The organism is Mesorhizobium argentiipisi (SeqCode) (assembly GCF_037179585.1).
Classification (GTDB): domain Bacteria; phylum Pseudomonadota; class Alphaproteobacteria; order Rhizobiales; family Rhizobiaceae; genus Mesorhizobium; species Mesorhizobium argentiipisi.
In genome coordinates this window covers 55,151-109,306 of sequence record NZ_JAPYKO010000017.1, presented here as the reverse complement: position 1 = coordinate 109,306, position 54,156 = coordinate 55,151, and the positions used below count along the sequence as shown (strand labels likewise).

Annotated in this window: 60 protein-coding genes, 1 other RNA gene and 2 pseudogenes (2 of these 63 only partly in view); 24 read left to right on the top strand and 39 right to left on the bottom strand. The window is 63.4% G+C overall.

All coding sequences use genetic code 11. The annotated features are described in order from the left end of the window. From O7A05_RS22590 to ybgC, 4 genes are all read right to left on the bottom strand, one after another. On the bottom strand, positions 1-180 hold the start of the coding sequence (locus tag O7A05_RS22590; protein ID WP_337095157.1) for an energy transducer TonB family protein. 975 nt of this gene lie to the left of the window's left edge; 180 of the gene's 1,155 nt are visible here — the first part of the coding sequence; its start codon is at positions 178-180; its stop codon lies off the left edge, out of view. A gap of 7 nt (positions 181-187) precedes the next feature. Beyond that, on the bottom strand, positions 188-649 hold the full coding sequence (gene tolR, locus O7A05_RS22585; RefSeq protein ID WP_411970634.1) for a protein TolR: 462 nt from the start codon (positions 647-649) through the stop codon (positions 188-190). Positions 650-658: 9 nt separating this feature from the next. Next, a complete protein-coding gene (tolQ, locus tag O7A05_RS22580) occupies positions 659-1,369 on the bottom strand; it encodes a protein TolQ (RefSeq protein ID WP_224510837.1) in 711 nt (236 codons plus the stop codon). Between the two features lie 359 nt (positions 1,370-1,728). After that, a complete protein-coding gene (gene ybgC / locus O7A05_RS22575; protein WP_337095156.1) occupies positions 1,729-2,199 on the bottom strand; it encodes a tol-pal system-associated acyl-CoA thioesterase in 471 nt (156 codons plus the stop codon). A 131-nt stretch (positions 2,200-2,330) separates the two neighbouring features. Here ybgC and O7A05_RS22570 point away from each other — a divergent pair, with 131 nt between their 5' ends. Then, complete coding sequence (locus tag O7A05_RS22570; protein WP_337095155.1) at positions 2,331-3,584, top strand: glycoside hydrolase family 5 protein; 1,254 nt, start codon at positions 2,331-2,333, stop codon at positions 3,582-3,584. Between the two features lie 47 nt (positions 3,585-3,631). After that, complete coding sequence (locus O7A05_RS22565; RefSeq protein WP_337095154.1) at positions 3,632-4,321, top strand: glutathione S-transferase family protein; 690 nt, start codon at positions 3,632-3,634, stop codon at positions 4,319-4,321. Between the two features lie 93 nt (positions 4,322-4,414). Here the strand turns inward: O7A05_RS22565 and O7A05_RS22560 are convergent, their stop codons facing one another. The 6 genes from O7A05_RS22560 to rcdA form a co-directional block, all read right to left on the bottom strand. Next, entirely contained in the window at positions 4,415-5,317 is a 903-nt protein-coding gene (locus O7A05_RS22560) for a metallophosphoesterase (RefSeq protein WP_337095153.1), read from the bottom strand. Between the two features lie 134 nt (positions 5,318-5,451). Further along, entirely contained in the window at positions 5,452-6,489 is a 1,038-nt protein-coding gene (ruvB, locus tag O7A05_RS22555; protein ID WP_224528031.1) for a Holliday junction branch migration DNA helicase RuvB, read from the bottom strand. Positions 6,490-6,532: 43 nt separating this feature from the next. Beyond that, the gene (gene ruvA / locus O7A05_RS22550) at positions 6,533-7,153 is read right to left on the bottom strand and encodes a Holliday junction branch migration protein RuvA (RefSeq protein ID WP_337095152.1); all 621 of its coding nucleotides are present in this window, start codon (positions 7,151-7,153) and stop codon (positions 6,533-6,535) included. Between the two features lie 10 nt (positions 7,154-7,163). Beyond that, positions 7,164-7,673: a crossover junction endodeoxyribonuclease RuvC gene (gene ruvC, locus O7A05_RS22545; protein WP_337095151.1), complete on the bottom strand. Its 510-nt coding sequence runs from the start codon at positions 7,671-7,673 to the stop codon at positions 7,164-7,166. Between the two features lie 105 nt (positions 7,674-7,778). Continuing rightward, complete coding sequence (locus O7A05_RS22540; protein ID WP_337095150.1) at positions 7,779-8,843, bottom strand: glycosyltransferase family 2 protein; 1,065 nt, start codon at positions 8,841-8,843, stop codon at positions 7,779-7,781. Positions 8,844-9,091: 248 nt separating this feature from the next. Next, positions 9,092-9,622, bottom strand: a complete 531-nt coding sequence (rcdA, locus tag O7A05_RS22535; protein WP_337095149.1) for a protease adaptor protein RcdA — start codon at positions 9,620-9,622, stop codon at positions 9,092-9,094. Between the two features lie 556 nt (positions 9,623-10,178). On the opposite strand from rcdA, the gene O7A05_RS22530 reads away from it, so the two are divergent. Beyond that, positions 10,179-10,730, top strand: coding sequence for a DUF2269 family protein (locus tag O7A05_RS22530; protein ID WP_337095148.1), 552 nt, complete (start codon positions 10,179-10,181; stop codon positions 10,728-10,730). Positions 10,731-10,776: 46 nt separating this feature from the next. Here the strand turns inward: O7A05_RS22530 and O7A05_RS22525 are convergent, their stop codons facing one another. After that, the gene (locus O7A05_RS22525) at positions 10,777-11,547 is read right to left on the bottom strand and encodes a sulfite exporter TauE/SafE family protein (RefSeq protein ID WP_337095174.1); all 771 of its coding nucleotides are present in this window, start codon (positions 11,545-11,547) and stop codon (positions 10,777-10,779) included. Between the two features lie 263 nt (positions 11,548-11,810). Continuing rightward, positions 11,811-12,209 (bottom strand): GFA family protein, encoded by a 399-nt coding sequence (locus tag O7A05_RS22520; protein WP_337095147.1) that lies wholly within the window; start codon positions 12,207-12,209, stop codon positions 11,811-11,813. 263 nt (positions 12,210-12,472) lie between these two features. Between O7A05_RS22520 and O7A05_RS22515 the strand changes: the two genes are divergently transcribed. Beyond that, complete coding sequence (locus O7A05_RS22515) at positions 12,473-13,120, top strand: thiamine phosphate synthase (protein WP_337095146.1); 648 nt, start codon at positions 12,473-12,475, stop codon at positions 13,118-13,120. Position 13,121: 1 nt separating this feature from the next. Further along, entirely contained in the window at positions 13,122-14,285 is a 1,164-nt protein-coding gene (locus O7A05_RS22510; protein ID WP_337095145.1) for a tetratricopeptide repeat protein, read from the top strand. A gap of 87 nt (positions 14,286-14,372) precedes the next feature. On the opposite strand, the gene O7A05_RS22505 is transcribed toward O7A05_RS22510, so the two are convergent. Then, positions 14,373-15,389 carry a zinc-dependent alcohol dehydrogenase family protein gene (locus tag O7A05_RS22505; RefSeq protein ID WP_337095144.1) on the bottom strand — a complete coding sequence of 339 codons (1,017 nt, stop codon included), beginning with the start codon at positions 15,387-15,389 and terminating at the stop codon, positions 14,373-14,375. Positions 15,390-15,491: 102 nt separating this feature from the next. Between O7A05_RS22505 and O7A05_RS22500 the strand changes: the two genes are divergently transcribed. The 7 genes from O7A05_RS22500 (at position 15,492) to O7A05_RS22470 (ending at position 21,616) form a co-directional block, all read left to right on the top strand. Then, complete coding sequence (locus tag O7A05_RS22500; RefSeq protein ID WP_337095143.1) at positions 15,492-16,358, top strand: LysR family transcriptional regulator; 867 nt, start codon at positions 15,492-15,494, stop codon at positions 16,356-16,358. A 116-nt stretch (positions 16,359-16,474) separates the two neighbouring features. Beyond that, a complete protein-coding gene (gene efp / locus O7A05_RS22495; protein ID WP_337095142.1) occupies positions 16,475-17,041 on the top strand; it encodes an elongation factor P in 567 nt (188 codons plus the stop codon). A gap of 22 nt (positions 17,042-17,063) precedes the next feature. Then, the gene (locus tag O7A05_RS22490; protein ID WP_337095141.1) at positions 17,064-17,864 is read left to right on the top strand and encodes an inositol monophosphatase family protein; all 801 of its coding nucleotides are present in this window, start codon (positions 17,064-17,066) and stop codon (positions 17,862-17,864) included. Positions 17,865-18,077: 213 nt separating this feature from the next. Next, entirely contained in the window at positions 18,078-18,770 is a 693-nt protein-coding gene (gene trhA, locus O7A05_RS22485; protein ID WP_337095140.1) for a PAQR family membrane homeostasis protein TrhA, read from the top strand. A gap of 112 nt (positions 18,771-18,882) precedes the next feature. Next, positions 18,883-19,905, top strand: coding sequence for a MotA/TolQ/ExbB proton channel family protein (locus O7A05_RS22480; protein ID WP_337095139.1), 1,023 nt, complete (start codon positions 18,883-18,885; stop codon positions 19,903-19,905). Between the two features lies 1 nt (position 19,906). Continuing rightward, a complete protein-coding gene (locus tag O7A05_RS22475) occupies positions 19,907-20,935 on the top strand; it encodes a peptidoglycan -binding protein (protein WP_337095138.1) in 1,029 nt (342 codons plus the stop codon). Positions 20,936-21,187: 252 nt separating this feature from the next. Further along, on the top strand, positions 21,188-21,616 hold the full coding sequence (locus O7A05_RS22470) for a hypothetical protein (protein ID WP_337095137.1): 429 nt from the start codon (positions 21,188-21,190) through the stop codon (positions 21,614-21,616). A gap of 186 nt (positions 21,617-21,802) precedes the next feature. Here the strand turns inward: O7A05_RS22470 and O7A05_RS22465 are convergent, their stop codons facing one another. Continuing rightward, positions 21,803-22,156: a DUF1304 domain-containing protein gene (locus O7A05_RS22465; protein ID WP_337095136.1), complete on the bottom strand. Its 354-nt coding sequence runs from the start codon at positions 22,154-22,156 to the stop codon at positions 21,803-21,805. 146 nt (positions 22,157-22,302) lie between these two features. Here O7A05_RS22465 and O7A05_RS22460 point away from each other — a divergent pair, with 146 nt between their 5' ends. Further along, positions 22,303-23,787 (top strand): carboxypeptidase M32, encoded by a 1,485-nt coding sequence (locus tag O7A05_RS22460; protein WP_337095135.1) that lies wholly within the window; start codon positions 22,303-22,305, stop codon positions 23,785-23,787. Positions 23,788-23,823: 36 nt separating this feature from the next. Here the strand turns inward: O7A05_RS22460 and O7A05_RS22455 are convergent, their stop codons facing one another. Further along, positions 23,824-25,626, bottom strand: a complete 1,803-nt coding sequence (locus O7A05_RS22455; protein ID WP_337095134.1) for an ABC transporter transmembrane domain-containing protein — start codon at positions 25,624-25,626, stop codon at positions 23,824-23,826. 206 nt (positions 25,627-25,832) lie between these two features. Between O7A05_RS22455 and rpmE the strand changes: the two genes are divergently transcribed. Further along, the gene (rpmE, locus tag O7A05_RS22450) at positions 25,833-26,054 is read left to right on the top strand and encodes a 50S ribosomal protein L31 (RefSeq protein WP_040974396.1); all 222 of its coding nucleotides are present in this window, start codon (positions 25,833-25,835) and stop codon (positions 26,052-26,054) included. A gap of 297 nt (positions 26,055-26,351) precedes the next feature. Here rpmE and O7A05_RS22445 read toward each other — a convergent pair whose 3' ends face one another. Continuing rightward, a complete protein-coding gene (locus tag O7A05_RS22445) occupies positions 26,352-26,993 on the bottom strand; it encodes a TetR/AcrR family transcriptional regulator (protein ID WP_337095133.1) in 642 nt (213 codons plus the stop codon). A gap of 118 nt (positions 26,994-27,111) precedes the next feature. Here O7A05_RS22445 and O7A05_RS22440 point away from each other — a divergent pair, with 118 nt between their 5' ends. Continuing rightward, positions 27,112-27,588 (top strand): anthrone oxygenase family protein, encoded by a 477-nt coding sequence (locus tag O7A05_RS22440; RefSeq protein ID WP_337095132.1) that lies wholly within the window; start codon positions 27,112-27,114, stop codon positions 27,586-27,588. Positions 27,589-27,617: 29 nt separating this feature from the next. Here O7A05_RS22440 and O7A05_RS22435 read toward each other — a convergent pair. The 3 genes and pseudogenes from O7A05_RS22435 to O7A05_RS22425 all read right to left on the bottom strand — a co-directional run bounded on the left by O7A05_RS22435 (position 27,618) and on the right by O7A05_RS22425 (position 29,221). Beyond that, a pseudogene (locus tag O7A05_RS22435) lies at positions 27,618-27,928 on the bottom strand (Rdx family protein). 18 nt (positions 27,929-27,946) lie between these two features. Next, complete coding sequence (locus O7A05_RS22430) at positions 27,947-28,696, bottom strand: YebC/PmpR family DNA-binding transcriptional regulator (protein ID WP_140841722.1); 750 nt, start codon at positions 28,694-28,696, stop codon at positions 27,947-27,949. A 201-nt stretch (positions 28,697-28,897) separates the two neighbouring features. Continuing rightward, complete coding sequence (locus O7A05_RS22425) at positions 28,898-29,221, bottom strand: ArsR/SmtB family transcription factor (RefSeq protein WP_337095131.1); 324 nt, start codon at positions 29,219-29,221, stop codon at positions 28,898-28,900. A gap of 51 nt (positions 29,222-29,272) precedes the next feature. Here O7A05_RS22425 and O7A05_RS22420 point away from each other — a divergent pair, with 51 nt between their 5' ends. From O7A05_RS22420 to O7A05_RS22405, 4 genes and pseudogenes are all read left to right on the top strand, one after another. Further along, positions 29,273-29,755, top strand: coding sequence for an SRPBCC domain-containing protein (locus O7A05_RS22420; protein WP_337095130.1), 483 nt, complete (start codon positions 29,273-29,275; stop codon positions 29,753-29,755). Between the two features lie 48 nt (positions 29,756-29,803). Beyond that, a complete protein-coding gene (locus O7A05_RS22415; protein WP_337095129.1) occupies positions 29,804-30,196 on the top strand; it encodes a VOC family protein in 393 nt (130 codons plus the stop codon). 29 nt (positions 30,197-30,225) lie between these two features. Next, a pseudogene (locus O7A05_RS22410) lies at positions 30,226-30,587 on the top strand (hypothetical protein). 25 nt (positions 30,588-30,612) lie between these two features. Continuing rightward, positions 30,613-31,077, top strand: a complete 465-nt coding sequence (locus tag O7A05_RS22405; RefSeq protein WP_337095128.1) for an SRPBCC family protein — start codon at positions 30,613-30,615, stop codon at positions 31,075-31,077. A gap of 25 nt (positions 31,078-31,102) precedes the next feature. On the opposite strand, the gene O7A05_RS22400 is transcribed toward O7A05_RS22405, so the two are convergent. The 4 genes from O7A05_RS22400 to ssrS all read right to left on the bottom strand — a co-directional run bounded on the left by O7A05_RS22400 (position 31,103) and on the right by ssrS (position 33,667). Then, positions 31,103-31,870, bottom strand: coding sequence for a TerC family protein (locus tag O7A05_RS22400; RefSeq protein ID WP_224510896.1), 768 nt, complete (start codon positions 31,868-31,870; stop codon positions 31,103-31,105). 80 nt (positions 31,871-31,950) lie between these two features. Further along, complete coding sequence (locus tag O7A05_RS22395; protein ID WP_337095127.1) at positions 31,951-32,775, bottom strand: TIGR00282 family metallophosphoesterase; 825 nt, start codon at positions 32,773-32,775, stop codon at positions 31,951-31,953. Positions 32,776-32,841: 66 nt separating this feature from the next. After that, the gene (locus O7A05_RS22390) at positions 32,842-33,429 is read right to left on the bottom strand and encodes a 5-formyltetrahydrofolate cyclo-ligase (protein ID WP_337095126.1); all 588 of its coding nucleotides are present in this window, start codon (positions 33,427-33,429) and stop codon (positions 32,842-32,844) included. Positions 33,430-33,511: 82 nt separating this feature from the next. Continuing rightward, a non-coding RNA gene (ssrS, locus tag O7A05_RS22385) (6S RNA) lies at positions 33,512-33,667 on the bottom strand. 150 nt (positions 33,668-33,817) lie between these two features. On the opposite strand from ssrS, the gene O7A05_RS22380 reads away from it, so the two are divergent. From O7A05_RS22380 to msrB, 4 genes are all read left to right on the top strand, one after another. Then, positions 33,818-34,657, top strand: coding sequence for an AAA family ATPase (locus O7A05_RS22380; RefSeq protein WP_337095125.1), 840 nt, complete (start codon positions 33,818-33,820; stop codon positions 34,655-34,657). A gap of 80 nt (positions 34,658-34,737) precedes the next feature. Then, positions 34,738-35,184 (top strand): GNAT family N-acetyltransferase, encoded by a 447-nt coding sequence (locus O7A05_RS22375; protein WP_337095124.1) that lies wholly within the window; start codon positions 34,738-34,740, stop codon positions 35,182-35,184. A gap of 7 nt (positions 35,185-35,191) precedes the next feature. Next, positions 35,192-36,382, top strand: coding sequence for a vWA domain-containing protein (locus tag O7A05_RS22370; protein ID WP_337095123.1), 1,191 nt, complete (start codon positions 35,192-35,194; stop codon positions 36,380-36,382). 93 nt (positions 36,383-36,475) lie between these two features. Continuing rightward, positions 36,476-36,880, top strand: coding sequence for a peptide-methionine (R)-S-oxide reductase MsrB (msrB, locus tag O7A05_RS22365; RefSeq protein WP_337095122.1), 405 nt, complete (start codon positions 36,476-36,478; stop codon positions 36,878-36,880). A 53-nt stretch (positions 36,881-36,933) separates the two neighbouring features. On the opposite strand, the gene O7A05_RS22360 is transcribed toward msrB, so the two are convergent. The 13 genes from O7A05_RS22360 to O7A05_RS22300 all read right to left on the bottom strand — a co-directional run bounded on the left by O7A05_RS22360 (position 36,934) and on the right by O7A05_RS22300 (position 51,808). Next, entirely contained in the window at positions 36,934-37,230 is a 297-nt protein-coding gene (locus O7A05_RS22360) for a hypothetical protein (protein WP_337095121.1), read from the bottom strand. Between the two features lie 10 nt (positions 37,231-37,240). Next, entirely contained in the window at positions 37,241-37,681 is a 441-nt protein-coding gene (locus tag O7A05_RS22355; RefSeq protein WP_337095120.1) for a hypothetical protein, read from the bottom strand. 22 nt (positions 37,682-37,703) lie between these two features. Continuing rightward, a complete protein-coding gene (locus O7A05_RS22350) occupies positions 37,704-37,964 on the bottom strand; it encodes a DUF2312 domain-containing protein (RefSeq protein WP_095767239.1) in 261 nt (86 codons plus the stop codon). 152 nt (positions 37,965-38,116) lie between these two features. After that, the gene (gene pyc, locus O7A05_RS22345; RefSeq protein ID WP_337095119.1) at positions 38,117-41,575 is read right to left on the bottom strand and encodes a pyruvate carboxylase; all 3,459 of its coding nucleotides are present in this window, start codon (positions 41,573-41,575) and stop codon (positions 38,117-38,119) included. Between the two features lie 480 nt (positions 41,576-42,055). Then, positions 42,056-43,171 (bottom strand): branched-chain amino acid ABC transporter substrate-binding protein, encoded by a 1,116-nt coding sequence (locus O7A05_RS22340; RefSeq protein WP_337095118.1) that lies wholly within the window; start codon positions 43,169-43,171, stop codon positions 42,056-42,058. Between the two features lie 136 nt (positions 43,172-43,307). Further along, positions 43,308-43,655 (bottom strand): DUF6867 family protein, encoded by a 348-nt coding sequence (locus tag O7A05_RS22335; RefSeq protein ID WP_337095117.1) that lies wholly within the window; start codon positions 43,653-43,655, stop codon positions 43,308-43,310. 116 nt (positions 43,656-43,771) lie between these two features. After that, positions 43,772-44,500 (bottom strand): ABC transporter ATP-binding protein, encoded by a 729-nt coding sequence (locus O7A05_RS22330; RefSeq protein ID WP_337095116.1) that lies wholly within the window; start codon positions 44,498-44,500, stop codon positions 43,772-43,774. Continuing rightward, entirely contained in the window at positions 44,500-45,693 is a 1,194-nt protein-coding gene (locus O7A05_RS22325; protein WP_337095115.1) for an ABC transporter ATP-binding protein, read from the bottom strand. The genes O7A05_RS22330 and O7A05_RS22325 overlap by 1 nt, the downstream gene beginning before the upstream one ends. Next, the gene (gene livM / locus O7A05_RS22320) at positions 45,693-47,288 is read right to left on the bottom strand and encodes a high-affinity branched-chain amino acid ABC transporter permease LivM (RefSeq protein ID WP_337095114.1); all 1,596 of its coding nucleotides are present in this window, start codon (positions 47,286-47,288) and stop codon (positions 45,693-45,695) included. Before livM ends, O7A05_RS22325 begins: the two co-directional genes overlap by 1 nt. 5 nt (positions 47,289-47,293) lie before the next feature. Next, positions 47,294-48,196: a branched-chain amino acid ABC transporter permease gene (locus O7A05_RS22315; RefSeq protein ID WP_337095113.1), complete on the bottom strand. Its 903-nt coding sequence runs from the start codon at positions 48,194-48,196 to the stop codon at positions 47,294-47,296. Between the two features lie 336 nt (positions 48,197-48,532). After that, entirely contained in the window at positions 48,533-49,534 is a 1,002-nt protein-coding gene (locus O7A05_RS22310; RefSeq protein WP_337095112.1) for a 4-hydroxyproline epimerase, read from the bottom strand. 13 nt (positions 49,535-49,547) lie between these two features. Then, positions 49,548-50,858, bottom strand: coding sequence for an NAD(P)/FAD-dependent oxidoreductase (locus O7A05_RS22305; protein WP_337095111.1), 1,311 nt, complete (start codon positions 50,856-50,858; stop codon positions 49,548-49,550). 14 nt (positions 50,859-50,872) lie between these two features. Next, a complete protein-coding gene (locus O7A05_RS22300) occupies positions 50,873-51,808 on the bottom strand; it encodes a dihydrodipicolinate synthase family protein (protein WP_337095109.1) in 936 nt (311 codons plus the stop codon). Between the two features lie 69 nt (positions 51,809-51,877). Here O7A05_RS22300 and O7A05_RS22295 point away from each other — a divergent pair, with 69 nt between their 5' ends. Further along, positions 51,878-52,582 carry a GntR family transcriptional regulator gene (locus O7A05_RS22295; RefSeq protein WP_337095108.1) on the top strand — a complete coding sequence of 235 codons (705 nt, stop codon included), beginning with the start codon at positions 51,878-51,880 and terminating at the stop codon, positions 52,580-52,582. Between the two features lie 27 nt (positions 52,583-52,609). On the opposite strand, the gene O7A05_RS22290 is transcribed toward O7A05_RS22295, so the two are convergent. The 3 genes from O7A05_RS22290 to O7A05_RS22280 form a co-directional block, all read right to left on the bottom strand. After that, entirely contained in the window at positions 52,610-52,927 is a 318-nt protein-coding gene (locus tag O7A05_RS22290) for a hypothetical protein (protein WP_337095107.1), read from the bottom strand. Between the two features lie 267 nt (positions 52,928-53,194). After that, positions 53,195-53,497, bottom strand: a complete 303-nt coding sequence (locus O7A05_RS22285) for a hypothetical protein (protein ID WP_140841768.1) — start codon at positions 53,495-53,497, stop codon at positions 53,195-53,197. 329 nt (positions 53,498-53,826) lie between these two features. Continuing rightward, positions 53,827-54,156 carry the final stretch of a CoA-acylating methylmalonate-semialdehyde dehydrogenase gene (locus O7A05_RS22280; RefSeq protein WP_337095106.1) on the bottom strand. The gene runs 1,167 nt beyond the window's last position, so 330 of the gene's 1,497 nt are visible here — the last part of the coding sequence; the start codon falls outside the window, past its right edge — the gene reads right to left on this strand; it ends in the stop codon at positions 53,827-53,829.

Genomic DNA, 54,156 nt, shown 5'->3' with positions numbered 1-54,156 from the left:
ATGCATGACCGCCTTCTTGTCGCCCTGCAGCGTCTGTGCCACGGCTTCCATCGGCACGATGTCGACTGCCACCGACTCCACGTCGGAGGCAGGCATGGCCGGCGGCGACGACAGCGTGAACAGCCCGAAGGCCAGCGCCACCGCATGCAAGATCACCGAAGAGGTGAGACCGGTCCGCATTTGGCGTCTACTGATCCTGTTCCTGCAGCGAGACCAGGCCGATATTCTTGTAGCCGGCCGCCGAAATGCGGGCCATGACCTTCATCGCCGTGCCGTAATCCGTCGACTTGTCGCCGCGGATGAAGATGCGTTCGTCGTAACCGGTCTTCGAGATCGCCTGCAGCTTGGCTATCAGTTCCTCGATCGGGATTTCGGTTTCCTGCAGATAGATCTGGCCGGCGGCGTTGATCGACACGGTGATCGGCTGCGTGTCGACATTCATCGCCTTGGCCTGCGTGTCCGGCAGGTCGATCGGAACCCCGACGGTGAGCAGAGGCGCCGCGACCATGAAGATGATCAACAGCACCAGCATCACGTCGACCATCGGCGTGACGTTGATTTCGGACATCAGGGCATGGTGACGGCCACGCCGCCTATGGCCGCGTCCGCCCCGCCCCGAGCCACTTGCGCCTGCAGCAGACATCCCCATGATCGATCCTCACCCCTTCTGCGCTACTTTTTCATCGATTTGGCGCGAGAGTATGGCGGAGAACTCGTCCGCGAACCCTTCCATGCGCATGCCGAGCTTGTTCGCGTCCGATGACAGCTTGTTGTAGGCGATGACCGCGGGAATGGCCGCGAGCAGACCGATCGCGGTGGCGAGCAGCGCTTCCGCGATACCGGGCGCCACAACCGAAAGGCTGGTGTTCTTCGAGGCGGCGATCGCCTGGAACGAAGTCATGATGCCGATGACGGTGCCGAACAGCCCGATGAACGGTGCGGCCGAGCCGGTAGTGGCGAGGAAGCCGAGGCGACCCTCCAGCTTCTCCATCTCGCGCGTCAGCGCCAGGTCCATCGCCTTGTCGATGCGGGTCTGCAGCGCCAGCGCCGATTTCGCGCCCTTTTCGAAACTCTTCTTCCACTCGCGCATGGCGGCGACGAAGATCGCGCCCATGCCGGTGGTCTTGCGATCGGCCAGCGTGCGGTAGAGCTCCTCAAGCGACTGGCCCGACCAGAACACCTGCTCGAAGCGGTTGAGCGCCAGCCGCATGCGGCCATAGGCGACGAGCTTGTCGATGATGATCGCCCAGGTCCAGATTGAGGCGCAAAGCAGGCCGATCATGACCAGCTTGACCACCCAGCCGGCCTGCATGAACAGGGCCCAGATCGACAGATGCGCGCCCGGATCGGCGAGTGCGATGTTTTCCATGACTTAAGTCCTTAAGGTTTCCGGGCATCGCTGGCGGCTGGCCCATGGGCATTCCTTTGGTCCGATCGCGCGAAGCTTGAAGCTTGCGGGATAAGCCCCGAATGCACCGTTTCGCGGCCTTTTCGAGGCAAATATTGGTGAAAGGAAGGCACACGAATTGCGCCAATCTTCACCAATTCCTTCATGAACCGTTATGGTTAAGGATGGGTTAGGACGTAAGGCGCGGCGCATTGCCGCGCATGATCTCGGCCAGGAAGCCGAGAATGGTGGCTTACGAGAACCGGAGCGGAGCGTACTTGAAGTACGTGAGCACCGGAAGCGCAGGAAGCCACCATTCGCAGGCCGGCCTCACCTGAATGTCAGCTTGGCCGAGGCATGAAGGCGGCGACCCATTCCTTCGGGAAGCGCTTCGGGCGGCCGCTTTCGCCGACGATCGCCGCTTCGACTTTCGCCTCCACCAGCACGTCGCCGCCGCGCTTCAATTGCTGGCCCATGAAGATGCGGGCGCCGGAAATATCGTCAGTGCGTGTGTCGATGGTGAGGATATCGTCCATGCGCGCCGGTGAACGGAAGTCGATCTCCATGCGCCGCACCACCCAGACGATGCGCTCGCCATGCTTGCCGTCCAGGAGTTCGGTGTGGTGGACGCCGGTCAGTCTCAGATAGTCGGAGCGGCCGCGTTCGAGGAATTCGAGATAGCGCGCATGATAGACGACGCCGGAGAAATCGGTGTCGGCATAATAGACCCTCGCCATAAGCCGGTGGCCGAAATCCGTCAGCGCTCCGGAAAGCCCGGCGCTGAGCGCCGCCGATTCACCATGATCGTCCATCGCGCTTTCCTTTTCAGGCCCGAACAGGCATCTAAAGCCCTCGGGCTTTAGGCATTTTTTCTATGCGTGTCGTTGTCCCAAAACCGCTGCACACTTTTGGGCGACACGCACCGTTTTCGCGCGAGAACGGGATGGCATTGTTGGGCTCGACGATCAAGACCCTGATGGCGGCGCTGCTTGCGCTCGGCGCGTTGGCATTGCCGGCCGGAGCGGCGACCTTCTCGATGAAGCGCGGCCTCAATCTCGACCAGTGGGTGACCTGGCCGGCCGAGGACAAATGGGGCGAGCGCCAGGCGATCCTGCCTTATCCGGAGTGGCGCAAATTCCTCAAGGAGGACGACCTCAAGGCGCTCAAGGATGCCGGACTCGATTTCCTGCGCATGCCGGTCGATCCCTCGCCCTTTCTTTCGGACCGGACCGCGGCCCTTCGCGATGACCTCTATGCGAGCGTGCTCGAATCGGCGCGCATGATCAACCGCGCCGGCCTGAAAGTGATCATCGACCTGCATCTGATCCCGGCTGGCGGCAATCGCAAGATCGGCATGAGCGAGGTGATGCACGACCCGGCCGTCTTCGACGCCTATGCCGAACTGGTGCGCAAGATGGCGCGGACGTTGGCCAAAGAGGATCCGAAGCTTGTCGCGCTGGAACTGATGAATGAGCCGCTGGTCGATTGCGAGGCGAACGGCACCAGCCTTTGGCCCGACCGCCAGAAGCAATTGTTCGCGGCCGCGCGCGCCTCCGCCACCAGGCTGACGCTGATCCTGACCGGCGGCTGCTATTCGAACGCGCAATCGCTGGCCAGGATCGATCCGAGAGCGATCGCCGATGACAACATCATCTGGACCTTCCATTCCTACGACCCGTTCCTTTTGACGCATCAGGGCGCAAGCTGGGCTGGCGACTTCATTCCCTATGTCACCGGCCTGCCCTATCCGCTGACGGCCATTCCGAAGGCGCAGCTCAACATGACGCTGGACACGATCCGCGACCGGATCAGGGCCGAGGCGCCTTGGGCGCGACGGAGCGGCCTGCTTAGCTATCTCGACAAGCAGGTGGCGACGATGGACAGCCCCGAAAAGCTCCTTGGCGTGATGGATGCGCCATTCGCGACGGTCGATGCCTGGGCGAAGGTCAACGGCATCAAGCCGCAGGACATCACGCTCGGCGAATTCGGCATGATCCGCAAGGAATACGGCAACGGCTTCGTCATGCCGGCCGCATACCGCGCTGCCTATGTGCGCGACATGATCGCCCGCGCTGAGGCGCATGGCTTTTCATGGTCGGTGTGGAACTATGGCGGCGCCTTCGGCATCGTCGATGCGTTCGACGGCGAGAAGGCTGAGCCGGATGTGATGGACGTAATCCGCCAGCTTGCACGTTAGTCACCAGCGATGCTGCCAATTCTGCGCTGGCATCGGGGGATTAGCTTATGCGCTCACTGCTTTATACGACCGGATCACCTTTCGCGCGCGGCATTCGTGTCGTGCTGGATGAAATCGGCCTCGACTATGAGCGCCGCGAGGAAACGACGACGCCATCTGCCGCGTCTCGCGCCGAATGGACCCCGGCGCTTCAAGTACCGACGCTACGGGATGGCGATCTGACACTTTGGGAAAGCGGTGTCATCGCCGAGTATCTGCTTGCCGCCTATCCGCAGCGTGTCGGGAGCGATCCGGCTCTGGCTCCGTCGATGTGGCGGGCGGCATCGGAATGGCAGGACCGATTGCTCTTTGCTTCGATCCAGACGCTGGGCGCCGCCGCAACGACGATCAGCCAGATGCAATGGTCCGGAGTGAGGCATCGCGACAATTCGCATTTGACGCGCTGCGCAGAGCGCATTGCTCATCTGATCGGATGGCTGGAAGGGCGGATCGACCGCGACGGCGAGGGATTTTTCGGCAAGGTCGTCTCGGTCCAGGACATTTTTCTGACCTGCCACTTGCGCTTCATCGCCAACCGGCCCCTGGACCTCGATACTCAACCTGGCGAGCATCCGAAAACCCGCGCGCTTGTGAGCAGGATGGAAGATCGCGCCAGCTTCCGGAACAATCCGGTGCTGTGGTGGGAACCTGGCATCACCGGCTACGAAGCCGACGGCACGCCCATCCGCGCTATCTAGAGCAATTCCAGAAAAACTGTGAGCGGTTGAATAAAAAACAAAGAGATAGGGCGTTTCGCCGTTTCGTGAGACGGTGAAACGCAAATGGGAACCTTAGCCCAGATCGATCTGCAGGATCTCCGGCCGCACCCCGAGACGTACCGGCAGAATGCTGAAGCCCAGCCCGCCTGATACGATCAGGTTGCGGTCATTCTCCACGACATGGCCGTAGGCGAAGCGGTTGCCATAGTCCGAAGGCACGATCGGCGAATAACCAAACAGCCGCACCTGTCCGCCATGCGTGTGTCCGGACAATGTCAGCGACACCCGCTCCGGCACCTTCGTGAAAATGTCGGGCTCGTGTGCAAGCAGGATGATCGGCTCGCTCCCCTGGATCTTGGCCAAGGTGCCCGGGAGATCGTCGAAGCCCTGGAAACTGTCGCGTCCCTTGGCCTTGTTCGGCAGCAGCGCGAGTTGATCGGCTAGCCCGGCGATCCAGAAACCATGCCCGTCCTTTTCCAGCCGCACGACGTCGTTTTCCAGCACCGGGATGCCGACATGCTCCAGCGCCTTGCGCGACTGGGTCGGGCCGGCCTCCGCTCGCTGCGCGAAGAAATCCGTCCACCAATCGTGATTGCCGAGGATCGACAGCACGCCAAGCGGCGCCTTGAGGCCCGACAATGCCTCGGCCCACTCCTCCACCCGCACCCGGCCCGTCACCAGCTTGGTCCCGGCGGTATAGTCACCGAGCAGCACGATCAGATCCGGCTGAAGCGCGTTCGTTTCCTGGGCAAACGCTGCGATCCGTTCCGGCGTCATCCAGGGCCGGCAGGAGTGGATATCCGCAAGCGCCACGACGCGCAGCTTGAGCCCGGCCGGCCAGTGCGGCGGCGTCAATGTGTAGCGCTTAACATGGGTGAGCAGCATCGGCTCGATGCCGACCGCATAGGCGCTGAGCGACACCATGGCGAAGGCCGAGCCGCCGATAAGGCGCAGGAAAGCGCGTCTGGTGATCATAGGTCGCCCCAAGCCCTAGGATTGCGTCAGATAGGCCTACCTTAAAGGCTGCAATTGCGCCCTCAGTCAGGCCGAGGCGCGCAGATTCTGCGCAGATGGGCCGTTGTGCCGCCGAAACGGCGAACAAATCTGCGTTACTCTTCCTGGAACAGGCTGATCTGCTGCTGGGCGATATCCTTGGGCGGGTCGAGGCCGAGATGGCGCCAGGCATTGGCGGTCAGCACACGGCCACGCGGCGTGCGCTGGATGAAGCCTTGCTGGATCAGATAGGGCTCGATGATGTCCTCGATCGCGTCGCGCGGCTCGGAGAGCCCGGCGGCGATCGTCTCGATGCCGACCGGGCCACCGCCGAAATTGCGCGCGATCATCGAAAGGTAGCGGCGGTCGAGCGCGTCGAGGCCGAGCGCGTCGACCTCCAGCCTGGTCAGCGCCTCGTCGGCGATCCTCCTGTCGACATGACCGTCCCCGGCGACGCTGGCGAAGTCGCGCACCCGGCGCAACAGCCTGCCGGCGATGCGCGGCGTGCCGCGCGCGCGGCGCGCGATCTCCACCGCGCCGTCGTCGCCGAGCGGCATCGACAGGATGCGGGCGCCGCGCCGCACGATCTGCTCCAGCTCCTCGACCGTGTAGAAATTGAGCCGGACCGGGATGCCGAAGCGGTCGCGCAGCGGATTGGTCAGGAGCCCAAGCCTCGTTGTCGCCGCGACCAGCGTGAAACGGGCGAGGTCGATCTTGACCGAGCGCGCCGCCGGCCCTTCGCCGATGATGAGATCAAGCTGGAAATCCTCCATCGCCGGATAGAGGATTTCCTCGACCGCCGGATTGAGCCGATGGATCTCGTCGATGAAGAGGACGTCGCGCTCCTCGAGATTGGTGAGCAGCGCGGCGAGATCGCCGGCCTTGGCGATGACCGGGCCGGAGGTGGAGCGGAAGTTGACGCCGAGCTCGCGCGCCATGATCTGCGCCAGCGTGGTCTTGCCGAGCCCCGGCGGGCCGACGAATAGCACATGGTCGAGCGCCTCGCCGCGACTCTTGGCGGCGTCGACGAAGACCTTGAGATTGGCGCGCACCGCCGCCTGGCCGACGAACTCGTCGAGCGACTGCGGCCGCAGCGTCTGGTCGGCGTCCTCGCCGCGCTTGTCGGGAGCAATGAGGCGGGGCGAAAGGGTCATGCCGCCTTCCTTGCATAGGACCAGTAGCGGAACAAGCGTCGCCTCACCGCGCCAGTTCCTTCAGGCCGAAGCGGATGAGCTTGGACGCATCCGCGCCCTCGCCGGCCGATTTCAGCGCCGCCGCGACCGCGTTCGCCGCGATGTCGCGCGAATAGCCGAGATTGACGAGCGCCGAGACCGCATCCGTGATCGGCGCTGCGGCGACGCCTTCGCCAAGCTCCTGCTTGAGGCCAATCGTGCCGGTAGCCGCGCCCGCATAGGCAGGCGCCTTGGTGCGCAATTCGGTGACGATACGCTCGGCCACCTTCTTGCCGACGCCGGGCGCGCGGGAGACCATGGCTATGTCGCGCAGCGCTATCGCGTTGGCGAGATCGGCGGGCGCCAGCGTCGACAGGATGGCCAGCGCCACCTTTGCGCCGACGCCCTGCACATTGTTCATCAAGAGGCGAAACCACTCGCGCTCCAGTCCCGTCTGGAAGCCATAGAGCCGGATCATGTCCTCGCGCACATATGTCTCGATGAACAGCATCACCGCCTCGCCGGGCGACGGCAGCGCGGCCAGCGTGCGCGCCGAGCAATGGGCGACATAGCCGACGCCATGCACGTCGATGATGCAGGAATCTTCATCGATCTCGTCCAGCGTGCCTTTCAGCTTGCCGATCATGATTGTCCCCTCACGCCAGCGCGGCCATGCGGTAAGTCGCGCTCGGGCGGTGATGCGCATGGCAGATGGCGATGGCCAGAGCGTCGGCGGCGTCGTCGGTGTCGAAGATCGCCTTCGGCATCAGCACCTTGACCATCATATGGATCTGCTTCTTCTCGCCATGACCGACGCCGATCACGGCCTTTTTGACGGCATTGGGGGCATATTCGGCCACCACCAGTCCGGCGCGCGCCGGCACCAGCATGGCGATGCCGCGCGCCTGGCCGAGCTTCAGCGTCGCCGTCGCATCCTTGTTGACGAAAGTCTGCTCGACCGCTGCCTCATGCGGCATGGCCTGGTGCAGCACCTCGGCCAAGCCGTCATGCAGCTGGCACAGTCTCGTCGCCAGCGACTCCTTTTCGTCGGACCGCACCGTGCCGGACGCGATGAAGCGCAGCGAATTGCCCACGCTGTCGATAATACCCCAGCCGGTGCGCCTCAGGCCCGGATCGATGCCGATGATGCGAATCGCTTCCCCCATGCGCCAAGTCTAGCTGTGGCGGCAAGCGATGCCAGCAAAATGTGAACAAACCAGAAACAATTGCGATCTCAGCGACTCGCCGTTTCCGTGAGACGGTGAGACGCTCTAATTCGTCACGCGACGGATGGTTTTCGACAGCCGCGTGAGAAATGCCGGCCTGGACGATGCGACCAGCTTCCAGGCCAGGACTGCATTGCCAATACGCCGCGGCAGGATTCCGATGCAAAGGAACCAGGCCGCCAGAGCAGCCCGCCGCCGCCAAGATGCGTCCATTTCCAGGCTGGCGGCGGCGCCCGCACTTGCCAGTCCCAGCCGGGAGTCGGTGGCGACCGGATGCTGGGGCTCGTCGACGCAGAGCGAAGCCAGCCGTTCTTCCAGATGCACCGGATCGCGAAGGCCGGCATCCGGCGGTACGGTCAGACCGATCTCGGCCGCCCGGCCGGATAAGGCCTCGAGGCGCCGGAAGTCATGCTGCACGCGCCAACGCGCTCGCTCAGCAAGCTTTTCGGCAAAGACGGAATGGTTGGAACCGTGGATGCGGTAGGCGCCAAGGCAGGTGTCGATGGATTTCACCTCTCCGTGCAGCGGCGCGAGTGTTGCGAGATAGCCATCGGCGCCTTGCCGGAAATCGCTTTCCGGCATGGGCATTATCGTCTCCAGCACCTCGCGGTCGAACGCCAACCCGCTTGTCACCGTCGTGCGGTACCGCCCCTTGCGCAACAATTCCGGGACGACGTCGCCTGAATCGAACGGCTGTTCCGGAGGGGGAAAAACATCCTTGATCCGCTGGTCCTCATCGACGAGATGCAGTCGGAATTGCGCCTGGGCGACATCCGCGTCCCACTCGTCCAGGACCTCGGAGACGGCGTTCGGATAGAGATAATCGTCGGCGTCCAGGAAAAGAATGATCTCGCCGGTGCTCGCCTCGAAGCCGGTATTGAACGCGGCGGCATGCCCGCCATTCCTGCGCCTGAGGCACGGCCGGATTTTGTCGCCGTAGGATTCGATGACGGCGACCGACGCATCCGTCGATGCGTCGTCGACGACCACCACCTCGACATTTCGGTGGTCCTGCTCCAACGCGCTGTCGATGGCGCGTCCTAGAAACTGTTCGTAATTGTAGTTGGGGATGATGATCGATACCGGGATGCGGTCCAATGGCGAATGCACGGGATCAAGCCTCGCAATCTGCTTTGGTCACAGTGACGGTGGTTTTGTTGCAGAACCGGCTCGGGTCGACCCGGCTGCGGCGAACGGCTCCAATTAGGGGCCTATCGCTTCAAGGCAAGTGTGATCTTTGTCGGGAAGGCCGGCATCACCTTCAAATACAATAACGGCCGCCGCAATATCGAAGAGCACTCCGAATCACAGGTGTCGACCTGCGCCGCTACCGCTATCGTCTTTTTGCAAACGCGGTTTCAGCCGCGCGCGAACGCCGTATTCAAAAGGCTGATCTGGTCGGAAACCGGGTTGGCCCGCCGGCCGGGGGCGTGCAGGTCGCTGACCACGCCGCCATAGATTTCCTCGTCCATGCGCCGCACCAACGCCTGCAGGCGCAGCGAGCGCGTCACGAGATCCACAAAATCCTTGGGCAGCTCGTTCCAGCCAAGCGCCTCGTCATGCGCGGACGCGGTGTCGAGCCGCACCTTGGATTTCTCCGAGGCCACCTGGTCGCGCGTCATCTCGCCGGAATTCGCCGCCCGCTGCAAAAGCAGCCAGGAGGCGACCTGCATGAGCCTCGTGGTCAGCCGCATCGATTCGGCCGCGTAGAGCGTAGCCGCCGTGCGCGACAATTTCTTGGCTTCGAGCCTGCCCTTGCCATCGAGATATTCGGCGGCCTGCTCGACCAGCCCCATTCCTTCCTGGTAGAGCGGCTTGAAGGATTGGGAGAAAACCCGGCGCTCCGCCAATTTGATGGTTTTCGCGCTGCCCTTCGAAGGCTCGTTCATCGATACGCCCCTGCACTGCCGCCAGCCGATTCGGCAATCTTGCCGACGTGGCCCGCACGCTAAATGACTGAGGCTTGAAAATGCGCTTCGATGCCCATGAAGGCAAGCGCATGTTTAACAAACGGTTAACGCCGGTCGCGTTCCGGCCACCCGCCGGCGGATGGCGCAGGCCTGCCGTATGCGGATAAAAAAAGAGCCGCGGATAAGGCGGCTCTCAGGAGTTTAACAGGGAGGCGTCAAACAAAGTGGCTCCAACCACTCGGTAAGAATCCAGCAAAACTGGATGCGCATAGTAAACGCCCGTAAAGCTTAATGAAGCCTTAACGCGGCGGCGATTTTTTTGAGCGAACGCGCTTTCCTGTGCCGGAACAGGACAGCGGATGCGCCCCCGGGATCGTCTGAAACCGGATTTTCGAACGCCGATCGTGGCGGCCGTAACATGTTGGCTGCTGCCGCGGCATCGTGCCGAAACACGCGCCACGCAAAAGGCCGCTCCTCTGAAGCGGCGCGCAGATCCGCGCCCCTTGAAATCACGCAGCATATCCGGGAGCAAACCATGGATTGGTATTCGATCGTCAAATTCCTTCACGTCGTTTCGGCTATTTTGTGGGTCGGCGGCGGCTTCGTGCTGTTCCTGCTCGGCGTGCTCGCCGAGCGAGCCGGCAACATCGAAGACAAGCTGCAGGCAATGCGCGCCAGCGGACAGCTCGGCAGCAAATTCTTCGCGCCGATGTCGATGCTGACGCTGGTCTTCGGCCTGATCATGTGCGGCTTCTGGGTCGGCTTTACCGAGCTGTGGATCGTCATCGGCCTCGTCGGCTACGCCACGACCTTCTCGATTGGCATGCTGATCTTCAAGCCGACCGGCGAGCGCATAGGCGCGATGATCGCCAAGGACGGCGTGACGCCGTCCGTCCTTGCCATCGGCCAGCGCATGATGAAATGGGCGCGGCTTGATTATGCTGTGATGCTGGTGATCATCGCCGACATGGTGCTGAAGCCCAGTTTGCACGACATCGGCATTCTTGCCGGCATGGCGATGGTGGTTGCGCTGGGCGCCGCGCTCGCCTTCGGCGGCGGCCGCCAGATGGTGCCGAGCGCCGCCTGAGCGTCGCGATTCTTTGGAGCGAGGCGGCCGGATGGCCGCTTCGCTTCTACATCAGGCCGACAATGCCGTCCCACAGCAGCTTGACGGCGACCACCGCGACAGTGGCGTAGGTGAACGGATAGAAGATCTCCGGCCGCATGCGGCGCACCAGCCAGGCGCCGGCCATCGTCGAAATCGGCGCCAGCGGCATCAACACCGCCGACGCGGTCAAATTGGCGGTGTCGAATTGGCCGAGCGCGAAATAGGGGATGAGCTTCAGCGCATTGGTGGCGGCAAAGAAGATCGCCGCCGTGCCCGACAGCACTTTCGGATCGAGCCGGATCGGTAGCGCATAGACCTGGAAGGGCGGGCCGCCGACATGGGCGACGAAGCTGGTGAAGCCGGCGACCGTGCCCCAGAAGGCGGCGGCAATGCGGTTCGGCTCAGCCGCATGGTCGGCGCCGTGGCGGAACTGCAGGTAGATCCATCGCAGCACGAACACCAGCGCGACGGCGCCGACGATCAGCCGCACCATCTCCTCGGTGACCAAAGCCGCGGTCAGCCAGCCGAGCCCGATACCGATGACCGCGCCCGGCATCATGTCGACCAGCATCTTGCGGTCGTAAACGCCCCACCAGGTCCACACCGAGATGACATCCATCAGGCACAGGATCGGCAGCAGGATGGCGGCCGCCTGAACCGGCGGCATGGTGAGCGCCATCAACGGCACGCCGACGAAGCCGACGGCGCCGCCGAAGCCGCCTTTCGACAGGCCGACAAGGATCACCGCCGGAATGGCGGCGGCGTAGAACCACGGATCGCTGAGCAGGCCTGACATCGGCAAGGGGAAGGTTGGAGAAGGCGGGGAACCCAGCCATAGCGCAGAACAGCGCCGCCGGGATAGTCATTAATGCCGGCATCCGCTATGCCTGCCGACGCTGGCAGGCAGCCGCATTGGAAGGATCGTCGGTCGGCTCACTGCCTTCGAGGTGTGGACATGAGCCTCGCGAAACGGACGTTGCGGCGATCGTCGCGATGCTTGCCGGCGATGGCCAGGCACGCGAAGAGCCGGCTTGCCGCTGTCGCGGGCAGTGAAACGCACTAGCCTTTTGTGTAGTCAGGCCCAAAACGTGTCGGCAGGCCGTCGGCGAGTTTCACCCAAGGGAGCTTCTCCTCGAAGGCGACATGCAGCGTAGGCGCAAATTTTTCCGGCTCCGCCATCGTTGCCGAAAAAAAATGCATGACATTGGACATCTTCTTTGAGCGGAAGGAAAGCGGCGAACCGCAGTGATCGCAAAATGTTCTTTCTACGCCGGGAGAAGAATTGAATGTCTTCGGTGACTTGCCCAGCCATCGCCATTGGCCGTCCAGGACGCCAATGTAGGTGGTCATCGGCGCAGAACATTGCCGCCGACAACTTTCACAATGACAGACCACGCAGGCCTGTGCCGGTCCATCGACTTCAAAGGCAATAGCGCCACATAGGCAATGACCACGCATGCGAAACCTCCTTGAGGCAGCGAGGGCAGCTTAGTTCAGGGGGGCGTGCGGGAGTCGCCACGAATGCGCCGAACTGGCGCCTGATCCCGACATTTGCACTGGCGATTGTGAGCGCGTGCGCGGCCGTCTAGGCCCAGGCGCGACGATGCTCGTTTGGACGGTCCTCATCCGCCGCATAGCCGGCTGTTCAAGCCGAACGCTTTGCTTTATGCCGCAATGCAACCATCTTCGCCCGGCATAGGCGAAACCGGGATCGAAGGCCAATGAACGAAGCAACTCCGCCCAACCGCTGCCGCATCGTGCTGATCGCGCCGCCGCTCATGCCGGCCGAGCAGATCTGCGCGGCATTCGAGGGTGGCGACGTCGCTTCGCTGATCCTGCCCGACAACGGCATGGACGACGCCTCCTTCCAGGCCTTCGCCGAAAAGATCGTGCCGATTGCTCAAGGTGCCGGCATCGCCGTCATCATCGCCGGCGATAGCCGCATCGCCGGGCGCGTCCAGGCGGACGGCATCCATGTCGAAGTAAAGCCCCGGGAGCTCGCCGAGACGATCGAGCGCCTGGCCGGCAAGATGATGGTCGGCGCCGGCGGCGCCAAGACGCGCGACGAGGCGCTGGAACTCGGCGAGCAGCGGCCCGATTACATGTTCTTCGGCCGCTTCGGCTATGACAACAAGCCGGAGCCGCATCACCGCAACCTCGCCCTGGGCGAATGGTGGGCGGAGATGATTTCGATCCCTTGCATCGTCATGGGCGGCTCCGAGCTTGCCTCCGTCGAGACGGTGGCCGCAACCGGCGCCGAGTTCGTGGCGCTGTCCAGCGCCGTCTTTGCCGACGGACGCGAGCCCCGCGCCGCGATCGCCGCCGCCAACGCGTTGCTCGATGAAACCGCGCCGCGTTTCGAGGACTGACATGCGCCTGCACGGCCCTTGCCTGGTGGTCCTGGCCGGTTTGTTTGCGCAGGCCGCGATGGCGGCTGAGACCGTCCCGCTGCCGCAGCCGCGGCCGGAGACGAGCGCGCCGGACAAGAGCGCGCCCGACGCAGCCAAGCCGGATGAAAGCACGCCGGACGCGGGCACGCCGGATACGGGCAAACTGGACACAGCCACGCCGGACGCCGGCGCGCCGGATCCGAGCAGGTTCGGCACCGGTCCGCATATCGACAAGCCGATCCAGAACACCTTGCCGCAGCCGGCGACCATGACGCCGCCATCGGCCGATACCGTCAATCCCGACCGCTTCGGCGCCAAGCAGCCGGACGCCGCCTATGGCGCCTTCCAGCGCGGGCTCTACAAGACCGCCTACAACCTTGCCATGGAGCGCGCCAAGAACGGCGATCCGGCGGCCGAGACGCTCGTGGCCGAAATCCTGTCGCGCGGACTGGGTATGCCGCTCAATCCGGCCGAGGCCGCGAAATGGTATGCGTTGGCGGCCGAACAGGGCGTGCCGGAGGCGCAGTTCCAATATGCGCTGATGCTGCTCGACGGCCGATATGTGAAGAAGGACGAAAAGGGCGCCTTCGCGCTGATGCAGGCCTCGGCCGAGGCCGGCAACCGGCTCGCGCAGTTCAACTTTGCCCAGTTGCTCGTCCAGCAGGATCCCGGCGATGGCGGCCTTGCCAAGGCGGCCGTGTATTACGAGCGCGCCGCCGCCACCGGCCTTGCCGATGCCCAATATGCGATGGCGCAGCTCTACGCCAACGGCGCCGGCGGCAAGCCGCATGACGATGCCCAGGCGCGTCTTCTCCTGGCGCAGGCCGCGAGGCAGAACTATGACACCGCGCAGATCGACCTTGCCACCTGGATGATCGAGGGACGCGGCGGCGGGCGCGACCTGAAATCGGGCTTTGCCTGGATGAAGCGGGCGGCGCAAGGCGGCAATGTCGCCGCCCAGAACCGCCTCGCCAAGCTCTATATGAGCGGCATCGGCACCGATCCGGACCTGATCCTTGCCGGCGCCTGGTACATCGTCGCCCGCCGCGCCGGGCTGATCGACCCGCAGATGGACGATTTCCTGCAGGGTCTAGACGATGATCAGACCAAGCAGGCGCTGCAGAAGGCAAACCGCCTGCCGTAGGTGTAACGCAGGTAGGTGCGAAGCAGTCAGGTTCGGCGATTTCGCCGTAGCCTTCGGTCGGCAATTGCTCCAAAGGAGAAGACTTTGTCACTGCATGTGATCGAGCACGACCTTGCCGAAGGGATAGCCATGCTCGAGGTAGCGAAGCGCCGATGCGGCCTCGTACCAGGGAAAGACCTTGTCGATCACCGGACGCAGACCGTTGACGGCAATCGCCCGGTTCATTGCCTCGAAGGACTGACGTGACCCGACTGGAATGCCGCGCGCCGTGACCTGACGGCGGAAGATGTCGAGCGGATTGACCGATCCGTCGTTGCCGCCGAGATAGCCGATGACGTTAATCTGGCCGCAGCGGGCCGCCGCATTGAGCGACTGCGCGAAACTCTGTGGACCGCCGACCTCGATGATGTGGTCGGCACCGCGACCGTCTGTCAGCCGCAGCACGGCTTCCGCCCATTCCGGATTGTCGCGATAATTCACGCCGTCATGCGCACCGAGTTCTTTTGCCCGAGCAAGCTTTTCATCGCTGCTCGACGTGACGATCACGCGCGCCCCGGCGGTCTTCGCAAGCTGCACGGCGAACAGCGAGACACCGCCTGTGCCGAGAGTGAGCACCGTCTCGCCCGGCAGCAACTTGCCTTCGGTGAACAGCGCATGCCAGGCGGTCACGCCAGCGCAGGCCAGCGTCGCCGCCTCGAGGTCGCTGAGGTGGGCAGGCGCGAGCACCGCCGCCTGCTCATCGAGCAGCGCATACTCGCTGAGCATGCCGTCGATCGGCCCGCCGCGCTGGTAAGACGCCTCGGCCATGACGAAGCTGCCGGCTACCCAGCGTTGCCAGAACGTGCCGCAGACACGGTCGCCGATCTTGAACCGGCTGACCTCCGCCCCGACCGCCGCCACCTCGCCGACGCCGTCGGAAAGCAGCACCAGGGGCAGCGCGAATCTCGTGTGATAGCTGCCGCGGGCTATTTCGACATCACGGTAATTGAGCGCGCTCGCCTTGACCTTGATGAGGATTTCCTGGCGCCCCGGCGTCGGCGTCGGCCGGTCGACCAGCTTAAGGTTTTCGATGCCGCCCGGGGCCTGCAATTCGATCGTGCGCATTTTCGGTTTCCTCGACTGGAGTGCCGGCAGGAAAATCGCTTGCGCGCCAGTGGATTTCAAATTCATAATAATCAGAATGATTATGCATTCGGAACATGGATGATGATTGAGGAACTGCGCACTCTCGTCCTCTTCGCCGAAGAAGGCTCGATCCAGAAAGTCGCACAGCGCCTGCCGCTGACGCAGCCGGCGGTCACCAGGCAGCTGCAACGACTGGAGAACTTGCTCGGCACGACGCTGCTCGACCGCCGGCAAAAACCGCCGCGACTGACGTCGGCAGGATGGGAAGTGCTTTTGCGCGCCAGGGACATTCTCACCTCGGTGGAGGCTCTGAAGTCTTTTGCAGCCGAGGCCGAACCGCAAGGCGTGCTGCGCCTTGGCCTGACGCACGGATTGTCCGACGCAAGCGTGGCCGACGCCATCGCCGACGTCGCGGCGGCGTTTCCAAAAGTCTCGCTGCGCCTGCGAACCGCCTGGAGCGCGGAACTCGCCGATCAATTCGAGCGTGGCCAATTCGACATGGCGATCGTTCTGAGAGCCCCCGACTATGAGGGTCCGGGCAGGCTTGGCATCGAGCGTCTCAGCGTCATCGCGCAGGCCGGCGGCACGCAGCGCCGTCTCGAAGCCGGGTCGCCGATGCCCTGGGTGCTCAGTCCCGAACCTTGCGACGCCCGTCAAAGGCTGCTGTCGGTGATGGGGAGCGACGGACGGCGCCGGCTGGTCGTCGCGGCGGAAATTCAGGATCCGGCAATGCAGATGGAATGGGTCCGTCGAGGACACGGCCTCGGCCTGATGCCGTCGCGGTTGGCGGCGCGCGGAATTCCCTATGGCCTCGCGCTTGCCGACGCCGGCGATCTCGACCTCTCCATGCAGGTCGTGGCGCTCCGCTCCCCACATCTCAACCGTCTGGCGAAGGTAGCGGACGCCATCGCTCAGGCCGTCGGCAAGGTGATCGCGGTCACCGGCTGACACTGGCTCGCTGACGCGGCCGTTGCCTCCCTCCCTTGCCACTCTGGGCGATTTGTGGTCTTGGAGGCGCCAAAGCGCGATCGGCGCCAGAAAAATCTCATCCGGATCAGTTCATCATGGCCAAGATCAGTGGCAGCGAAATCCGTCCCGGCTATGTCATCGAGCACGATGGCGGTCTGTGGGTGGCGGTCAAGACCAACACCGTCAAGCCGGGCAAGGGCGGCGCCTACAACCAGGTCGAGCTGAAGAACCTGATCAACGGCACCAAGCTCAACGAGCGCTTCCGCTCGGCCGAGACCGTCGAGCAGATCCGGCTCGACCTGAAGGATTTTTCGTTCCTCTACGAGCAGGGCGATGCGCTGGTCTTCATGGACACCGAAAGCTACGAGCAGCTCGAGCTGGCGAAGGACTTTGTCGGCGAGCGCGCCGCTTTCCTGCAGGATGGCATGATGGTGACGGTGCAGCTTTACGAGGAGCGGCCGATCGGCATCTCGCTGCCCGACCAGGTGACGCTGACCATCACCGAAGCCGACCCGGTGGTGCGGGGCCAAACCGCAGCCTCCTCCTACAAGCCGGCGGTGCTGGAAAACGGTATCCGTGTGCTGGTGCCGCCCTTCATCTCGGCCGGCGAGCGCATCATCGTCGACACCAACGAAATCACCTACGTGCGCCGCGCGGATTAACGGCAAAAAGCAGGAAGAAAAAATGGCGCGTTCCGCTCTCCTCAACGTCATGGTCCAAGCCGCGATGAAGGCCGGCCGCTCGCTGTCGCGCGACTTCGGCGAGGTGCAGAACCTGCAGGTCTCGATGAAGGGACCGGGCGACTATGTCAGCCAGGCCGACCGCAAGGCCGAAGAGATCGTCTTCGCCGAGCTTTCGAAGGCGCGGCCGGGCTATGCCTTCCTGATGGAAGAGCGCGGCGCCGTCGAAGGCGACGACGCTCAGCACCGCTGGATCGTCGACCCGCTCGACGGCACCACCAACTTCCTGCACGGCATTCCGCTCTTCTCCGTGTCGATCGCGCTCGAGCGCCAGGGCCAGATCGTCGCCGGCGTCGTCTACAATCCGGCGATGGACGAGCTCTACACGGCCGAGCGCGGCGGCGGCGCCTTCATGAACGATCGCCGGCTGCGCGTTGCGGGACGCTCCAAGCTGACCGACGCTGTGATCGGCTGCGGCGTACCGCATCTCGGCCGCGGCCAGCACGGCAATTTCCTGATCGAGCTGCGCAACGTCATGGCGGAGGTCTCCGGCGTCCGCCGCCTCGGTTCCGTCGCGCTCGACCTTGCCTATGTCGCGGCCGGGCGCATGGACGGTTTCTGGGAAACCGGCCTTTCGTCCTGGGACATCGCCGCCGGCATCCTTCTGGTGCGCGAAGCCGGCGGTTTCGCCTCCGACATGGATGGCGGACAGGACATGCTGGACATTGGCGAGGTCGTCGCCGGCAACGAGTTCATCCAGCGCGCGCTGCTGAAGACCGTGAAGAAACCGTTGGCTGCCCGCTGATTAATGCATGTCGCCAGAAGTGTGCAGCGGTTCTGGGACGACAACATGCATCAAAACAAAGACTTAAAGCGTGTCGCCTGAGTCCGTTCAGCGCGACGCGCTTTAAAGCGTCCTTTGCGCGTCGAAAGGACGCGCGCCTTTAGTCGCAAAACCGCAACCGAAGCTTGAAATACTGGTCCCCGAGCGCCCAGATTAGGCGTTGCAGGATCATTCATGAACGACGCGCGTCCAGATACAAAGCTTGAAATCCCGTTTGTGGGGCGCTGGCACTATTCGCGCGCCGAAATGATCGCCGACGGCATCGTTCACGCGGTGGGCATCGTGCTGGCGATCGCCGCCGGCTCGGCTTTCCTGGCTTTGGCCGCCTTCCACTCCGGCCCGGGCGAATATGTCGCCGCGGTGTTCTATGTGGTGTCGCTGCTCACCGTGCTCTCGGTTTCGCTGGCCTATAATCTGTGGCCGGTGTCTTGGCCGGCGAAATGGATCCTGCGCCGTTTCGATCATGCCGCGATCTATCTGCTTATCGCCGCCACCTACACGCCCTTCCTCGCCCAGCTCGACAACTCGCCGCTGGCGCTGCCCATGATCGTCGTCGTGTGGAGCGCGGCGGCGGCCGGCATCACCATCAAGATGTTCCTGCCCGGCCGCTACGACCGGCTGGCCATCGTCTTTTATCTCGCCATCGGCTGGAGCGGCATCGTGCTCGCCGGACCGCTGGTCCAGACGCTGCCGACGACCTCGGTGGCGCTGCTCGTCGCCGGCGGCATCGTCTATTCCCTGGGCATCATCTTCTTCGCCTGGAAGGGCCTGCGCTTCCACAATGCCGTCTGGCACGGCTTCGTCGTCACCGGCGCCGGCCTTCACCTTGCCGCTATGGTCGACTGCCTCGTCGTCAACCGGTTCTAATGCCTGTGGCGCGGTCCTATCGGGCCATATTGCCAAGCGCCATTCAATTTGGTCACAATTCCGTTTAGAGTCGCGGCAATTCTGCGGCGGTGGCATCGGAAACGGGGCACGGATGGCTTTTCTCAGATCCTTCGGCAGGCGATCGGACGTCCTGGTCTATGATCCGCACAAGCTGTCGAGCCCGCAGGTCTTCCTGCTCACCATGGTGATCTTCCTGATCATCGTCGCTTTCATCGCCGCCATCCTCACCCGCCAGATCTCGACCGCCTTCTCCAGCAATCCGGGCCTCAACGGATTGATCGTCGGCGTGCTGGCGGTCGGCATCCTGCTCGCCTTCGTCCAGGTCGGGCGGCTGTTCCGCGAGGTGCGCTGGGTCAATTCCTTCCGCGCCGGCTCCGAAACCACCGAGCCGGTGCTTTTGGCGCCGATGAAGGCGATGATCGGCCGCTCGTCGACGATCGCGTTTTCGACCTCGTCGATGCGCACGATGCTGGATTCCATCGCCACCCGCCTTGACGAGAGCCGCGACACCTCGCGCTATCTGGTCGGCCTGCTTGTGTTCCTCGGCCTGCTCGGCACCTTCTGGGGCCTGCTCAACACCATCGCTTCGATCCGCGAGACGATCGAGGCGCTGGACCCGGGCACCGGCGATGCCGCCGCCGTGCTCGATGCGCTGAAGCAGGGTTTGTCGGCGCCGCTCGCCGGCATGGGCACCGCGTTTTCGTCCTCGCTGTTCGGCCTTTCGGGCTCCCTGGTGCTCGGCTTCCTCGACCTGCAGGCCGGCCGCGCCCAGACCCGCTTCTACACCGAACTCGAGAACTGGCTGTCCTCGGTGACCGATCTGTCGTCGGACATCGTCGTGTCAGACACGTCGAAAGCCAGCGAATCCTCCGAGGACATCCGGCTCTTGTCGGAGCGGCTGCGCAGCCTGCAGGAGAATGGCGGCGGCTCTAATCCGCGCGTCGCCACCGCCATGGCCAATCTTGCCGACGGCATCTCGGGGCTGGTGAAGAACATGCGCTCCGAGCAGCAGATCATGCGCGACTGGGTCGAGGCCCAGTCCGACGAGCAGAAGGCCATGCGCAACACGCTGGAAAAGATCGCCGACGCGCTGAAGAAGCAAGGGGTCCACTGACGTGGCGCTGGCAAGACGGCGCACCGACCGCCGCATCGACTATTGGCCGGGCTTCGTCGACGCTTTGTCGACGCTGCTGCTGGCGATTATGTTCCTGCTCACCGTCTTCGTGCTGGCGCAGTTCCTGCTCAGCCGCGAGATCTCCGGCAAGGACACGGTGCTGAACCGCCTCAACTCGCAGATCAACGAGCTGACCCAATTGCTGGCGCTGGAGCGCACGAACAGCCAGGACAAGGAAGATACGCTCGCCAATCTCCAGGCATCGCTATCGGCCGCGCAGGCCGAAAAGAGCCGCCTCGAACAATTGCTGGCGCAGGGCGCCGGCGCCGGCGACGCGGCCAACAAACGAGCGGACCAGCTTTCGGGCGAGCTCAGCAACCAGCGCCAGATCAGCCAGCAGGCGCTGAGCCAAGTCGAGATCCTCAACCAGCAGATTGCTGCGCTGCGCAAGCAGATCGGCGCGCTGGAAGACGCGCTCAACGTCTCCGAGCAGCGCGACCGCGACTCCAACACCAAGATCGCCGATCTCGGCCGCCGCCTGAATGTGGCGCTGGCGCAGCGCGTGCAGGAGCTCAACCGCTACCGCTCCGACTTCTTCGGCCGGCTGCGCGAGATCCTCGCCGACCGCGAGAACATCCGTATCGTCGGCGACCGCTTCGTCTTCCAGTCGGAGGTCCTGTTCCCGACCGGCTCCGACGTGATCAACGACGCCGGCAAGGTCGAGATGAAGAAGCTCGCCGATGCCATCATCGAATTGCAGAAGGAAATCCCGCCGGAGATCAGCTGGGTGCTGCGTGTCGACGGCCATACCGACAACAAGCCGCTCTCCGGCACCGGCCGCTATCGCGACAATTGGGAACTGTCGACCGCGCGCGCCACCTCGGTGGTGAAGTTCCTGATCGAGAACGGCGTGCCGGCCAACCGGCTGGTGGCCGCCGGCTTCGGCGAGTTCCAGCCGCTGGATCCTGCCGACACTGACGAGGCGCGCAGCAAGAACCGCCGCATTGAACTGAAGCTCACCGAACGGTGAGCTATTATCACGCCAAGTCACGGGAAGTTGTTTGTCGGCTGAATACTTAGAGTGCCAAGTCCCGTCGACAAGGCCCGAAAACATTATCTTTTTTTAATTACACATCGCAAATCGACGCACCTAATTTGCTGCGCAGGGCCGGGGACCGCCGGCGGTGCCACCCCATCGCGACGCGACGGAACTGGACGGCCCCTGAACGTCGGAAGGTTAGCGGCGCGGCCGCTTTCTTCCTTGGCAGGAGGATGCGCCGCCATGCGCGCTTCAACATCTCTCAAGACTGTAACCCTGGCTGCCGCACTGATTGCGGCCCCACTTGCCGGCGCCTATGCGGCCGGACATCACAGGGGCGGTGCTCTCGATACGCCCGAGCCGACCGACATGACCGGGCCGCGCGTGAGCGGTCTGATCGATCAGGTCCAGGGTGTGGATCAGGGCATCACCGACGCCCGGCAGGCAAACAACATTTCGGCTGCCGAAGCGCGGCAACTGCATATGCGCACCGCGCATATCAGCCAGGCCGCGGAGCGTATCGCCGCTTCCGATCACGGCAGGATCCCGTCCGCGCAATACCATGAGTTGCTGCGCCGCCTCGACAATGTCGACCAGAGGCTGATGGACGACACCGGAAGCGGTTTCATGATGGGCGACGGCTCCGACGGGGGCAATTACCCGAACGGCTGACCTCTTCGAAGGAAACGGAAGGCACCACCTGGCGCCCACGGGACCTGGCCCCGGGGCGCCCTTTTTCGATCACGTCCTGCTTCGATTGGAGCAATTCCAGGAAAAGTGCGAACGGTTTTTCATCCGGAATTGCGTAAAAACAAAGAGATGGAGCGGTTCGGCGTTTTCATGAAACGGTGAAACGCTCTATAGGCCGAGCCAAAGCACGATGATGGCGAGCACCGCCGGCGCTGTCTGGATGAACAGTATCTTGCGGCCGACGGTCGCCGCGCCGTAGAGGCCGGCGATGGCGACGCAGAGCAGGAAGAACATCTTGATCTGAAACCCGCCGGCGCCGAGATAGAGACCCCAGATCAGGCCCGCTGCGAGAAAGCCGTTATAGGGGCCCTGGTTGGCGGCGAGCACCTTCGAGGCGCTGGCGAATTCCGGCGTCAGTCCGAACGCCTTGCGGCCGCGCGGCGTGTCCCAAAGCACCATCTTCAGATAGACGATATAGCAATGAACCAGCGCCACCAGCCCGACCAGGATATTGGCGATCATTGTCCCCTCCGCTCGTTCGGACAAGCATTGACTACACGTCGACGCTGCCGCGCAAGATAGGCTGGCCGTGGCCTTGCCGACCAGGGTTGCCAAGCTTCGCGCCTTGGTATCTTTTCGCGCCAGCCCATTTACAGCCGGAACCCATCATGTCCTTCCAGAAACTCGACCAACTCGGCCACAAGCTCGAAGCGCTGGAGCATGCTTTGGCCATCCTCGGCGCCGACGAGGCGACGCATATGGCGGTCGGCGGCGGCGAAAAGCGCGCCGAAGCGATGTCCTTGCTTGCCGGCATGCTGCACGCCCAAGCGACCGCGCCGGAGATCGGCGACTGGATCGCCGCCGCCGAGGCCGAGCCGCTGAACGACGAGCAACAGGCGGCGGTCAGGGAACTGCGTCGCCAATACACCAACCTCACCTGCCTGCCTGTCGAATTCGTCGAGCGCCAGACGGTGGCACGCATGCGCTCCGAGCAGCTCTGGCGCGACCTGCGCGCCAAGAACGACTGGGCCGGCTTCCTGCCGGCGCTGGAAGGCGTCGTGGCCCTGGTGCGCGAAGAGGCGGCGCTGCGCGCAGACGCGCTCGGCCTGGCCCCCTATGACGCGCTGATGGAGCAGTACGATCCCGGCAACCGCGCCGCCGACATCACGCAGGTGTTTGCCGAGCTGAAGGCCTTTCTCAAGGATTTCCTGCCGCATGCGCTGGCCGTGCAGGATGCACGGCTGGCGAAACACCCGCTGAAGCCGCTCTCTGGCAGTTACGCCATTGACCGGCAGCGCGAGCTTGGCCTTGCCATGATGGCGGCCGTCGGCTTCGACCTCACCCATGGCTCACTCTCAGTGTCGCACCATCCCTTCTGCGGCGGCGTGCCGAGCGATGTGCGCATCACCACCCGCTACAAGACCTCCGACTTCCTGTCGGCGTTGATGGGCGTGCTGCACGAGACCGGCCACGCCCTGTACGAGCAGAACCTGCCGAAAGCCTGGTCGCATTGGCCGCTCGGCAAGGCGCGCGGCATGGCCGTGCATGAGAGCCAGAGCCTGTTCGTCGAAAAGCAGATCGGCCGCAACCCGGCCTTCTGGCGGTGGGCGCTGCCGGTGGTTGAAAAACATCTCGGCGAAGCCTGGTCGATCGACGACATCCTGCCGCACGTCCACCATGTCGAACGCGGCCTGATCCGCGTCGACGCCGACGAGGTCACCTATCCGCTGCACGTCATCCTGCGCTACGAGCTCGAACAGGAGCTCGTGTCCGGCCGGCTGGAGGTCGCCGACCTGCCGGAAGCATGGGATGCCAAGACGCGCGACTATCTCGGCCTCTCGACCATTGACAACCCGGCCGACGGCCCGATGCAGGATGTGCACTGGCCAGGCGCCGCCTTCGGCTATTTCCCCTCCTACACGCTGGGCGCCATGATGGCCGCGCAGCAATGGGCGGCTTTGATCAAGGCGCACCCGTCCGCCGACGAGGACCTCGCCAAGGGCGATTTCAGCGCCATCAACGAGTGGCGTCGCGCAAAGATCTGGTCGCAGGGCTCGCGTTGGTCGACGCCGGACCTGCTCGAGCGCGCCACCGGAGAGAAGCTCAACGCCGCTTATTTCACCGAGCATCTACGCAAGCGCTACGGGAACTGACCCGCGGCAGGTCGAAACCAGCTGGGTGGGGCGTGCCTACTCGGCCGCGCCCTTGAAGGCGCTGGCTCCCGTCTCGAACTGCAGCTTGGCGAGCCGCGTGTAGATGCCGCCCTTGGCGACCAGGCTCTGATGCGTGCCTTCCTCGACGATGCGCCCGCCGTCCATGACCAGGATGCGGTCCGCCTTGAGCACTGTCGCCAGCCGGTGCGCGATGACGATGGTGGTGCGGCCGCGCATCAGCCGCTCCAGCGCCCTTTGCACCAGCGTCTCGCTCTCGGCGTCGAGCGCCGAGGTCGCTTCGTCGAGCAGAAGGATCGGCGCGTCGCGCAGAATGGCGCGGGCGATCGCTATGCGCTGGCGTTGGCCGCCGGACAGCGTCACGCCGCGTTCGCCGACCTGGCTGTCATAGCCCTTGTCGAGCCTGGCGATGAATTCGTCGGCAAGGGCTGCCTTGGCCGCGGCCTCGATCTCGGCGTCGCTGGCGCCCTGCCTGCCGAAGCCTATATTGTCGCGGACGCTCGCCGCGAAGATGGTCACGTCCTGTGGCACGATCGCGATCCGTTGACGGACCGCGGCCGGATCAGCCTCGCGCACATTGACGCCGTCGATGACGACGCGCCCGCTCTCTGGATCGTAGAAGCGCAGGATCAGCGAGAAGACGGTGCTTTTTCCCGCGCCCGAGGGCCCGACGATCGCCACCGTCTCGCCGGGCTTCACCTGGAAGCTCAGGCCATGCACCGCGGCGCGGTCCGGCCGCGCCGGATAGGAGAAGGACACGTTGTCGAAGCTGATCGCGCCCTTGGCCGTGGCCGGCAACGGAACGGGGTTGTCAGGCCGCTGGATCGTCGGCGTCTCGGCCAGGATCTCGGTCAGCCGCTCGGCGGCACCCGCTGCCTGCGACAGCTCGCTCCACACCTCCGACAGCGCGCCGAGCGCGCCGGCGGCAAACACCGAATAGAGCAGGAACTGGCCGAGTGTGCCGGGCGACAGCGTGCCGGCAAGCACGTCGCGCGAGCCGAACCACAACACCGCCACCACCGAGGAGAAAATCATGAAGATGGCGAAGAAAGTCAGGAATGAGCGCGCGAACACCGATGCCCGTGCCGCCTCGAAGGCGGCGTCGACGGCCTCCGCAAAACGGCCGGTGACCAGCTTCTCGTTGGTGAAGGCCTGCAGCGTGCGCACCGCGCCGATCTGCTCGCTGGCATAGGCGGTGGCTTCGGCGAGCGTATCCTGCGCTTGCCGGGACTTGCGCCGCACCGAGCGGCCGAAGGCGACCAGCGGCAGCACGATCACCGGGATTGCTGCGATGACCAGGCCGGAGAGTTTTGGGCTGGTGACGACCATCATCGCCACCGCGCCGAGGCCCAGGATCAAGTTGCGCAGCGCGACCGAGGCGGTGGCGCCGACGGCCGACTTCACCTGCGTGGTGTCGGCGGCAAGCCGCGACACGATCTCTCCCGAATGCGCGCGATCGAAGAAGGCGGGCGACAGTGTCGTGACATGGGAGAAAACGTCGCGGCGGATGTCGGCCACGACCCGCTCGCCGAGCGTGATGACGAAATAGTAGCGGCTGGCCGAAGCGGCCGCCAGCAAGGCCGCCATCAGAACCAGCGCCGCGAAATACTCCGCGATGAAGGTGGAGCCCGCGGCCTGGAAACCGTGGTCGATCATGCGCCGCACGGCCATCGGCAAAGCAAGCGTCGTCACCGCCGCCACGATCAGCGAGATGACGGCGCCTATTACCAGCGTCCGGTAGCGGGTAACGTACGGAAAGAGGCTGCGGAGCGGCCGGACCGAGCGTCTGCGCTCGCTTGCGCTGCCACCGATTTCCGCCATGAGCGTTTCCTCTGGCCGCTTGGCGGGACAGCGCTTCAATATGCGCCCGCCGCGACCTTGTGATTCAATTCCGGCTGATGTATAGGCTCGCCGACCGTTTTAGAAGCCGTGGCTTTTCATTAGCTGCGGCTTCGAGTTTTAAAAAGGGGCGCATCGACGCAGGCCTTTAGGCCCGTTGCCAGCGCCGGCAGCTAGGAAACACGACAATGAAGGCCGATATCCATCCCGACTACCACACCATCAAGGTCGTCATGACCGATGGCACCGAATACCTGACCCGTTCGACCTGGGGCAAGGAAGGCGACACGATGAACCTCGACATCGACCCGACCACGCACCCGGCCTGGACCGGCGGCCAGCAGACCCTGCTCGACCGCGGCGGCCGCCTGTCGAAGTTCAAGAAGCGTTTCGAGGGTTTCGGCCTCTAAGCCGGATACATCGGCAGATTTCGAGAAACCCGCCTTCGAGGCGGGTTTTTTGTTGCCCGTTTCGTTCTTCTCCCCGTTCTACGGGGAGGTGCCCCGAAGGGCGGATGAGGGGCAGCGCCGGCGCTTGAAAGTTCAAGGTTCCTCGCCCCACGAAGTGGGGAGAGGTGGCTCGGCGAAGCCGAGACGGAGAGGGGAGCGCCCTACGAAGGCCCCCGCTCCGTCCGCTTCGCGGACACCTCTCCCCCGCCCCTGGCGGGGGCGAGGAACCCAAGCCTTGCGACGCTGCGGAAATCGTTCCTACTCGCCCACCAGCTCCCTCAGCGCCATGCGCTTGTAAGCCGCGACCAGCCTGTCGCCCTCGTCCCGCTCGACGGAGATAGCCAGCCGCACCGCGGCCTCGCCCATCTGCCAGACGAGAAACGCGGCCGTCTCCAATTCGATCGGATCGGCATCGGGGCGAATCCGTTTCAGCGCCGCAGCCAAAAATTCGGCATTGGCCCGGCTGTCGGCCAATTCCAGTTCGCGCAGCGCCTTGTCGGCCTGCGTGCTCGACCAGATGTCGCGCATCACCGGCTCGGCCAGGAACAGCTGGTAGTAGATGTCGACCAGTTCCGAGAACGCCTGCCTAAGGCCGTCCTTGTCGCCGACATCCTTCAATGCCGCCGCGATGCAGGCCTGGCTTTCGGCCGTGTAGCGCTCGGCCAGCGCCCAGACGATCGCCCGCTTGTCCGGGAAGAACTGGTAGAGCGAGCCGATCGACACCCCTGCCCGCTCCGCCACCTCACCCATGCGCATCGCATCGCTGCCCTGCTCGGCAATCAGCGCCGAGGCGGCGGCCAGCATGCGCTCGACCCGCTCGCGGCTGCGCTGCTGGCTCGGCGACCGGCGCGGCGAAGCAATGGCCGCCTGGTCCGGCTTGGCGGCGACTTTATCATCCATGGCTCTCTCCGGGCGATTTTCTGAAAACCGGCTTGACTCGCAAAATACGAGAGTTTATCACGTTTTGCAAATGTGAGGATTAATCACATTTTGCGACCCAGCATCTGGAGCAACTGAGATGATCAAACTTCTTCCCATCCTCACCTTCATCGCCGCGATCGGCTCCGGCGTCGTCGGCGGCGTCTTCTTCGCCTTCTCGAATTTCGTCATGGCAGCACTTGCCCGGCTGCCCGTCCCAAGCGGCATCGCGGCGATGAATTCGATCAACGTCACGGTGATCACGCCGACCTTCATGACCGCGCTGTTCGGCACTGGCCTGATCTGCCTGGTGTTGATTGCCGGTGTTTTCTTCGGCTGGAGCCAGTCCGGCTCCTACTGGCTGCTTGCCGGAGCCGTGATCTATTTCGTCGGCAATCCGATCGTGACCATGGTCTTCAACGTGCCGCTCAACGACGCTTTGGCCGCCGTCGATCCGCAGAGCGCCAACGGCGCCGGCGTGTGGGCGAACCATCTGAGCCAGTGGGTGATGTGGAACCACGTCCGCACCGTCACCGCGATCGTGGCGATGGCCTGCTTCATCATGGCATTGATCTGAGGATGAGCGCGAATGCAAAAGACCTCGCCTCAGGCGGGGTCCGTCTTCCTGTGCGTTTTGCGATCAGCGTGGCCGAGATCCCGCTCCGGGTCGATGACGTCGCGAACCAGCTGCTTGAGCTTTGCAGCGTCCGGAAAACCGCCGTCGCGCTTGCGCTCCCAGATGAGCTGATCGTTGCAGGCAATGGTGAAGATGCCGCCGGTGCCCGGCACCAGGATCACCTCGCCGAGATCGGTGCCGAAGGTCGAAAGCAGCTCCTGCGCCATCCAGCCGGCCGCAGCAGCCACTGGCATTGCGTGCAGTAGGTGATGCGGATGACGGGCAGCGGCTTCTCGCTCATGTCATGTCGCGTGGCCGGTCAGGCCGCGCTGAGCTTGGCCATCGTCTCGTCGTCGACCTCGAAATTGGCGTAGACGCTCTGCACGTCGTCATCGTCTTCGAGCGTGGCGACCAGCTTCATCAGCGACTGCGCCCGCTCTTCGTCGACCGGGACGTTGTTCTGCGGCTGCCAGATCGGCTTGACCGATTCCGCTTCGCCGAGCGCGGCCTCCAGCGACTTCGACACTTCACCGAGATTTTCGAAGGCGCAATAGATCGTGTGACCTTCCTCGTCCGACTCCACATCGTCGGCGCCGGCCTCGATCGCGGCTTCCATCACCTTGTCGGCGCTGCCGGCCGAGGCCGGGTAATAGATTTCGCCGACGCGGTTCCACATGAACGACACCGAGCCGGTTTCGCCGAGCGCCCCGCCGGCCTTGGTGAAGGCGGCGCGCACATTGGAGGCCGAGCGGTTGCGGTTGTCGGTCAACACTTCCACGATCAGCGCCACGCCGCCGGGGCCGTAGCCTTCATAGCGCACGGCCTCGTAATTTTCAGCGTCGCCTGCGGACGCCTTGTTGATGGCGCGCTGGATGTTGTCCTTCGGCATCGACACCGCCTTGGCGTTCTGCACGGCAAGGCGCAGCCTGGGGTTCATCGCCGGGTCCGGCGTGCCGGTCTTGGCGGCGACGGTGATTTCGCGCGCCAGCTTGGAAAACATTTTCGACCGCACCGCGTCCTGGCGGCCCTTGCGGTGCATGATGTTCTTAAACTGCGAATGGCCAGCCATGGCACCCCTGTCGTATTCGGCTAGAGCATCCCGAAGCGAGGTGTCGTCACCGCGTCTTCGGAAATGCTCGAATTCAATCTTTCAGAACGTCCCGGGCATGCCTGCGAAGGCACGCGGCGCTCTTTGTCGGAATGGCCGGCTTATAGATAAATCGGCTCAATTCGTCCAGACGCGCCGTTACTTCGGCGTTGAGCCGGCCCCTCACCCCTCCAGATCGGACTTCAGCCGATCGAGAATGCTGATGGCGTGGCCGGCATACTGGCTGATCCAGCGATCGTGGATCTGCTTGATCGGCAGCGCATTGAGATGGTTCCAGCGTTCGCGCCCCTCACGCTTCGCCACCACCAGATCGGCCTCCTCCAGCACTTTCAGGTGCATCATCACCGTGCATCGGTCCATGTCCGGGAAAGCCTCGCACAGCGCGCCGGTGGTCTGCGGCTGATCCTTCAGGCGATCCAGCAATTCGCGCCGGCGCGGATGCGCCAAGGCCTTGAAAACATGGTCGTCGGAGGTTTGGCTTGACATGTTATTTTTCTATAACATATCGTTTCGAGCAGCAAGGAAGGAGCTGTGGATATGTCCCTTGGTTTCAGGATTTCCGGACGCATCGGCAAACCGGTCGGCGAGGTCTTCGATGCCGTCGTCAACCCGACAAAGCTCAGCGGCTATTTCACCACCATCGGGGGCGCTTCGGCGCCGCTTGTGGCGGGCACCACCGTCACCTGGTGGAAGTCTGTACCGGTCGAAGTCGACGAGGTGACGAAGGACAAGCGCATCGTGCTGCGCTGGGACGCGACAGACGCCGACGGCAAGCCCGCCTACAAGACCCGTATCGAAATGAATTTCGAGCCGCTTGAGGACGGCGGCACTTTCGTCACCATCGCCGAGGAAGGTTGGCGCGAGGGCGAGGCCGGCCTGAAGAAATCCTACCTCAATTGCGAGGGCTGGTCGCAGATGCTGGCCTGCATGAAGGCCTATCTCGAATACGGCATCAATCTGCGCGACGGCTACTACCGCAGCGAGCTGCGCGGCGAGCCGGCCAACGAGACCAACATCTGAGGCCGACATTCAGGTCCCGAGATCTGGCAGGAGAGGAGAGGTCGCCCGATGACGAAAGCAACACCATTCCTGATGTTCGAGGGAAAGGCCGAGGAGGCCATGACCCTCTATTGCGAGACCATTCCCGATAGCCGTGTGCTCGACATCACGCGCTACGGCTCGGGCGAGGACGCGGCGGAAGGAACGCTCAAGCTGGCGCGCGCCTCGATCGGCGGCGTCGAGGTCAGGATCTACAACAGCCCCGTCCACCACGCCTTCACCTTCACGCCGTCCTTTTCCTTCTTTGTCGACTGCTCGTCCGAAGAGGAGCTCGAGCGGATCGTCGGCGTTCTCTCCGGGGGTGGCGGCTTCCTGATGCCGACCGGCAATTACGGCTTCAGCCAGCGTTTCGCCTGGCTCAACGACAGCTTCGGCGTCTCCTGGCAGATCAACCTGCCGTAACGACATCCAACGCAATCAGGGGATCGGCAATGGACACCGAGATTACCGGCGGCATCAACATCGCCATGAAGGTGCCCTCGCACCAATACGAGGCAACGATCGCCCTCTATCGCGATGTTGTAGGACTGAAGCCGTTTACGGCCAAGGCGCCGGCGATCGGTTCGAACTTGGTCCCAATCGCCTCTGGATCGACGAGGCGCCGATGATGAGCCAGGCTGAAATCTGGCTGGAGCTTTTCACGCCGGACTTCAAGAGCGCGGCCTCCCATCTCGCAAAGGCGGGTGTCGTGCGCTGCGACGCAATAGAGCCTTTGGGTGAGGGCTTTCGTGGCGGCTGGATTACCAACCCCGCCAACATCATTCACCTCGTGCGGGAACCAGATGCTTGGTGAAACCCGTTAGGAAAGGAGAGCCAGTATGGAGCTCAGAGAACCTCCCATCGCCGAAACCGCCATGCTGATCCGTCGACCGGTCGCTGAGGTGTTCGAAGCAATCGTCGATCCGGCGGTCACCACGAAATTCTGGTTCACGCATTCCAGCGGTCGCCTGGATGAGGGCAAGCCGGTCGAATGGGAATGGCGCATGTATGGCGTCTCGACCAAGGTCGAGGTGAGCGAGATCGTCCCCAACGAGAAGATCGCCATGCAGTGGAGCGATCCGCCGACCACCGTCGTCTGGACATTCACCGAAATGCCGGATGAAGCGACCTTCCTCGAAATCCGCAATTTCGGCTTCGCCGGTTCCGCCGACGAACAGGTCAAGCAGGCGGTCGAATCCACCGGCGGCTTCTCGCTGGTGCTTGCCGGCGCCAAGGCCTGGCTGGAACAGGGCCTGACGCTCGGCCTGATCGGCGACCGTCACCCGAAGGGTGTTTCGGCTTAGCGGCCCGCCGGCGTGGTGGCGAGCCTCAGTGCCCCTCGCCCGACCTCTGCCTCTTACGCCGCCGCGCCAGCATGTTGAGGCCTTCGACCAGCGCGGAAAAACCCATGGCGGCGTAGATGTAGCCCTTGGGCACGTGATAGCCCATGCCGTCGGCGATCAGCGTCATGCCGATCATCAAAAGGAAGCCAAGCGCCAGCATCACGATAGAGGGGTTCCTGGCGATGAAATTGGCGAGCGGCGTCGCCGCCAGCATCATCACGCTCACCGCCACGATGACCGCGATATACATGATGGCGATCTCGTCGGTCATGCCGACCGCGGTGATGATGGAATCGATCGAGAAGACGAGGTCGAGCAGGAGGATCTGGAAGATCGCGCCGGCAAGGCTCATCTGCAGCGTGCCGCCGACCATCGTGTCCTGATGGTCCTGCGGGTCGACCGTATGATGGATTTCCTTGGTCGCCTTCCAGACCAGGAACAGGCCGCCGGCAATCAGGATCAGGTCGCGCCACGAAAAGCCGTGGCCGAAGGCGGTGAACACCGGCGTCGTCAGCTGCACGATGATCGAGATCGTGGCGAGCAGGATCAGGCGCATGATCAGCGCCGCCGAAATGCCCAGGCGGCGCGCACGGGCGCGCTGCGCTTCCGGCAGCTTGTTGGTCAGGATCGAGATGAAGATCAGATTGTCGATGCCGAGCACGACCTCGAGCACCACCAGCGTCAAAAGTGCGACCCACGCGGTCGGATCGGAAACAAAATGAAAGTGCGGCGCCAGAAATTCGACAAGCTGCATGAAGGTCGTCCCCTCTACGATCTAGAGCAGTTTTCGCGGGTTTCGTCGCCAGTTAGGTATTGACCCCATCTATATCAATGTCACGACCAGAAGGACGGCGCCGTTTCTTCCAGCCGCGGCCCGCGACGAAACGGCGCGATTTTTTCGGCAAGCCCGGTGCGGTCCGAAATATCGACGCCGACGCCGCAGAGCGTCGCGGGCCCTGACGACGCCTCGAAACGGCCCTTCGGCACCTTGGAAAGGAACCGGTTGAGCGGCTCTTCCTTATCCATGCCGAGCGAGGAATCATAATCACCGCACATGCCGGCGTCCGAAATATAGGCGGTGCCGCCATTGAGGATCTGATGGTCGGCGGTCGGCTGGTGCGTGTGCGTGCCGACCACGAGGCTGGCGCGGCCGTCGACAAAATGCGCGAAGCACATCTTCTCCGAGGTCGCCTCGGCGTGGAAATCGATGACCACGGCATCGGCCTGCTCGCCGAGGGGGCAGGCCGCAAGCTCACGCTCGCCGGCCTGGAACGGATCGTCGAGCTCGGGATGCATGAAGACGCGCCCCATGATGTTGGCGACCAGCACGCGCGCGCCATTGCGGGCGATATAGACGCCCGAGCCGCGGCCCGGCGTGCCCTTGGGAAAATTGGAGGGGCGCAGGAAGCGCTCCTCGCGCGGCGCGAAGATCAGCGCGTCGCGCTGGTCCCAGACATGGTTGCCGGTGGTGACGACATCCGCGCCAGCTGCGAGCGTCTCGCGAAAGATCTCCTCGGTGATGCCGAAGCCGCCGGCGGCGTTCTCGCCATTGACGATGACGAAGTCGAGCTTGAAGTCGGAAATCAGCCCCGGCAGCTGTTCCCAGACTGCCGTGCGCCCTGTTTTGCCAACCATGTCGCCGAGGAAGAGAAGTCTCATACGATCCCGAGCCGAAGTCTGCCAAGCTGCATGACTTCCGCGAAGACCATCAGCCTCGCCGAGTATCTATAATTGGGGCGCGAAGCGGCGCAACCCGCTCTCGGTCAGTATTTCCGGAATGATCACGTCATGGTTCTCGTCAGGGACCATTTCGACTTCCTGGCAGTCGAACGCGATGCCGATCAGCCTGGGTGCGATGCCCTTGTCGGCCAGCCTAGCGATCGCCCGATCGTAATAGCCGGCGCCATAGCCGATGCGGTGGCCGCGGGCATCGAAGGCGGCGAGCGGCACCAGCATGAGCGTCGGGTCGAGCACTTCCGCCTCTTCATGCGGCCCGACCGTGCCGAAGCCCATCTCGACCATCGGCGCGCCGCGCACCAGTTCGCGAAAGACGATCGTGGCCTTGTCCAGGATCGCCGGCAGGCAGAGCCTGGCGCCCTTCTCGCGCAGCGCGAACATCAGCGGCCGCACGTCGACTTCCGAGCGCATCGGCCAGAAGCCGGAGACAACCCGGCCGGGTTCGAAGTCGATTTTTTCCTTCGCGGTCTCGGCCATTTCGAGCGCGATCTCGACGCGCCAGAACTCGTCGAGCGCATCACGGCGCGCCAACGCTTCCTTGCGAAGCTGTTTTTTCAGGTCTTTGGAAGAGCTCATGCGCGGACGCTAGAAAAAGTCGGATTTGGATGGCGTTTTAGGAGCGACGCTTTCTAGCGCATGTCTCCCGAAAACGGGAGAGCGACGATCCACACAACCGGTGGAGAGGTCGATCCCGGGTGCCTACAAAGTAGGTGGGCGCCGTGTGAGAAAACCCACGGGTCTTCCCAGGGACAGCTCCCTAAGGATCGATAAGGCCCCGGGGATAAGTTTCTCCTGCCGGGAAGCGCAGACCGCCGACAGCAAATATAGGCCGATCATTAGCCGCGCGCCAGAAGGATAGCTCTCGCGGCCCGGTAAATTTCTTGTCGCGCGCCCCGCGGCGTCGCCACGCCTTGCGCGGGGCGGCCAGCCTCCTTACGGTCCGGCCGCAGGGACAGGAGAAAAGATGCGTTTCGAAGGTACTGCGGCTTACGTCGCCGACAAGGATCTGATGGTCGCGGTCAACGCCGCGATCGCGCTTGAGCGGCCCTTGCTGGTCAAGGGCGAGCCCGGCACCGGCAAGACCGAGCTTGCCCGCCAGGTGGCTTCGGCACTTGGGCTCGATTTCATCGAATGGAACGTCAAGTCGACCACCAAGGCGCAGCAGGGCCTCTACGAATATGACGCCGTCTCGCGGCTGCGCGACAGCCAGCTCGGCGACGAACGCTTCAACGACATCGCCAATTACATCAAGCGCGGCAAGCTGTGGGATGCCTTCGCTGCGCAAAGGAAAGTCGTGCTGTTGATCGACGAGATCGACAAGGCCGACATCGAGTTTCCCAACGACCTCCTGCAGGAGCTCGATCGGATGGAGTTCTTCGTCTACGAGACCGGCGAGACGATCCGCGCCGAGTTTCGGCCGATCGTCATCATCACCTCGAACAATGAGAAGGAACTGCCGGACGCCTTCCTGCGCCGCTGCTTCTTCCACTATATCCGCTTCCCCGACATCGACACGCTGCACCGCATCGTCGAGGTGCATTACCCCGGCATCAAGCAGAATTTGGTGCGGGCGGCACTCACCCAGTTCTACGAGATCCGCGACGTGCCGGGCTTGAAGAAGAAGCCCTCGACCTCCGAAGCGCTCGACTGGATCCGCCTGCTGGTCGCCGACGACATCGCGCCCGAAGACCTGCGCGCGGATCCGAAGAACATGCTGCCGAAACTGCACGGCGCGCTCTTGAAGAATGAGCAGGACGTGCACCTGTTCGAGCGGTTGGCCTTCATGGCCAGACGGCAGCAATAGCAACAGCATTTTCGCCGGCTGTGAACCGTTGCCCGCACGGGGCATCTGCCGCAGCCTCGCACCAAAGCTTGGAGGAAGAAATGTCCGAGATCATCGTCCGCTCGCTCGTGCAGTCCGACCACGCCGACTGGCGGCGCCTGTGGACCGCCTACCTCACCTTTTATGAGACGAAGCTGCCTGAAGAGGTTTACGCGATCACCTGGAAGCGGCTTTTCACGGACGGCGAGTTCGAGCCGAAAGGTTTCATCGCCACGCTCGACGGCAAGGCGGTTGGGCTGACCCACTACCTCTACCATCGCTCCTGCTGGTCGCTGGTCAACAACTGCTATCTGCAGGATCTGTTCGCCGACCCTGAGGTGCGCGGCAAGGGCGTGGGCGCGGCGCTGATCAAGGCCGTGCAGGACGAGGCCGGCAAGATCGGCGTCAAGAATGTCTACTGGATGACACACGAGACCAACGCCACCGCGCGCCGGCTCTACGACAATGTGGCGCGCCGCACGGGCTTCATCGAGTACGATCTGCTATAGAAAGCCGATGTTCATCCCGTTCTTCCTCGAACTGAAGGCCGCGCGGGTTCCTGTTTCGCTCAGGGAATATCTGTCACTGCTGGAGGGTCTCGAGGCCGGGCTCGTCGATTATGACGTCGAGGGTTTCTATTACCTCGCCCGCTCGGCACTGGTGAAGGATGAGCGTCATATCGATCGTTTCGACCAGGTCTTCGCTCATGTCTTCAAGGGTGTCGAGGCGCTCAGTGGCCCGGATGCCGTCGATATCGCCAATATCCCGGAGGAATGGCTGCGCCGGCTGGCGGAAAAGCATCTGAGCGAGGAGGAAAAGAAGCTGGTCGAAGCGCTCGGCGGCTTCGACAAGCTGATGGAGACGTTGAAGCAACGCCTCGAGGAACAAAAGGGGCGCCACCAGGGCGGTTCGAAATGGATCGGCACCGGCGGCACCTCGCCGTTCGGCGCCTATGGCTACAACCCTGAAGGCGTGCGGATCGGCCAGGATGAAAGCCGGCATCGCCGCGCGGTGAAGGTCTGGGACAAGCGCGAGTTCAGGAACTTCGACGACACCGTCGAGCTCGGCACCCGCAACATCAAGGTGGCGCTGAAGCGGCTGCGCCGCTGGGTGCGTGAGGGCGCCGAGGAGGAGTTCGACCTGCCCGGCACCATCCACGCCACCGCCGAGCACGGCTATCTCGACGTCAAGACCCGGCCCGAGCGGCGCAATGCCGTGAAGCTTTTGATGTTCTTCGATGTCGGCGGCTCGATGGACGACCACATCCGCGGCGTCGAGGAATTGTTTTCCGCGGCGCGCGCCGAATTCCGCCAGCTCGAATATTTCTACTTCCACAATTGCCTTTACGAGCGCGTCTGGAAGGACAATCGCCGCCGCCTCGCCGAGACGATTCCGACCTTCGACCTCATCCACAAATACGGACCGGACTACAAGGTGATCGTCGTCGGCGACGCCTCGATGAGCCCTTACGAGATCGCCCATCCGGGCGGCTCGGTCGAGCACTGGAATCCGGAGGCCGGAAGTGTGTGGCTGGCCCGCCTGTTGCAGCAATGGCCGAACGCGATATGGCTCAATCCCGAAGCTGAGAAGAACTGGCATTACACGCACTCGATCCAGTTGATCAGCGACATTTTCGGCGGCCGCATGTTCCCGCTGACATTGGCCGGGCTTGAGGCTGCGACCAGGCAGTTGTCGCGCAAGCATTAGCTCGCTTTCGCTGGAAGCGCCTGTAACAAGGGCCTATGTTTGGGCGAATATCCGTTGCAAGCAACAACGAGCCGCCAAGGCCGAGGAGATTTCATGGACACCCACGCCTATCCTGTCACCCGCACCGATGCCGAGTGGCGCGCCCGGCTGACGCCGGAGCAGTATGCCGTCATGCGCAACCACGGCACCGAGCGTCCCGGCAGTTGCGCCCTGCTCTACGAGAAGCGCGCCGGGACCTTCTATTGCGTCGGCTGCGACCAGCCACTGTTTGAATCCAAGCTGAAGTTCGAGAGCGGCACAGGCTGGCCGAGCTTCAACGATCCGGTCCCGGGCTCGATCGAGACCACCGTCGACCGCAACTACGGCATGGTCCGCACCGAATGCCACTGCGCGCGCTGCGGCAGCCATCTCGGCCACGTTTTCGAGGACGGCCCGCCGCCGACCGGCCTGCGCTATTGCATCAACGGCGTGGCGCTGCGCTTCGAACCGGCAGCTTGATGCCTTGGAATGGCTTCGCAAGGGGCGGCTTCGGCCGCCCTTTTTCATATGGCTCATGCCACGACCGTCGCGATCACCCAGAGCGCGGAACCGAGCATCATCAGCTGCGCCTTGAAACCCCCGACCTTCTCCGCGGTCCGCCAGACGGCGACCGTCAGGAAGATGTTGTAGGGAACGGGGAGGAAATGCACCGCCAGCACCAGCCAGAGCGGCAGCTTCAATCCAAGCAGGATCAGCGCCAGCGCCGAAGAGGCGATGCTCAAGATGGTCCCGACCAGCAGCATGTCGCGCCAGAACAGCCGGTCGAGCGGCACTTCGCCCCTCCACCGCGTTCGGAAAAAACCCGTCATCGCCGGCGACCTATCGCGGCCCGAGAACTTCGGTCACGGCTTCTTCGAAGCGTGAGCATTCCCGCACCAGCCAGTCGCTCATGGCTGGCCAATTGTCCTCGGCGTAGCAGTTCACCCGCCACATCGAGTTGATGCCGAGACCTTCGCAGCTCTGCTCGGGCCTGAGCTTCAGCCTGGATTCGATCGCCGGCTGGAACGGTTTCAGCCGCGACCAGGACTCCGTGGCGCCGAACTTCTCATTGCGCCCGAAGAAGACGCCGACATGGTTCTGCGCCGGCGCGACATACATCGAAAGGACCAAAGCGAAATCCGGCAGCCCGCGCTGCCAGAACCAAGGCCCGCGTCGGGCGAGCCTTTGCCTTTCTTGCGGGTGCCGTTCGGCGAACAGCGCCCAGAAGCCGCGATGGCGGAACTCCGAGGCACGACGGCCGCCGAAGTCGAATTCGTTCATGGCCGGTCTCCGGCCACGAGGCTTACGCCATGCCGAGAGCGGCCTTGTAGAGATCCAGGATTGACTCCTCCTCCTGACGCTCGGCCTGGTCCTTCTTGCGCAGCCGCACGATGGTGCGGATCGCCTTGGTGTCGAAGCCGGTCCCCTTGGCTTCGGCATAGACATCCTTGATGTCGTCGGAGATCGTCTTCTTCTCTTCCTCGAGCCGCTCGATGCGCTCGATGATGGTGCGCAGCTGGCCGGCGGCTACAGTCTGGCTGGTCTCGGTGATTTCGTCGGCCATTTTTCTCTCCGCGTCTTCTGAAGCCATAGCGATTCCCGCCACGGCGAATTGGAGCGGGTTCCCTGCCCGAGCGGGCGCGACGGGTCAAGACACTTGTCGAGCGGCTGTGGACGGCTGCTGCCAGCCGCCCATCAAGCATCGCGATCCGACCGTCATTTAAAGGCGATCAACAGATCCTTCGCATCGATCTGGTCGCCGGCCTTGACCAGCACCTCGGCGATCTCGCCGTCGCGTTCAGCATGCAGCGCGGTTTCCATCTTCATGGCCTCGATCGACAAGAGCACGTCGCCCGCCTTGACCCCTTGTCCGGCCGCCACGGCAAGCGCCGACACGACGCCGGGCATCGGTGCGCCGACATGCGCCTCATTGCCGGGCTCGGCCTTGCGGCGCGCCTTGGCGGCGGAAGCGCCATGCGCCCTGTCCGGCACCTTGACGCGGCGCGGTTGGCCGTTGAGCTCGAAGAACACGGTGACCATGCCCTTGTCGTCGACGTCGCCGAACGCCTGGCAGCGCACCACCAGCGTCTTGCCCTTCTCGATGTCGAGGAAGATCTCGTCTTCCGGCTTCATGCCGTAGAAATAGGTCGGCGTCGGCAGCACGCTCACCGGCCCGTAGGTCTCCTGCGCCGCGGCGAAATCGGTGAACACCTTCGGGTACATCAGCCAGGAGGCGAATTCATATTCCGAGAGCTTACGGTCGAGCTTGCCCTCGATGTCCTTGCGGCTGGCCTTGAGGTCGGCTGCTTTTAGCAGCGAGCCGGGCCGCACCGTGATCGGCTTCTCGCTCTTCAGCGCCTTCTTCTGCAGCGCCGCCGGCCAACCGCCGGGCGACTGGCCGAGATCGCCGCGCAGCATCGACACCACCGAATCCGGGAAGGCGATGTCCTTGGCCGGGTTCTCGACATCGGCGACGGTGAGATCCTGGCTGACCATCATCAGCGCCATGTCGCCCACCACCTTCGACGACGGCGTCACCTTGACGATATCGCCGAACATCAGATTGACGTCGTGATAGGCCTGCGCCACCTCATGCCAGCGCGTCTCCAGCCCAAGCGAGCGCGCCTGTTCCTTGAGGTTGGTGAACTGGCCACCCGGCATTTCGTGCAGATAGACTTCCGAGGCCGGCCCCTTGAGGTCGCTCTCGAAGGCCGCATACTGGTTGCGCACGGCCTCCCAGTAGAAGGAGATGCGGCGGATCCATTGCGGGTCGAGACCGGGATCGCGCTCTGTGCCCTTCAGCGCCTCGACGATCGAGCCGAGGCAGGGCTGCGAGGTGTTGCCGGAGAAGGAATCCATCGCTGCGTCGATCGCGTCGGCGCCGCTCTCCACCGCCGCCAGCACCGTCGCTGCCGAAAGGCCGGACGTGTCGTGCGTGTGGAAATGGATCGGCAGGTCGGTCGCCTCGCGCAGCGCCTTGAACAGCACGCGCGCCGCGGCCGGCTTCAACAGGCCGGCCATGTCCTTGACGGCTATGATATGCGCGCCGGCGGCCTCCAGCTCCTTGGCCAGCCCGACATAGTATTTGAGGTCGTATTTGGCGCGCGCCGGATCGAGGATGTCGCCGGTATAGCACATTGCCGCCTCGACCAGCTTGCCCTCGGCGCCGACCGCGTCCATGGCGACGCGCATGTTCTCGACCCAGTTCAGGCAGTCGAAGACGCGGAACAGATCGACGCCGCCGGCTGCCGCTTGGGCGACGAAATGCTGGACGACATTGTCGGGATAGTTGGTGTAGCCGACGCCGTTGGCGCCGCGCAAAAGCATCTGCAGCAGAAGATTGGGCGCCGCCTCGCGCACCTTGCTCAGCCGCTCCCACGGATCCTCGGTGAGGAAGCGCATGGCGACGTCAAAGGTCGCGCCGCCCCAGCATTCCAGCGACAAGAGCTGCGGCAGTGCCCGCGCATAGGTGCCGGCGATGCCGACGATGTCATAGGTGCGCATGCGCGTGGCGAGCAGCGACTGGTGTCCGTCGCGCATCGTCGTATCGGTGACCAGCACCTGGCGCTGCTCTCGCATCCAGGCCGCGAATTTCTCGGGGCCAAGCGCATCGAGCCTCTGCTTGCTGCCGTCCGGAACATGGCCGTTGAGATAGGGCACCACGGGTGCGGCCGCATTCGCCTTCGGCATTGGCCGGCCGCGCGTCTCCGGATGGCCGTTGACGCTGACGTCGGCGAGGTAGTTGAGCAGCTTGGTAGCCCGGTCCTGCCGCTTCACCTGCTCGAACAGTTCCGGCGTCGTGTCGATGAACCTGGTCGTGTAGGAATTGTCGGCGAAGCGCGGGTGGTTGATGATCGCTTCGAGGAAGGTGAGGTTGGTGGCGACGCCACGAATGCGGAACTCGCGCAGCGCCCGGTTCATGCGTGAAATCGCCTCGCCGGGTGTTGGCGCCCAGGCTGTCACCTTTTCCAGCAGCGGATCGTAGAAACGGGTGATGACCGCGCCCGAATAGGCGGTGCCGCCGTCAAGCCGGATGCCGAAGCCCGCCGCCTCGCGATAGGCGGTGATGCGGCCATAGTCCGGGATGAAATTGTGCTCCGGATCCTCGGTGGTGATGCGGCACTGGAGCGCATGGCCGTTCAGCCTGATGTCCTTCTGCGCCGGCACGCCCGATTGCTTGGTGCCGATGGCGAAGCCGTCGAGGATGTGGATCTGCGCCTTGACGATGTCGATGCCCGTCACCTGCTCGGTGACGGTGTGCTCGACCTGGATGCGAGGATTGACCTCGATGAAGTAGAACTTGCCGGTGTCGGCATCCTGCAGGAACTCGACCGTGCCGGCGCCGATATAGCTGGTCTCGCGCGCGATCTTGAGCGCGTAGCCGCAGAGCTCCTGGCGCAGCTCTTCGCTGAGATAGGGCGCCGGCGCACGCTCCACGACCTTCTGGTTGCGGCGCTGGATCGAGCAGTCGCGCTCGAACAGATGCACCGCATTGCCGTGGGTGTCGCCCAGCACCTGCACCTCGACATGCCGCGCACGCTCGATCAGCTTTTCGAGATAGACCTCGTCCTTGCCGAAGGCGGCCTTGGCCTCGCGCTTGCCTTCCATCACCTCGCGCGCGAGGTCGGCTTCGGAACGGATGGCACGCATGCCGCGGCCGCCGCCGCCCCACGAGGCCTTGAGCATCACCGGATAGCCGATTTGCGCCGCGAGCTTCTTCACCTCGTCCATGTCGTCCGGCAGCGGATCGGTTGCCGGCACGACCGGCACGCCGACCTCGATCGCCAGGTTGCGCGCGGCGACCTTGTTGCCCAGCCTGCGCATCGTTTCCGGCTTCGGCCCGATGAAGGTGATGCCTGCTTTGGCGCAAGCTTCTGCGAATTCCGGGCTTTCCGAGAGCAGGCCATAGCCCGGATGGATGGCGTCGGCGCCCGACAGCCTGGCGACCCGGATCACCTCCTCGATCGACAGGTAGCTCTCGATCGGCCCCATATCCTTGGCGAGATGCGGTCCACGCCCGACCTGGTAGCTTTCGTCGGCCTTGAAGCGGTGCAGCGAATATTTGTCCTCCTCCGCCCAGATCGCCACGGTTTTGAGGCCGAGCTCGTTGGCCGCGCGGAACACGCGAATGGCGATTTCGGACCGGTTGGCGACGAGGATCTTCGTGATGGCCAAGGACTGGGCTCCAGCAGCGGAAGAGAGATGAACCGGCGCAATGATTAACGGGAAAATGCTGCAGCGCAAACAAATTTGCGCGACAGCTAAAACGATTTAAGTCGCCTGTTTGCGCCAAATCGTCATTGCTGTTCTTCGAACACAGACCATGTGTAGTGGACCGGCTATTCCCGGGGCGCGGCGCAGTGCTCTCCGGTCGGCCTCGCCCGCCCTGAGCAATTCCAGGAAAGTGTGAGCACTTGGGCTCGGCGACTTCGGCCGGAGCCGACCGTCCGGAATTGCGTCGAACAAGAGATAGAGCGGTTCGCCGTTACCGTGACACGATGACACGCTCTAACGAAAATGCCCGGCGCAAGCGCCGGGCATCCCGAAAAGTCGGCTAAAGCATGTCTCCCGAAAGTGTGTAGCGGTTTCCGGACGAAGACATGCTTGAAATGAAGGACCTAAAGCAGGTCACGACCTGCTTTAGAGTTGGCCGGCTTATTTCTCGAAGTAGCTGTACTTGCCGTCGTCGCCCTTCTTCCACTCGTAGATGACATAGTCAGGACGGGTGATGTCGCCCTTGGCGTCGTAACCGATGTCGCCGATGGCCGTCTTCCAGGTGTTGGCCCGGATCGTCTCCGCAACCTTCTGCGCGTCGTCGGCCGAGCCGGTCTTAGCGATGGCCTGGGCGATGATCTGCACCGCGGCATAGGAGTAGAGCGTGTAGGCTTCCGGCTCGAAGCCGTTGGCGCGGAACTTCTCCACCACTTCCTTGGCGGCCGGATTCTTGCGCGGATCCGGAGCGAAGGTGTTGAGCGTGCCGGCGACGGCATCACCCGCGATCGAGGCCAGTTCGTTGGAGACGATGCCGTCGCCCGAGAACAGCGGCGCCTTCAGGCCCTGATCGGCCGACTGACGGATGATCAGGCCGGCTTCGGTGTGCAGGCCGCCCCAATAGATGAGCGTGACGCCGTTTTCCTTCATCTTGGCGATGAGGGCCGAGAAGTCCTTGTCACCCACATTCACGCCTTCATACAACACTTCCTTGATGCCGTTGGCGTTCAGGTTCTTCTTGGTCTCGTCGGCAAGGCCCTGGCCATAAGGCGTCTTGTCGTGGATGATGGCGATCTTGGCATCCTTGAAGTTCTTGGCAATGTAATCACCGGCCACCTTGCCCTGCTGGTCGTCGCGACCGCAGGTGCGGAAGGTGTTCCACATGCCGCGCTCGGTGAACTTCGGGTTGGTCGCGGCCGGCGTGATCTCGAGCATGCCGTTTTCTTGATAGACTTCCGACGCCGGGATGGAGACGCCCGAATTGAAGTGGCCGTCGACATACTTGACGCCATCGGCGACGAACTTGTTGGCAACCGAGATGCCTTGCTTGGGGTCGGAGACGTCGTCACCGATCTCGAGCTTGAGCTGCTGGCCAAGGATGCCGCCCGCCGCGTTGATATCGGCGACCGCCTGTTCCGCGCCCTTCTGCAACTGCGCGCCGAAAGCCGCGTTCGGACCGGTGATCGGACCGGCGACGCCGATCAGGATATCGGCCCACGCGCTGCCGCTGAACGCGACGAACGCGGTCAGCGCCACGGCGGACAAAAGTGATTTTTTCATTGAAACGCTCCCATTTACGGAGTGGGCGTGGATGATACTTTCATGCGATGCCCACCCTTATCGCAGAAAGCATAGAATGCCGATTTTCAGGCACTTGTCACGCCGATTCATCCCCGAAACGGCGTAATGGTGAACGTCAAGCTTTCGGTTTCCAGCTTAACAAGGAAGCTCTTTCATAGAGCCAGTTATACTGTGTGACCATTTGGTTTGTGCGCGTGTATTGATAGCCGAGGAAGCCCAATATCATCAGCACGATGGTGTCGACGATATAGTAATGCAGCGAGAACATCGTGCCGTCGAACAGCGCGTGATGGATGAACCTGACGCCGATGCCGAGGCCGAGCAGGTAGAAGAACAGCCGCAGATACGTGCTCCAGGTCTGAGCCGCCGCTTTGCCTGTCATCCATGCCGCCCCGCCGCCAAGCAGGCCTGTGACGAACAGGAACTGCCAGATCGTGGCCTCTTCGTAGACAATACCCTGCATGATGATATCCCCAGATCTTAGCATGATCCCGAAAAATTGCAGACTTTTCGGAGAAGACCATGCTTCAAGAACAAAGCCTTAGAGCGGAATGGCGATCCTGGGAAAGCCATCCCGCTCTAATGATGTCCGCCTTCGAGATAGGCGGCACGCACTTCCGGATTGGCGAGCAACTCCTTGCCGGTGCCGCTCATCGTCACATTGCCGTTGACCATGACATAACCGCGCGTGGCCAGTTTGAGCGCGCCGAAGGCGTTCTGCTCGACAAGGAACACAGTCAGCCCCTGCGTCTTGTTGAGGTCGCGGATGGCGTCGAATATCTGCTTGACGATCAGCGGCGCGAGACCCAGCGACGGCTCGTCGAGCAAAAGCAGTTTCGGCCGCGCCATCAGCGCGCGTCCGATCGACAGCATCTGCTGCTCGCCGCCCGACAGGGTGCCGCCGCGCTGGGTGATGCGCTCCTTCAGCCGCGGGAACAGCGTGAACACCTTCTCGACGTCCTCGTCATAATGTTTGAGGTTGTCGAGGCTGGCGCCCATCTGCAGGTTTTCCATCACCGTCATGCGCGGGAAGATGCGACGTCCTTCCGGCGACTGGGCGATACGCAGGCGGGCGATCTCGTGCGTCGGCAGCTGGGTGATGTCGGTGCCGGCGAAGGTGATGGTGCCGGTCCGTGCGCGCGGAGCGCCGAAGATGGTCATCATCAAGGTCGACTTGCCGGCGCCGTTGGCGCCGATAAGCGCCACGATCTCACCTTGGTTGACCTGCACATTGACGCCGTTCAGCGCGCGGATGTTGCCGTAATAGGTCTCGACACCCTTGATGTCGAGCAACGTTGTGCCGGCCATTACTTGCGCCCTCCACGCTTGCCCGCTGTGGGCTTGGCCGCTGTGTCCTTGCCCTTCGAAGCACTGCCGCCTTTCGCGGCTGGAGCCTTGGCAGCCGGCTTGTTAGGTGCCGCTTTTGCAGTACCGGATTTCGCGGCCGGCTCGGCTGCCGATCGGGGCTTGCCGGCTATCGACGCGTCGCGCGCGTCGACCTGCGCCGCCTTCGAGGCGCCCTTCGACACCGTGACCCGCTCGCCCTCATTCGCATGTTCGACGGAATCGGAAACCGGCCCCGCCATCATCGATGCGGAATTGCCGGGCCCGTGCGCGGAATCGGGGCCGGTATCGAGCTGCTCGATCACGTCCTCGTCGCCGACCTCGGTCAGCACCGTCTCGACCTCTTCGTCGTCGACGCCGAGATAGGCGGCGATGACGCGCGGGTCGGTCCTGACCGATGCCGGATTGCCGTCGGAAATCTTGCGACCGTATTCGAGCACGACGACATGGTCGGAGATCTGCATCACCACCGACATGTCATGCTCGATGAGCAGGATCGACGTGCCGGTGCTTTTGATGCCCATCAACAGCTCGTTGAGCGCGGCCGATTCCTTCGGATTGAGGCCGGCGGCCGGCTCGTCCAGGCACAGAAGCTCCGGCCCCGTGCACATGGCGCGCGCGATCTCCAGGCGCCGCTGCGCGCCATAGGGCAGGTCGCCGGCGGGATCGTCGGCGCGGTCGACGAGATCGGCCTTCTCCAGCCAGTGCCTGGCGAGCTCGATCGATTCGGCCGAGGCCTGGCGGTAGCTCGGAAAGCCGAACAGGCCGAGAAGGGTGTAGCCCGAAGCCTTCATTAGCTTGTTGTGCTGAGCAACGAGCAGGTTTTCCAGCAGCGTCATGCCCGAGAACAGGCGGATGTTCTGGAAGGTGCGCGCCACCTTGGCGCGCGCCGGGATCTCGTGGTTGGGCAGGCGCTCGAGCAGATAGGTCGAGCCGTCGTTCCGGTTCAGCGTGATCATGCCTTCGGTCGGCTTGTAGAAGCCGGTGATGCAGTTGAACACCGTAGTCTTGCCGGCGCCATTCGGGCCGATCAGCGCGGTGATCTCGCCGCGCCTGGCCTGGAACGACAGGTCGCCGATGGCGACCAGGCCGCCGAACTTCATCGACAGATGTTCGACCTGCAGGATGAGGTCGTTCGAGGAAGGGGTCGCGTTCATCAGCCGTGGCCCTCCTTGGTGAAGGAGGCCGAGACCGCTCTTCGCTGCTTGAGGAAGGCCGTGGGCTCGCGGCTGCCGACGAAGCCGCGCGGCTTCCATAGCATGACGATCACCATGGCCATGCCGAACAGAAGCATGCGGTAGAGTTCGGGCGTGAAATCGGGACCGAAGACCCGCTTCAGGAAGTCGAGTTCCCGCAAGGCTTCAGTGCCGCCGATCATCACCAGTGCCGCTACGGCGATGCCGACCAGCGAACCCATGCCGCCGAGCACGACGATGGCAAGGACAATCGCCGATTCCAGGAAGACGAAGGATTCGGGGCTGACGAAACCTTGCCGTGCGGCGAAGAACGAGCCGGCAAAGCCGCCGAACATGGCGCCGGTGGCGAACGCGGTCAGCTTGGTGGTGGTGGTGTTGATGCCGAGCGAGCGACAGGCGATCTCATCCTCACGTAGTGCTTCCCAAGCCCTGCCGACCGGCAGCCGGCGCAGCCTAACGGTAACGAAGGCAGTCAAAAGACAGAGTCCGAGGATCAGATAGTAAAGGAAGATCTTGTAATAGGCGCCCGATGTGGCAATGGGCAGAACCTTGGCGATATAGTTCGGATCGGAGACATTGAACGACATCAGGCCGAAGAACGAGACTTTCGGAATACCGGAGATGCCGGCCGAACCATTGGTCACTTCGCGCCAGTTGATCAGCACGAGCCGGATGATCTCGCCGAAGGCAAGCGTGACGATAGCCAGATAGTCGCCGCGCAATCGCAGCACCGGAAAGCCGAGCATAACGCCCCAGAAGGCGGCCATGCAGCCGGCAGCCGGCAGCAGGATCCAGAAGGACAGGCCGAAATGCGTGCCGAGCAGCGCGTAGGCATACGCGCCAACAGCATAGAAGGCGACATAACCGAGATCGAGCAGGCCGGCGAGGCCGATAACGATGTTCAGCCCCCAGGCCAGCATTACATAGATCAGGATCTGTATGCCGAAATTGTCGACCCATTTCAGGGAGCCCTGAAAACCTCCTGCCATCGATCCCGTTATCAGCGCGAGCACCAGCACGACGACGATCGGATAGAGCGCCAGCGCGCTGATGCCCAACGCCGAGAAGTGGGCGTGGATGAAGGCCCGGAAATAATACATTACCCAAGCGACGGCATAGATGATCGCGAGCGCCCGCACGAAGCGCGCGTAGCCGGCAAGGTCGGGTCCGAGCAGCCCGTCAAGCGAGCCGGCCAGCACGAACAGCAAGGCTGCGATAACGACCGCGGCTATGAAAAAAGGCATCCTGAAGAAGCGTGCCGCCACGGTCTCGGGCAGCAGGCCTGTGTCGATGTCGGCGACCTTCAGACTCGCCAGGAAGGGCTGGCCATAGGCGACATACAGGAAGCGGCCCACGGCAGTGGCAATGACCACCAGGGCGAGCAAGCCCCAGCGCTGCACCAGGATCAGTTCGTTGCTGATGTTCTGGTCGGTCCTGAGACCAATGAACAGCACGAACAGGCCGAGCGAAATGGCGCCAGCATAAAGCGCCTCGCGGAAAGCACGTTGGAGGGGAGTAGCGACGGCGTCGCGCTCCGAAGACACGGTAGCGGCCATGAGGATCAGACCTTTTCGACTTCAGGCCGGCCGAGGATGCCGGAGGGCAGGAAGATCAGCACGATCGCCAGGATCGAGAAAGCGGCGACGTCCTTGTAGTCGATCGAGAAATAGGCCGACCACATGCTCTCGATGAAGCCGATGAGCAATCCTCCGAGCACCGCGCCAGGCAGCGAGCCGATGCCGCCAAGCACGGCCGCCGTGAAGGCCTTCACGCCCGGCACGAAGCCGTCCGAAAACACCACGACGCCGTAATACATCAGGAACAGGGTGCCGGCGACGGCGGCAAGAGCCGCGCCCATGATGAAGGTTATGGAGATGGTACGGTCGACATCGATGCCCAGTAGCGCGGCCATCTTGCGGTCCTGTTCGCAGGCGCGCTGCGCCCGGCCGAGCGCGGTTCGGTTGACGAGATACCAGAAGATCGCCAGCAGTATGATGGTGACGATCACGATGATGATCTGCTTCAGCGAGATGCTGATGCCGTTGATCGTGTAGACCTGGCTGACCAGCGGCGGGATCGGCTTGTTGCGCGGCCCTTGCGTGACCTGGACGAAGTTGGACAGCGCGATCGACATGCCGATGGCGGTGATCAGCGGCGCTAGGCGGAACGAGCCGCGCAGCGGCCGGTAGGCCACCTTCTCGATCGTCCAATTGTAGAGGCTGGTGAGAAGCATCGCCACGATCATCATGATCAGGAGCGCCACCACGACCGGCACCGAATAGAGCAGCGCGCCAAGGATCAGGAAGACGATGAGCGCCGTGAAGGCGCCGACCATGAAGATGTCGCCATGGGCGAAATTGATCATGCCAATGATGCCGTAGACCATCGTATAGCCGATCGCGATCAGCCCATAGATCGATCCCAGCGTCAGCCCATTGATAAGCTGCTGGACGAAATACTGCATATTTATGCGGCTCCCCTGGAATGTCGCCTTTCAGGACGCATTCCTTTTCGTATTGCCCCTAGTCGTAAAGTTTCGAGCCCGGATTGCAACGTGATTTTTCAATCGCTCCGCGTGGTTTGGAAGCACGCCGTCCGATTGCCCGTTTTCCCGCGCCCGACCCCTGGACTATCGCGGACCCTATCATTGGCATAACGCAATGTCTTTGACGATTCATCCCTATAATGCTCGCCCTTTCGAAGAAAGCGCCGTCAAAAGAAGGTGATGTGAAGATTTCTTGCGCGAACGAAGGCAGTCCATTTTAGCCGGAACGCCTTCCGTTGCGTGAGGCTATGACGCTTATGTGACGATGAACCCATGCGCGAACGGATCGCGGTCGTCGATGAAGATGGTGTTCAACCCGGTCATCCGTGCCCAGCCGCCGATCGAGGGGATGATCGCCGGCTTGCCCGCCACGCTGACCTCCTTTTCGACCCTGCCCTTGAACAGCGAGCCGATGATCGATTCATGGACAAAACTGTCGCCGGGCTTGAGCTTGCCCTTGGCATGGAGCTGCGCCATGCGTGCCGACGTGCCCGTGCCGCAAGGCGAGCGGTCGATCGCCTTGTCGCCATAGAAGACGGCGTTGCGCGCATCGGCCTCGGCATGTTTCGGCTTGCCCGTCCACAGCATATGCGACAGCCGGTTGATGCCGGGATTCTCCGGATGCACGAAGGAGTATTTCTCGTTGAGGCGCTGGCGCACAACCGGGCTCCAGGTGATGAAGTCGCCCGCCGAGTAATCGGCCATGTCCCGGTAATTCTTCTGTGGCTCGACGATGGCGTAGAAATTGCCGCCATAAGCGACGTCGACGCTGATCTCCCCGAGCACCGGGCAGTCGACGGTCAAGCCTTCGGCATAGAGGAAGGACGGCACGTTGGTGATGCGCACCTCCTCGACATATTCGCCGACCTGTTTGTATTCGGCGATAACCAGGCCGGCTGGCGTGTCGAGCCTCAAGACGCCCGGCGTCTTCGGCTTCACCAGCCCGTGCTCGATCGCCATCGTGACGGTGCCGATCGTGCCGTGGCCGCACATCGGCAGGCAGCCCGAGGTCTCGATGAACAGGATGGCGATGTCGCAGTCATCGCGCGTCGGCGGGTAGAGGATCGAGCCCGACATCACGTCGTGGCCGCGCGGCTCGAACATCAGCCCGGTGCGGATCCAGTCATATTCGGCGAGGAAATGCGCCCGCCGCTCCATCATCGTCGCGCCCTCGAGCAGCGGCCCACCGCCGGCGACCAAGCGCACCGGGTTGCCGCAGGTGTGGCCGTCGATGCAGAAGAAGGATTTTTTCGCCATGATGCACTCTTTTTCAGAAACGCTGCGGACTGAAGGGCGTGAGATCGAGCGGCGGAGTCTGCCCGAGAACGAGATCGCGGATCAAGCGGCCGGTCGCCGCCGACTGGGTCAGGCCGAGATGGCCGTGGCCGAAGGCATAATAGACGTTCGGCGCGCGTGCCGTGCCGATGACCGGCAATGAATCCGGCAGCGACGGACGATAGCCCATCCACTCGCGGCCGCCGGACGGATCGAGCCCGGGCAGGAAACGCTTCGCTTTCTCCAGCATCGCCTTGGAACGGGCGAAATTGGGTGGCCGCTCGATGCCGCCGAGCTCGACGGCGCCGCCGACGCGAAGTCCCGTTTGCAGCGGAGTGATGACGAAGCCATGCCCGGAAAAGATCAGCTGCCGCTTCACGCCGAAAGCCGACGTCGGCAGCGTCGTGTTATAGCCGCGTTCGGTTTCGAGCGGGATGCGGTCGCCAAAATTCCTTGCCAGGAGATGCGACCAGGCGCCGGCGGCGATCAGGACCTTCTTGGCCGTGCGCCTGCTGCCGTCGGCCAGGATGATCGTCGCGCCGTTTGCGGCCGCTTCCACGCGCTCCACCCGCGCATGCTCGAAACGGGCGCCGAGCTTTTCCGCATAGGCCCAGACCGCCTTGCCGAGCAGCTTCGGATCGGCGACCGTCTTCCAGCCCGGCACGAAGGTGGCCTTGACGAAGCGCGGCGAAAGACCCGGCTGCAGCGCGGCCATCTCTTCGCCCTCGACATGGCGGAAGCCGATGCCGAAACGCTGGCGTTCGGCCCAGCCGGGCAGTGATGCGCGGAACTCCGCCTCGCTCTCATAGAATTCCAGCGAACCGTCCTCGCGTAGCATTGGCCGCGTGCCGGAGCGGTCGAGCAGCCCCATCCATTCGGCTTCGGCCAACCTCATCATGCCGGCCTGCGTGGAAAGGCTCGCCTCGTAGTGCTTGGGCGCACCGGCCCGCCAGAAGCGGATCAGCCAGGGCAGGAGTTTCGGCAGATAGGCCGGCGGAATGGTCAAAGGCCCGAGCGGGTCGGCGAGCCATTTCGGCAATTGCCGGATCATCCCTTTATGCGCCAGCGGCAGCACGTCGGAGAAGGCGAAGGCGGCGGCATTGCCTGAGCTCGTCTCCTCGCAGATGCCGGTGCGGTCGAAGACGGTGACGCTGCACCCCGCTTCCGAGAGCAGGGTCGCAGCGCAGATGCCGATGATGCCGCCGCCGATGATGGCGATGTCTTCCGCTTCTCCCCGCGCACGGAGAGAAGGTGCCCCAGTGGCGGAGCGCCGCTCCTGTTCCAGGGATTTGGAATTTTCCTGCACGTCAGGGCTGTCCCTTATTCGGCCGCCACCATCTGCTCCGCCGATCGAGGAGACGTCTGCAGCGGCGGCAGCTTCGGCCGCACCGCCAGCGCATCCCGGACGATCTTTTCGACCGCCTTGCGGCGTTCCCCCGACAGCGGCTGGCGCGGCATGCGCACGCGATCATTGGTACCGATCGCCAGCACTTCGGCAAGCTTGATGTTTTGGACCAGATAGGTCGAGACATCGAGGTCGAGCAAGGGCCGGAACCAGCGATAGATCGCCAGCGCCTCGTCGCGGCGGCCCTGCCGCATCAGCTGGTAGATCGCGACCGTCTCGCGCGGGAAGGCGGTGACCAGGCCGGCGACCCAGCCGATGGCGCCGACCGACAGCGCCTCGAAGGCAAGGTTGTCGACGCCGGTGAAGAGGTCGTAGCGGTCGCCAAACCGATTGATGATCTCGGTCGAGCGGCGGATGTCGTCGGAGGATTCCTTGATGGCGACGAAGCGTCTGTCCGACGCCAGCTCCTCCATCAGGTCGACGGTGACATCGACACGGTAGGCGTGCCGGTTGGAATAGATCATCACCGGCAGGTCGCCGGCTTCCGTGACGGCGCGCAGGGTGGCGACCGTCTCTTCCGGGTTGGTGTGATAGATCGGGCTCGGCACCACCATCAGCCCGTCGGCGCCTTCCTTGGCGGCGCGTTTGGCGATAACAGCCGCTTCACGCGTGCCGGGCTCGTTGACGGTCAAGAGCACCGGCTTCTTGCCGGCGACTTGCTGCGCCGTCTTGAGCACCTCGATCTTCTCGTCAGGCGACAGCATCGGGCCCTCGCCAAGCGAGCCGCAGACGATGATACCGTCGCAGCCGGCCTCCATCTGCAGGGAATAGCAGCGCTCCATCTCGGCATGATCCAGGCGGTCGTCGGCGGTGAACTTGGTCGTGACGGCAGGGAAAACTCCGGTCCACATGGCTATCTCTCCGATTGATATATCAGGCGTATATCTATTAAGAGCTGGCTCGTCAATGCTGAATCCGTTATGATATATGAAAAATATATCAGGAGCCGACCTTTGATTTCTCCACTGATATCCGCTGAGTCGAACACGACCTTCGAGCCGGCGGCAACCAAGGCCTATCGCGCGCTGGAGCACATGATCGTCACGCTCGAGCTGGCGCCGTCGAGCTTTGTCACCGAAGGCGCGCTGATCGAGCGGCTGGGCCTCGGACGCACCCCGGTGCGCGAGGCTATCCAGCGGCTGGCCTGGGAAGGGCTTCTCGACATCAGACCCCGCGCAGGCATCGCGGTCGCGCCGCTTCACGCCGGCGACTGGCTGCGGGTGCTGGACGCTAGGCGCGGCATCGAGGTCGTGCTCGCCCGCTCGGCCGCCCGCTTCGTCACCCGCGAGGCCGCCGACCTGTTCCATGAGGCGGCCTTGGCGATGCAGAAGGCGGTGATCTCGGGCAACGTGCTTGCCTTCATCCAGGCCGACAAGGCGCTCGACGAGGCGCTGGCCATCGCCGCCGACAACCCCTTCGCGGCGCGTGTCGCCGCCCCCTTGCAGACCCACAGCCGCCGCTTCTGGTACCGCTACAAGGCCGACACCGGCCTCGCCGAATCGGCCGAGCACCACGTGGCGCTGATCCGTTCCATCCTCGACGGCGACGAGGAAGCCGCCGCCAAGGACGCCAAGAAGCTGATAGCGCTGCTGCGCAGTCATGCCGAGGTGGCCGCCACGCGCTGAGCAGGATCAGCGCCTGCTCGAGGCGTTTCAGCCGCCCGGCTGCCCGACCGCGGTGGCCAGCGTGTCTTCCCATCCCTCGCCGGCGGCCAGGATGCAGCTCTGGCCTTTGACGTCGGTCATCAGGATGGTCCAGGTTCCGCTGGCCGAGACGAACACCTCGAAGATGGCGACTTGTCCGGCCACGCCATAGCCCAGCCGCTTCTCCTCGAATGCCTCCGCCAACCTCGCGACCAGATAGTCATGGCCGCCGCAGATCACTTGCGCCCGCGCCGGAACTGCCGACAGCGCCATCATGGCGCCAAAGGCCGCAAGCTTGACCCATCGAAACGAAAATTTGCGTGCCATGGGGCACCTCCTTTGCCTTCGCATTCCGGCAAGGGAGGCACATTCGGCCGCCTCAGTGTGCCGGAAGGCTCCAGGCCGGATTGGACGTCTTCATCACGTCACTCCTTCTGGCTTCCGGTCTGTCGTCGGGAGATCATGACTCCCTGGATTCGATATGGTGAAGCTCGGCTCCGTAAACAAGCGGCGCCGCGGAAAGCGCCTTCCGTGGCGCGACTTGAACTCGACCGCAGGAGCCGTTGCGGCGCTCACCCCGGCTCCCTGGCGTTTTCAGGCGCCCGGCATCGCCGCGGTGATCGTCGGGCTATCCCAGCCCTCGCCGACGGAAAGCACGCAGCTCTGGCCCTTGGTGTCGGAGGCGAGCACCGTCCAGCTTCCCTGATCCGAGACAAAGATCTCGAGCACGACGTTCGGATTGATCAGGCCGCGCCCGGCCTCGGTTTCGTGGAACTTGTCGCCAAGTGCCTTGATGATGTCGGCGCGCGCCGCGCATTGCGCCGCCGCGCTCGCCGGCGCGGCTCCAACGGTCATTGCGGTTGCCGCCAATATTGCCGCCACAACAAATCGTGTCATCTGACACCTCCTCGCGCCAGACGAGAACCCCGGCTTGAACCGGCGCTGCTTGGTTGCCTGCACGCATGGCAGGAATACAGCCTAAGGCAGATGGTGGTCTGTTGGTTCCATCACACGGCGATGGAATTATTAGAATATGCGGATGCCGTCGACGTGCCGCACGTCGAATTGTGCCGCCATGACACGGCGACGAAAAGCGAGAGGTGGACGCAGCATAGAAAGAAAGCGCGGCTTGCACCGCGCTTCCTCAGATCTGCTTGGAGGACCGCCCTCGCCGCGCGCCCGCAGCCACGAAGTGGCGAGGACGCGCAAACGAGGAAACCGTAGGGCTAGTTCATCGTCGGGATGACGAATTCCGCGCCGTCCTTGATGCCCGACGGCCAGCGCGAGGTGACCGTCTTGGTCTTGGTGTAGAAGCGGAACGCATCCGGGCCGTGCTGGTTGAGGTCGCCGAAGGACGACGCCTTCCAACCGCCGAAGGTGTAATAGGCGATCGGAACCGGGATCGGCACGTTGATGCCGACCATGCCGACCTGGACTCTGGATGCGAAATCGCGCGCGGCGTCGCCGTCGCGGGTGAAGATGGCGACGCCATTGCCCATTTCGTGGTCGTTGGCGAGCTTGATGGCGTCCTCATAGCGCGGCGCGCGCACCACCGA

Bases quoted from the DNA above. Each gene is read 5' to 3' on its own strand.
- rcdA (WP_337095149.1), bottom strand. From the start codon at position 9,622: ATGAACGAGCCTTCGAAGGGCAGCGCGAAAACCATCAAATTGGCGGAG.
- O7A05_RS22565 (WP_337095154.1), top strand. From the start codon at position 3,632: ATGCGCTCACTGCTTTATACGACCGGATCACCTTTCGCGCGCGGCATT.
- O7A05_RS22515 (WP_337095146.1), top strand. From the start codon at position 12,473: ATGAACGAAGCAACTCCGCCCAACCGCTGCCGCATCGTGCTGATCGCG.
- ruvC (WP_337095151.1), bottom strand. From the start codon at position 7,673: ATGGGGGAAGCGATTCGCATCATCGGCATCGATCCGGGCCTGAGGCGC.
- O7A05_RS22490 (WP_337095141.1), top strand. From the start codon at position 17,064: ATGGCGCGTTCCGCTCTCCTCAACGTCATGGTCCAAGCCGCGATGAAG.
- tolR (WP_411970634.1), bottom strand. From the start codon at position 649: ATGGGGATGTCTGCTGCAGGCGCAAGTGGCTCGGGGCGGGGCGGACGC.
- O7A05_RS22370 (WP_337095123.1), top strand. From the start codon at position 35,192: ATGTTCATCCCGTTCTTCCTCGAACTGAAGGCCGCGCGGGTTCCTGTT.
- trhA (WP_337095140.1), top strand. From the start codon at position 18,078: ATGAACGACGCGCGTCCAGATACAAAGCTTGAAATCCCGTTTGTGGGG.
- rpmE (WP_040974396.1), top strand. From the start codon at position 25,833: ATGAAGGCCGATATCCATCCCGACTACCACACCATCAAGGTCGTCATG.
- O7A05_RS22395 (WP_337095127.1), bottom strand. From the start codon at position 32,775: ATGAGACTTCTCTTCCTCGGCGACATGGTTGGCAAAACAGGGCGCACG.
- O7A05_RS22350 (WP_095767239.1), bottom strand. From the start codon at position 37,964: ATGGCCGACGAAATCACCGAGACCAGCCAGACTGTAGCCGCCGGCCAG.
- O7A05_RS22440 (WP_337095132.1), top strand. From the start codon at position 27,112: ATGATCAAACTTCTTCCCATCCTCACCTTCATCGCCGCGATCGGCTCC.
- O7A05_RS22340 (WP_337095118.1), bottom strand. From the start codon at position 43,171: ATGAAAAAATCACTTTTGTCCGCCGTGGCGCTGACCGCGTTCGTCGCG.
- O7A05_RS22445 (WP_337095133.1), bottom strand. From the start codon at position 26,993: ATGGATGATAAAGTCGCCGCCAAGCCGGACCAGGCGGCCATTGCTTCG.
- O7A05_RS22455 (WP_337095134.1), bottom strand. From the start codon at position 25,626: ATGGCGGAAATCGGTGGCAGCGCAAGCGAGCGCAGACGCTCGGTCCGG.
- O7A05_RS22380 (WP_337095125.1), top strand. From the start codon at position 33,818: ATGCGTTTCGAAGGTACTGCGGCTTACGTCGCCGACAAGGATCTGATG.
- O7A05_RS22480 (WP_337095139.1), top strand. From the start codon at position 18,883: ATGGCTTTTCTCAGATCCTTCGGCAGGCGATCGGACGTCCTGGTCTAT.
- O7A05_RS22420 (WP_337095130.1), top strand. From the start codon at position 29,273: ATGTCCCTTGGTTTCAGGATTTCCGGACGCATCGGCAAACCGGTCGGC.
- O7A05_RS22330 (WP_337095116.1), bottom strand. From the start codon at position 44,500: ATGGCCGGCACAACGTTGCTCGACATCAAGGGTGTCGAGACCTATTAC.
- O7A05_RS22530 (WP_337095148.1), top strand. From the start codon at position 10,179: ATGGATTGGTATTCGATCGTCAAATTCCTTCACGTCGTTTCGGCTATT.
- msrB (WP_337095122.1), top strand. From the start codon at position 36,476: ATGGACACCCACGCCTATCCTGTCACCCGCACCGATGCCGAGTGGCGC.
- O7A05_RS22510 (WP_337095145.1), top strand. From the start codon at position 13,122: ATGCGCCTGCACGGCCCTTGCCTGGTGGTCCTGGCCGGTTTGTTTGCG.
- O7A05_RS22335 (WP_337095117.1), bottom strand. From the start codon at position 43,655: ATGCAGGGTATTGTCTACGAAGAGGCCACGATCTGGCAGTTCCTGTTC.
- O7A05_RS22465 (WP_337095136.1), bottom strand. From the start codon at position 22,156: ATGATCGCCAATATCCTGGTCGGGCTGGTGGCGCTGGTTCATTGCTAT.
- O7A05_RS22390 (WP_337095126.1), bottom strand. From the start codon at position 33,429: ATGAGCTCTTCCAAAGACCTGAAAAAACAGCTTCGCAAGGAAGCGTTG.
- O7A05_RS22325 (WP_337095115.1), bottom strand. From the start codon at position 45,693: ATGAACGCGACCCCTTCCTCGAACGACCTCATCCTGCAGGTCGAACAT.
- livM (WP_337095114.1), bottom strand. From the start codon at position 47,288: ATGGCCGCTACCGTGTCTTCGGAGCGCGACGCCGTCGCTACTCCCCTC.
- O7A05_RS22400 (WP_224510896.1), bottom strand. From the start codon at position 31,870: ATGCAGCTTGTCGAATTTCTGGCGCCGCACTTTCATTTTGTTTCCGAT.
- ybgC (WP_337095156.1), bottom strand. From the start codon at position 2,199: ATGGACGATCATGGTGAATCGGCGGCGCTCAGCGCCGGGCTTTCCGGA.
- efp (WP_337095142.1), top strand. From the start codon at position 16,475: ATGGCCAAGATCAGTGGCAGCGAAATCCGTCCCGGCTATGTCATCGAG.
- O7A05_RS22500 (WP_337095143.1), top strand. From the start codon at position 15,492: ATGATTGAGGAACTGCGCACTCTCGTCCTCTTCGCCGAAGAAGGCTCG.
- O7A05_RS22285 (WP_140841768.1), bottom strand. From the start codon at position 53,497: ATGACACGATTTGTTGTGGCGGCAATATTGGCGGCAACCGCAATGACC.
- O7A05_RS22525 (WP_337095174.1), bottom strand. From the start codon at position 11,547: ATGTCAGGCCTGCTCAGCGATCCGTGGTTCTACGCCGCCGCCATTCCG.
- O7A05_RS22505 (WP_337095144.1), bottom strand. From the start codon at position 15,389: ATGCGCACGATCGAATTGCAGGCCCCGGGCGGCATCGAAAACCTTAAG.
- O7A05_RS22415 (WP_337095129.1), top strand. From the start codon at position 29,804: ATGACGAAAGCAACACCATTCCTGATGTTCGAGGGAAAGGCCGAGGAG.
- O7A05_RS22310 (WP_337095112.1), bottom strand. From the start codon at position 49,534: ATGGCGAAAAAATCCTTCTTCTGCATCGACGGCCACACCTGCGGCAAC.
- O7A05_RS22405 (WP_337095128.1), top strand. From the start codon at position 30,613: ATGGAGCTCAGAGAACCTCCCATCGCCGAAACCGCCATGCTGATCCGT.
- O7A05_RS22290 (WP_337095107.1), bottom strand. From the start codon at position 52,927: ATGGCACGCAAATTTTCGTTTCGATGGGTCAAGCTTGCGGCCTTTGGC.
- O7A05_RS22570 (WP_337095155.1), top strand. From the start codon at position 2,331: ATGGCATTGTTGGGCTCGACGATCAAGACCCTGATGGCGGCGCTGCTT.
- O7A05_RS22300 (WP_337095109.1), bottom strand. From the start codon at position 51,808: ATGTGGACCGGAGTTTTCCCTGCCGTCACGACCAAGTTCACCGCCGAC.
- O7A05_RS22295 (WP_337095108.1), top strand. From the start codon at position 51,878: ATGATATATGAAAAATATATCAGGAGCCGACCTTTGATTTCTCCACTG.
- O7A05_RS22430 (WP_140841722.1), bottom strand. From the start codon at position 28,696: ATGGCTGGCCATTCGCAGTTTAAGAACATCATGCACCGCAAGGGCCGC.
- O7A05_RS22425 (WP_337095131.1), bottom strand. From the start codon at position 29,221: ATGTCAAGCCAAACCTCCGACGACCATGTTTTCAAGGCCTTGGCGCAT.
- O7A05_RS22460 (WP_337095135.1), top strand. From the start codon at position 22,303: ATGTCCTTCCAGAAACTCGACCAACTCGGCCACAAGCTCGAAGCGCTG.
- O7A05_RS22315 (WP_337095113.1), bottom strand. From the start codon at position 48,196: ATGCAGTATTTCGTCCAGCAGCTTATCAATGGGCTGACGCTGGGATCG.
- ruvA (WP_337095152.1), bottom strand. From the start codon at position 7,153: ATGATCGGCAAGCTGAAAGGCACGCTGGACGAGATCGATGAAGATTCC.
- O7A05_RS22375 (WP_337095124.1), top strand. From the start codon at position 34,738: ATGTCCGAGATCATCGTCCGCTCGCTCGTGCAGTCCGACCACGCCGAC.
- O7A05_RS22470 (WP_337095137.1), top strand. From the start codon at position 21,188: ATGCGCGCTTCAACATCTCTCAAGACTGTAACCCTGGCTGCCGCACTG.
- O7A05_RS22360 (WP_337095121.1), bottom strand. From the start codon at position 37,230: ATGACGGGTTTTTTCCGAACGCGGTGGAGGGGCGAAGTGCCGCTCGAC.
- ruvB (WP_224528031.1), bottom strand. From the start codon at position 6,489: ATGACCCTTTCGCCCCGCCTCATTGCTCCCGACAAGCGCGGCGAGGAC.
- O7A05_RS22520 (WP_337095147.1), bottom strand. From the start codon at position 12,209: ATGCGTGGTCATTGCCTATGTGGCGCTATTGCCTTTGAAGTCGATGGA.
- O7A05_RS22355 (WP_337095120.1), bottom strand. From the start codon at position 37,681: ATGAACGAATTCGACTTCGGCGGCCGTCGTGCCTCGGAGTTCCGCCAT.
- O7A05_RS22560 (WP_337095153.1), bottom strand. From the start codon at position 5,317: ATGATCACCAGACGCGCTTTCCTGCGCCTTATCGGCGGCTCGGCCTTC.
- tolQ (WP_224510837.1), bottom strand. From the start codon at position 1,369: ATGGAAAACATCGCACTCGCCGATCCGGGCGCGCATCTGTCGATCTGG.